This is a genomic window from Variovorax sp. AC194, assembly GCF_979257995.1.
On the sequence record NZ_OZ409823.1, the window covers coordinates 2,477,340 to 2,535,010 of the forward strand.

At 68.4% G+C, this 57,671-nt stretch carries 36 protein-coding genes (1 of these 36 only partly in view); 20 read left to right on the top strand and 16 right to left on the bottom strand.

Features of this window, described 5'->3' with window-relative positions:
• The 5 genes in view from ACZYRS_RS11985 to ACZYRS_RS12005 are tightly spaced (at most 33 nt apart) and all read left to right on the top strand, a layout consistent with a single transcriptional unit that may run on beyond the window.
• On the top strand, positions 1 to 15,777 hold the 3' portion of the coding sequence (locus ACZYRS_RS11985) for a tandem-95 repeat protein (protein WP_463419438.1). 11,958 nt of this gene lie to the left of the window's left edge; only the last 15,777 of its 27,735 coding nucleotides appear in the window; its start codon lies off the left edge, out of view; its stop codon occupies positions 15,775 to 15,777.
• Positions 15,778 to 15,810: 33 nt separating this feature from the next.
• Positions 15,811 to 17,409, top strand: coding sequence for a TolC family protein (locus tag ACZYRS_RS11990; RefSeq protein ID WP_463419439.1), 1,599 nt, complete (start codon positions 15,811 to 15,813; stop codon positions 17,407 to 17,409).
• Between the two features lies 1 nt (position 17,410).
• Complete coding sequence (locus ACZYRS_RS11995; RefSeq protein ID WP_463419440.1) at positions 17,411 to 18,457, top strand: efflux RND transporter periplasmic adaptor subunit; 1,047 nt, start codon at positions 17,411 to 17,413, stop codon at positions 18,455 to 18,457.
• Entirely contained in the window at positions 18,454 to 19,848 is a 1,395-nt protein-coding gene (locus ACZYRS_RS12000) for an efflux RND transporter periplasmic adaptor subunit (protein WP_463419441.1), read from the top strand. Before ACZYRS_RS11995 ends, ACZYRS_RS12000 begins: the two co-directional genes overlap by 4 nt.
• Before the next feature lie 11 nt (positions 19,849 to 19,859).
• Complete coding sequence (locus ACZYRS_RS12005) at positions 19,860 to 22,073, top strand: peptidase M50 (protein WP_463419442.1); 2,214 nt, start codon at positions 19,860 to 19,862, stop codon at positions 22,071 to 22,073.
• On the opposite strand, the gene ACZYRS_RS12010 is transcribed toward ACZYRS_RS12005, so the two are convergent.
• Positions 22,034 to 23,275: an acyltransferase family protein gene (locus ACZYRS_RS12010; RefSeq protein ID WP_463419443.1), complete on the bottom strand. Its 1,242-nt coding sequence runs from the start codon at positions 23,273 to 23,275 to the stop codon at positions 22,034 to 22,036. The genes ACZYRS_RS12005 and ACZYRS_RS12010 overlap by 40 nt on opposite strands.
• 158 nt (positions 23,276 to 23,433) lie before the next feature.
• Between ACZYRS_RS12010 and ACZYRS_RS12015 the strand changes: the two genes are divergently transcribed.
• The 5 genes from ACZYRS_RS12015 (at position 23,434) to ACZYRS_RS12035 (ending at position 28,291) form a co-directional block, all read left to right on the top strand.
• On the top strand, positions 23,434 to 24,405 hold the full coding sequence (locus ACZYRS_RS12015) for a LytTR family DNA-binding domain-containing protein (RefSeq protein WP_463419444.1): 972 nt from the start codon (positions 23,434 to 23,436) through the stop codon (positions 24,403 to 24,405).
• A gap of 153 nt (positions 24,406 to 24,558) precedes the next feature.
• A complete protein-coding gene (locus tag ACZYRS_RS12020; protein ID WP_198787273.1) occupies positions 24,559 to 25,761 on the top strand; it encodes an ammonium transporter in 1,203 nt (400 codons plus the stop codon).
• A gap of 82 nt (positions 25,762 to 25,843) precedes the next feature.
• On the top strand, positions 25,844 to 26,821 hold the full coding sequence (locus ACZYRS_RS12025; RefSeq protein ID WP_463419445.1) for an MBL fold metallo-hydrolase: 978 nt from the start codon (positions 25,844 to 25,846) through the stop codon (positions 26,819 to 26,821).
• Positions 26,822 to 26,942: 121 nt separating this feature from the next.
• Positions 26,943 to 27,878 carry a M14 family metallopeptidase gene (locus tag ACZYRS_RS12030; protein WP_463419446.1) on the top strand — a complete coding sequence of 312 codons (936 nt, stop codon included), beginning with the start codon at positions 26,943 to 26,945 and terminating at the stop codon, positions 27,876 to 27,878.
• Positions 27,878 to 28,291, top strand: a complete 414-nt coding sequence (locus ACZYRS_RS12035; RefSeq protein ID WP_463419447.1) for a DoxX family protein — start codon at positions 27,878 to 27,880, stop codon at positions 28,289 to 28,291. Before ACZYRS_RS12030 ends, ACZYRS_RS12035 begins: the two co-directional genes overlap by 1 nt.
• Here ACZYRS_RS12035 and ACZYRS_RS12040 read toward each other — a convergent pair.
• The 5 genes from ACZYRS_RS12040 to ACZYRS_RS12060 form a co-directional block, all read right to left on the bottom strand.
• Positions 28,281 to 28,604, bottom strand: a complete 324-nt coding sequence (locus tag ACZYRS_RS12040) for a hypothetical protein (RefSeq protein WP_463419448.1) — start codon at positions 28,602 to 28,604, stop codon at positions 28,281 to 28,283. The genes ACZYRS_RS12035 and ACZYRS_RS12040 overlap by 11 nt on opposite strands.
• 15 nt (positions 28,605 to 28,619) lie before the next feature.
• Positions 28,620 to 29,576, bottom strand: a complete 957-nt coding sequence (locus tag ACZYRS_RS12045) for a restriction endonuclease (RefSeq protein ID WP_463419449.1) — start codon at positions 29,574 to 29,576, stop codon at positions 28,620 to 28,622.
• Positions 29,577 to 29,649: 73 nt separating this feature from the next.
• Entirely contained in the window at positions 29,650 to 30,561 is a 912-nt protein-coding gene (locus tag ACZYRS_RS12050; RefSeq protein WP_463419450.1) for a peptidoglycan DD-metalloendopeptidase family protein, read from the bottom strand.
• Between the two features lie 47 nt (positions 30,562 to 30,608).
• Positions 30,609 to 31,157: a pseudouridine synthase gene (locus ACZYRS_RS12055; RefSeq protein ID WP_463419451.1), complete on the bottom strand. Its 549-nt coding sequence runs from the start codon at positions 31,155 to 31,157 to the stop codon at positions 30,609 to 30,611.
• The gene (locus tag ACZYRS_RS12060) at positions 31,154 to 32,119 is read right to left on the bottom strand and encodes a GSU2403 family nucleotidyltransferase fold protein (RefSeq protein WP_463419452.1); all 966 of its coding nucleotides are present in this window, start codon (positions 32,117 to 32,119) and stop codon (positions 31,154 to 31,156) included. The genes ACZYRS_RS12055 and ACZYRS_RS12060 overlap by 4 nt, the downstream gene beginning before the upstream one ends.
• Before the next feature lie 201 nt (positions 32,120 to 32,320).
• On the opposite strand from ACZYRS_RS12060, the gene ACZYRS_RS12065 reads away from it, so the two are divergent.
• Positions 32,321 to 32,617, top strand: a complete 297-nt coding sequence (locus ACZYRS_RS12065) for a hypothetical protein (RefSeq protein ID WP_463419453.1) — start codon at positions 32,321 to 32,323, stop codon at positions 32,615 to 32,617.
• Between the two features lie 53 nt (positions 32,618 to 32,670).
• Here ACZYRS_RS12065 and ACZYRS_RS12070 read toward each other — a convergent pair whose 3' ends face one another.
• Positions 32,671 to 34,515 carry a glutamine--tRNA ligase/YqeY domain fusion protein gene (locus tag ACZYRS_RS12070; protein ID WP_463419454.1) on the bottom strand — a complete coding sequence of 615 codons (1,845 nt, stop codon included), beginning with the start codon at positions 34,513 to 34,515 and terminating at the stop codon, positions 32,671 to 32,673.
• 148 nt (positions 34,516 to 34,663) lie between these two features.
• Here ACZYRS_RS12070 and ACZYRS_RS12075 point away from each other — a divergent pair, with 148 nt between their 5' ends.
• The gene (locus ACZYRS_RS12075; protein WP_463419455.1) at positions 34,664 to 35,029 is read left to right on the top strand and encodes a hypothetical protein; all 366 of its coding nucleotides are present in this window, start codon (positions 34,664 to 34,666) and stop codon (positions 35,027 to 35,029) included.
• An 81-nt stretch (positions 35,030 to 35,110) separates the two neighbouring features.
• On the opposite strand, the gene ACZYRS_RS12080 is transcribed toward ACZYRS_RS12075, so the two are convergent.
• Genes ACZYRS_RS12080 through ACZYRS_RS12100 form a run of 5 tightly spaced genes read right to left on the bottom strand, consistent with a single transcriptional unit; the run spans position 35,111 to position 38,872 of the window.
• Positions 35,111 to 35,953 (bottom strand): LytR/AlgR family response regulator transcription factor, encoded by an 843-nt coding sequence (locus ACZYRS_RS12080; protein WP_463419456.1) that lies wholly within the window; start codon positions 35,951 to 35,953, stop codon positions 35,111 to 35,113.
• 17 nt (positions 35,954 to 35,970) lie between these two features.
• Entirely contained in the window at positions 35,971 to 37,011 is a 1,041-nt protein-coding gene (locus tag ACZYRS_RS12085; protein WP_463419457.1) for a sensor histidine kinase, read from the bottom strand.
• A 53-nt stretch (positions 37,012 to 37,064) separates the two neighbouring features.
• Positions 37,065 to 37,361 (bottom strand): 2TM domain-containing protein, encoded by a 297-nt coding sequence (locus ACZYRS_RS12090; protein ID WP_463419458.1) that lies wholly within the window; start codon positions 37,359 to 37,361, stop codon positions 37,065 to 37,067.
• Entirely contained in the window at positions 37,358 to 38,305 is a 948-nt protein-coding gene (locus ACZYRS_RS12095; protein WP_463419459.1) for a sterol desaturase family protein, read from the bottom strand. The genes ACZYRS_RS12090 and ACZYRS_RS12095 overlap by 4 nt, the downstream gene beginning before the upstream one ends.
• Positions 38,306 to 38,350: 45 nt before the next feature.
• Positions 38,351 to 38,872, bottom strand: a complete 522-nt coding sequence (locus ACZYRS_RS12100) for a DUF6622 family protein (protein WP_463419460.1) — start codon at positions 38,870 to 38,872, stop codon at positions 38,351 to 38,353.
• Positions 38,873 to 39,129: 257 nt separating this feature from the next.
• Between ACZYRS_RS12100 and ACZYRS_RS12105 the strand changes: the two genes are divergently transcribed.
• The 4 genes from ACZYRS_RS12105 to ACZYRS_RS12120 all read left to right on the top strand — a co-directional run bounded on the left by ACZYRS_RS12105 (position 39,130) and on the right by ACZYRS_RS12120 (position 49,289).
• Positions 39,130 to 40,629, top strand: a complete 1,500-nt coding sequence (locus ACZYRS_RS12105; protein WP_463419461.1) for an efflux RND transporter periplasmic adaptor subunit — start codon at positions 39,130 to 39,132, stop codon at positions 40,627 to 40,629.
• Between the two features lie 27 nt (positions 40,630 to 40,656).
• Positions 40,657 to 43,782, top strand: coding sequence for an efflux RND transporter permease subunit (locus ACZYRS_RS12110; protein ID WP_463419462.1), 3,126 nt, complete (start codon positions 40,657 to 40,659; stop codon positions 43,780 to 43,782).
• A 652-nt stretch (positions 43,783 to 44,434) separates the two neighbouring features.
• Entirely contained in the window at positions 44,435 to 47,707 is a 3,273-nt protein-coding gene (locus ACZYRS_RS12115; RefSeq protein WP_463419463.1) for an efflux RND transporter permease subunit, read from the top strand.
• Positions 47,708 to 47,717: 10 nt separating this feature from the next.
• Positions 47,718 to 49,289, top strand: coding sequence for an efflux transporter outer membrane subunit (locus ACZYRS_RS12120; protein ID WP_463419464.1), 1,572 nt, complete (start codon positions 47,718 to 47,720; stop codon positions 49,287 to 49,289).
• A 108-nt stretch (positions 49,290 to 49,397) separates the two neighbouring features.
• Here ACZYRS_RS12120 and ACZYRS_RS12125 read toward each other — a convergent pair whose 3' ends face one another.
• Together ACZYRS_RS12125 and ACZYRS_RS12130 are read right to left on the bottom strand one after the other, a co-directional pair.
• A complete protein-coding gene (locus tag ACZYRS_RS12125; protein ID WP_198787290.1) occupies positions 49,398 to 49,763 on the bottom strand; it encodes an SPW repeat protein in 366 nt (121 codons plus the stop codon).
• An 83-nt stretch (positions 49,764 to 49,846) separates the two neighbouring features.
• A complete protein-coding gene (locus tag ACZYRS_RS12130) occupies positions 49,847 to 50,710 on the bottom strand; it encodes a MurR/RpiR family transcriptional regulator (protein WP_463419465.1) in 864 nt (287 codons plus the stop codon).
• Positions 50,711 to 50,847: 137 nt separating this feature from the next.
• Here ACZYRS_RS12130 and ACZYRS_RS12135 point away from each other — a divergent pair, with 137 nt between their 5' ends.
• The 3 genes from ACZYRS_RS12135 (at position 50,848) to ACZYRS_RS12145 (ending at position 53,951) form a co-directional block, all read left to right on the top strand.
• Positions 50,848 to 52,182, top strand: coding sequence for an aspartate aminotransferase family protein (locus ACZYRS_RS12135; protein ID WP_463419466.1), 1,335 nt, complete (start codon positions 50,848 to 50,850; stop codon positions 52,180 to 52,182).
• Between the two features lie 58 nt (positions 52,183 to 52,240).
• On the top strand, positions 52,241 to 53,152 hold the full coding sequence (locus ACZYRS_RS12140) for a transporter substrate-binding domain-containing protein (protein WP_463419467.1): 912 nt from the start codon (positions 52,241 to 52,243) through the stop codon (positions 53,150 to 53,152).
• A 142-nt stretch (positions 53,153 to 53,294) separates the two neighbouring features.
• Positions 53,295 to 53,951 carry an aspartate/glutamate racemase family protein gene (locus ACZYRS_RS12145; RefSeq protein WP_463419468.1) on the top strand — a complete coding sequence of 219 codons (657 nt, stop codon included), beginning with the start codon at positions 53,295 to 53,297 and terminating at the stop codon, positions 53,949 to 53,951.
• On the opposite strand, the gene ACZYRS_RS12150 is transcribed toward ACZYRS_RS12145, so the two are convergent.
• Complete coding sequence (locus ACZYRS_RS12150; RefSeq protein ID WP_463419469.1) at positions 53,943 to 54,815, bottom strand: hypothetical protein; 873 nt, start codon at positions 54,813 to 54,815, stop codon at positions 53,943 to 53,945. The two genes, ACZYRS_RS12145 and ACZYRS_RS12150, sit on opposite strands and share 9 nt — an antisense overlap.
• Before the next feature lie 158 nt (positions 54,816 to 54,973).
• Here ACZYRS_RS12150 and ACZYRS_RS12155 point away from each other — a divergent pair, with 158 nt between their 5' ends.
• On the top strand, positions 54,974 to 55,801 hold the full coding sequence (locus tag ACZYRS_RS12155) for an undecaprenyl-diphosphate phosphatase (RefSeq protein WP_198787296.1): 828 nt from the start codon (positions 54,974 to 54,976) through the stop codon (positions 55,799 to 55,801).
• A 22-nt stretch (positions 55,802 to 55,823) separates the two neighbouring features.
• On the opposite strand, the gene ACZYRS_RS12160 is transcribed toward ACZYRS_RS12155, so the two are convergent.
• A complete protein-coding gene (locus ACZYRS_RS12160; RefSeq protein ID WP_463419470.1) occupies positions 55,824 to 57,650 on the bottom strand; it encodes a sensor histidine kinase in 1,827 nt (608 codons plus the stop codon).
• Positions 57,651 to 57,671 lie beyond the last annotated feature (21 nt).

Sequence of the window (57,671 nt, forward strand, 5' to 3'; positions counted from 1 at the left end):
GCCAGCACGGCGATCAACACGCCGCTGGCGAACATCCCGGTGTTCGCCAACGACACCGACGTGGACGGCGACCTGCTCACCGTGACGCAGGCCACGGTGAATCCGGCGCTGGGCACCGTCACCATCAACCCGGACGGCACGCTGAACTTCACGCCCGCCACCAACGTGACCGGCCCCGTGCAGATCACCTACACGGTGAGCGACGGCAAGGGCGGCACGGACACCGCGGTGCTCACCGTCAACGTCGGCGCCAACACGCCGCCGCAGAGCGCCGACACCACGGTCAACGGCACGGAAGACACGCCGCTGGTCCTGACGCCGGCCAATTTCCCGTTCACCGATGCCGATGCGGGCCAGAGCCTGGCGAGCGTGCGCATCGACACGATCCCCGCCAACGGCGCGCTGCTGCTCAATGGCGTGGTGGTCACCCCGGGCCAGACCATTTCGGCCAGCGATATCGCGGCAGGACTCCTGAGCTTCGTGCAGGGCCCCAACGGCAACGGCGCCCCCTACGCGAGCTTCACCTTCTCGGTGCAGGACTCGGGCGGCACCTTCGACACCACGCCGAACACGCTCACCTTCAACATCGCCGCGGTCAACGATGCGCCGGTGGCCAACCCCGACACCGCCACCGTCGACGAGGACACGCCCGCGACCGGCAACGTGCTGGGCAACGACAACGACGTGGACGGCGATGCGCTCACGGTGACGCAGTTCACCGTCGGCGGCACCACCTTCGCGGCCGGCACCGCCGCGACCCTCGCGGGCGTGGGCACGCTGCAGATCAACGCCGACGGCAGCTACACCTTCACGCCAGCGGCCAACTACAACGGCCCGGTGCCGGTGGCGACCTACACGGTCAACGACGGCACCGCCAATGCGCAGTCCACGCTCACCATCACCGTCGCGCCGGTGGACGACGCATTCACCGATGCCGACGAGACCGTGAGCACCAACGAAGACACGCCGCTCACCGGCTCGGTACTCACGGGCACCACGAGCGCGGACGGCCCGGTCACGGTCACCGGCTTCACCGTGGCCGGCGACGCCACCGCCTACGCCGCGGGCCAGACCGCGACCATCGCCAACGTCGGCACGCTCGCCCTGAACGCCGACGGCAGCTACACCTTCACGCCGCTGGCCGACTACAACGGCCCGGTGCCGGTCGTCACCTACACCCTGAGCGACGGCTCGAGCACCGACAGCTCGACGCTCGCGATCACGGTCGCGCCCGTCAACGACGCGCCGGTCAACACGCTGCCGGCCAGCTTCGCGGGCAGCGAAGACACGCCGCTGCCGCTCACCGGCCTCTCGGTGTCCGACGTCGATGCCGCGGGCGGCACGATCACGGTGACGCTCTCGGTCGCCTCGGGCACGCTCACGGCGGGCCCCGGCGGCGCGGTCGGCGTCAGCGGCTCGGGCACGGGCACCGTGGTGCTCACGGGCACGCAGGCCGACATCAACGCCTACCTGGCGTCGAGCGCGCCCGTCTACGTGCCGGTGGCCAATGCCAACGGCACGGTGGTGCTCACGATGACCACCGACGACGGCGGCAACACCGGCGGCGGCGCGCTCGCGGACACCGACACCCGCACGATCAACATCGCCCCGGTCAACGATGCGCCCCTGGGCACTGCCGACACCGGCACCGTGGTCGAAGACACGCCGCTCAGCGGCAACGTGCTCGCCAACGACACCGACGTGGACGGCAATGCGCTCACGGTGACGCAGTTCGTCATCGGCGGCAACACCTTCCTGGCCGGCAGCACCGCGAACCTCGCGGGCGTGGGCGCACTCACGATCAACAGCGACGGCAGCTACACCTTCACGCCGGCCGCCAACTACAACGGCCCGGTGCCCGTGGCCACCTACACGCTGAGCGACGGCACCGCCACCGCGCAATCCACGCTCACGCTCAACGTGACGCCGGTGGACGATGCCTTCACCGACGCCAACGAAACCGTCAGCACCAACGAGGACGCCGCGCTCAGCGGCTCCGTGCTGAACGGCACGACGAGCGTGGACGGCCCGGTGAGCGTCACCACCTTCACGGTGGCCGGCGACGCCACCACCTACACCGCGGGGCAGGCCGCGGCCATCGCCAACGTCGGCACGCTCGCGCTCAACGCCGACGGCAGCTACACCTTCACGCCGGCGGCCAACTACAACGGCCCGGTGCCGGTGGTCACGTACAACATGACCGACGGCTCGAGCGGCAACGTCTCCACGCTCACCATCACCGTGCTGCCGGTGGCCGATGCGCCCGTGGCCAACCCCGACACGGTGGCCGCCACCGAGGACACGCCGCTCACCATCGCCCCGGCCACGCTGCTGGGCAACGACACCGACGTGGACGGCGACACGCTCGCCATCCTCAGCGTGCAGGACGGCGTGAACGGCACGGTGAGCCTCGTGGGCGGCAACGTGGTCTTCACGCCCGCGCCCAACTTCAACGGCACCGCGAGCTTCACCTACACGGTGAGCGACGGCAACGGCGGAACATCCATCGCGACGGTGACGGTCAATGTCGGTGCGGTCAACGATGCACCGACCGGCATCAACGACGTGGCCAGCACGGCGATCAACACGCCGCTGACGAACATCCCGGTGCTCGCGAACGACACCGACGTGGACGGCGATGCGCTCACCGTGACCGGCGCGACCGTGGACCCGGCCCTGGGCACGGTCACCGTCAACCCCAACGGCACGCTGAACTTCACGCCCGCCACGAATGTCACCGGGCCGGTGCAGATCACCTACACGGTGAGCGACGGCAAGGGCGGCACCGACACGGCCGTTCTCACGGTCAACGTCGGCGCGAATACGCCGCCGGAGAGCGCGGACGCCACCGTCACCGGCATGGAAGACACGCCGGTCACGCTCTCGCTGGCCAACTTCGCGTTCACCGACGGCGATGCGGGGCAGAGCCTCGCGAGCGTGCGCATCGACACGCTGCCGCTCAACGGCACGCTGCTGCTCAACGGCGTGGCGGTGACGGCGGGGCAGACCATCGCTGCCAGCGAGATCAGCGCCGGCCGCCTGAGCTTCGTGCCGGGCGCCAACGGCAATGGCGCAACCTACGCGAGCTTCACCTTCTCGGTGCAGGACTCGGGCGGCGCGTTCGACGCGACGCCGAACACCATCACCTTCGACATCGCTCCGGTCAACGACGTGCCGGTCGGCAATGCCGACAGTGCCACGACGGCGGAAGACACGCCCGTGAGCGGCAATGTGCTGACCAACGACACCGACGTGGACGGCAACACGCTCGCGGTGGCGCAGTTCACGGTCGGCGGCAACACCTTCACGGCAGGGCAGACCGCCACCCTCGCGGGCGTCGGCACGCTGGTGATCAACGCCAACGGAACCTACACCTTCACCCCGGCCGCGAACTACAACGGCCCGGTGCCGGTGGTGAGCTACACGGTCAGCGACGGCACGGACACGGCCAGCTCGACGCTCACGCTCTCGGTCACCCCGGTGGACGATGCGTTCACCGACGCCGACGAAGCGGTGACCACCAACGAGGACACGCTGCTCACCGGTTCGGTGCTCACGGGCACCACGAGCGTCGATGGGCCGGTGAGCGTCACCGGCTTCACCGTCGCGGGCGATGCCACGGCCTACACGGCGGGGCAGACCGCCACCATCGCGAACGTCGGCACCCTGGTGATCAATGCCAACGGCAGCTACACCTTCACGCCGGCCGCGAACTACAACGGCCCGGTGCCGCTGGTCACGTACAGCATGACCGACGGATCGAGCTCGGACAGCTCGACGCTGACCATCACCGTCGCGCCGGTGGACGATGCATTCACCGACGCCGACGAGACCGCGAGCACGAACGAAGACACGCCGCTGAACGGCTCCGTGCTCACGGGCACCACGAGCGTCGACGGGCCGGTGACGGTCACGAGCTTCACGGTCGCCGGAGACGCCACGGTCTACATCGCCGGCCAGACCGCAGCCATCGCGAACATCGGCACGCTGGTGATCAACGCGAACGGAAGCTACACCTTCACGCCCGCCACGAACTACAACGGCCCGGTGCCGGTCGCCACGTACAGCATGACGGACGGATCGAGCAGCGACACCTCCACGCTCACGATCAACGTCACCGCGGTCAACGACGGCCCCGTCGGCAACCCCGACACCGCCACCGTGACCGAGGACGTGCCCGCCACGGGCAACGTGCTGGGCAACGACACCGACGTCGACGGCGACACCTTGACGGTCACCGGCTTCACGGTGGCCGGCGACGGCACCTTCACCGCGGGGCAGACCGCGACCATCGCTGGCGTCGGCACGCTGGTGATCAATGCCAACGGCAGCTACACCTTCACGCCGGCCGCGAACTACAACGGCCCGGTGCCGGTGGTGACGTACACGGTGAGCGACGGTACGGCCTCCGCGACCTCGACGCTGACGCTCACGGTCGGCGCAGTCAACGACGCGCCGGTCAATACATCGCCCGCGGGCTGGACGACGAACGAAGACACGACCGTGGGCCTCACCGGCCTGCAGATCACCGACGCGGATGCCGGCAGCGGCCCGATGCGCGTGACGTTGAGCGTGCCCGCAGGCTCGCTCACGGCAGCTTCGGGCGCAGGCGTCACCGTGACCGGCAGCGGCACGGGCACGCTGATCCTGGAAGGCTCGCAAGCCAGCATCAACGCCTATCTGGCGAGCGCATCCCGGCCGAACTACGTGCCCGTCGCGAACGCCAATGGCAGTGTCACGCTGACGATGACGACCAGCGACCTGGGCAACACCGGCACGGGCGGCGCGCTGACCGACACCGACACCGCGCTCATCGGCATCACACCGATCAACGACGCACCCGAAGGCACCGACCGCACGGTCACCCTCGACGAAGACGGCACGTACACCTTCTCGGCGGCGGACTTCCCGATCACCGATGCGGGCGACACGCCCGCCAACGGCCTGGAGTCGGTGGTCATCACGAGCCTGCCGCCCGCAGCGCAAGGCGTGCTGCGCCTGAATGGCGTCGAGGTCACTGCAGGCCAGGTGATCCCGGTGGGCAGCCTCGGCCAGCTCACTTTCACACCCGCGGCCAATGTGAATGGCAACGGCATCGGCGCGTTCACCTTCCAGGTGGTGGACAACGGCGGCACGGCCAACGAGGGGCTGAACACCGACGAGACGCCCAACACCTTCGCCTTCAACGTCACGCCCGTCAATGACGCGCCCGTGGCCAACCCCGACACGGTCGCTGCCACCGAAGACACGCCGCTGTCGATCCCGGTGGCGAACCTGCTGGGCAACGACACCGATGTGGAAGGCAACACGCTGACCATCACCAGCGTGCAGGGCGCCGTCAACGGCACGGTCAGCCTCGTGGGCGGCAATGTGGTCTTCACGCCCGCGGCGAATTTCAACGGCACGGCCAGCTTCACGTACACGGTGAGCGACGGCAACGGCGGCACATCCACCGCGACCGTCACGGTCAATGTCGCCGCGGTCAACGATGCGCCCGTGGCCGGGGACGACGTGGCGACGACGCCGATCAACGCGCCGCTCGCGAACATCCCGGTGCTCGCGAACGACACCGATGTGGACGGCGATGCGCTCAGCGTGACCGGTGCGACGGTCAACCCCGCGCTCGGCACGGTGACGGTGAATGCGGACGGCACGCTGAACTTCACGCCCGCGGCGAACGTGACGGGCCCGGTGCAGATCACCTACACGGTGAGCGACGGCCAGGGCGGCACGGACACCGGCGTGCTCACGGTCAACATCGGCGCGAACACGCCGCCGCAGAGCGCGGACGCGACGGTCAACGGCACCGAAGACACGCCGGTGGCGCTCACGCTCGCGAACTTCGCCTTCACCGACGGCGATGCGGGGCAGAGCCTCTCGGGCGTTCGCATCGACACGCTGCCGATCAACGGCACGCTGCTGCTCAATGGCATTGCGGTGACTGCCGGGCAGACCATCTCGGCGGCGGACATTGCCGCCGGGCGCCTCGGCTTCGCGCCAGGCGCGAACGGCAATGGCGCGACGTACGCGAGCTTCACCTTCTCGGTGCAGGATTCGGGTGGCGCGTTCGACACGGCGCCGAACACCATCACGTTCAACATCGCGGCGGTCAACGACGCACCGGTGGCCAACCCGGACGCGGTGACAGCGACAGAAGACACACCGCTGTCGATCCCGGTGGCGACTCTGCTGGGCAACGACACCGATGTAGAAGGCAACACGCTCACCATCACCAGCGTGCAGGGCCCAGTCAACGGCACGGTGAGCCTCGTGGGCGGCAATGTCGTCTTCACGCCGGCGCCCAACTTCAACGGCGCCGCCAGCTTCACCTACACGGTGAGCGACGGCAACGGCGGAACCGCGACGGGCACGGTGACGGTCAACGTCGGCGCGGTCAACGACGCGCCGGTGGCGGGCGACGACGTGGCGACCACGCCCATCAACACGCCGCTCGCGAACATCCCGGTGCTCGCGAACGACAGCGACGTGGACGGCAACGCGCTGACCGTGACCCAGGCCACGGTCGACCCGGCGCTGGGCACGGTCACCCTCAATCCGGACGGCACGCTCAACTTCACGCCCGCCAACAATGTGACCGGCCCTGTGCAGATCACCTACACGGTGAGCGACGGCCAGGGCGGCACCGACACGGCGGTGCTCACGGTCAACATCGGCGCCAACACGCCGCCCGAGAGTGCGGACGCGACGGTCGACGGCACCGAAGACACGCCGGTCACGCTCACGACCGCCAACTTCGCCTTCACCGACGGCGATGCGGGCCAGAGCCTCGCGAGCGTGCGCATCGACACGCTGCCGCTCAACGGCACGCTGCTGCTCGATGGCATCGCGGTGACGGCCGGGCAGACCATCTCGGCGGCGGACATCGCGGCCGGGCGCCTGGGCTTCGCGCCGGGCGCGAACGGCAATGGCGCGGCGTATGCGAGCTTCACCTTCTCGGTGCAGGACTCGGGCGGCGCGTTCGATGCGACACCGAACACGCTCACGTTCAACATTGCCGCGGTCAACGACGCACCCGTGGCCAACCCCGACACGGTGGCCGCAACGGAAGACACGCCGCTGTCCAGCCCGATCGCGAACCTGCTGGGCAACGACACCGACGTGGAGGGCAACACGCTGACGCTGGACAGCGTGCAGGGCGCGGTCAACGGCACGGTCAGCATCGTGGGCGGCAACGTCGTCTTCACGCCGACGCCGAACTTCAACGGCACGGCCAGCTTCACCTACACGGTGAGCGATGGCAATGGCGGTACTTCCACCGCGACGGTGACGGTCAGTGTCGGCGCAGTCAACGATGCGCCGGTGGCGACCGACGACACAGCGACCACGCCAATCAACACACCGATCGCGAACATCCCGGTGCTCGCGAACGACACCGACGTGGATGGCGATGCGCTCTCGGTGACCAGTGCGACGGTGGACCCGGCGCTTGGCACGGTCACGGTCAATGCCAACGGCACGCTCAACTTCACGCCCGCGACGAATGTCACCGGCCCGGTGCAGATCACCTACACGGTGAGCGACGGGAAGGGCGGCACGGACACCGGCGTGCTCACCGTCAACATCGGCGCGAACACGCCGCCGCAAAGCGCAGACGCGACCGTCGCAGGCACGGAGGACACGTCCGTCACGCTGACGACCGCCAACTTCGCCTTCACCGACAGCGATGCGGGGCAGAGCCTCTCGGGCGTTCGCATCGACACGCTGCCGCTCAACGGCACGCTGCTGCTCAATGGCATCGCGGTGACTGCGGGGCAGACCATTTCGGCGGCGGACATCGCGGCCGGGCGCCTCAGCTTCGCGCCTGGCGCGAACGGCAACGGCGCAACGTACGCGAGCTTCACCTTCTCGGTGCAGGACTCGGGCGGCGCGTTCGACACGACACCGAACACGATCACCTTCAACATCGCCTCAGTGAACGACGTGCCGGTGGCCAACCCCGATACGGTGGCGGCGACCGAAGACACACCGCTGTCGATTTCGGTGGCGACCCTGCTTGGCAACGACACCGATGTGGAAGGCAACGCGCTGACGATCACCAGCGTGCAGGGCCCAGTCAACGGCACGGTGAGCCTCGTGGGCGGCAATGTCGTCTTCACGCCGGCGCCGAACTTCAACGGCACTGCCAGCTTCACCTACACGGTGAGCGACGGCAACGGCGGAACATCCACCGCGACCGTCACGGTCAACGTCGGCGCGGTCAACGATGCGCCCGTGGCCATCGACGATGTCGCGAGCACGCCGATCAACACGCCGTTGTCGGGCATTCCGGTGCTCGCCAACGACACCGACGTGGACGGCGACGCGCTCACCGTGACCGGCGCGACGGTGGACCCGGCACTCGGCACGGTGACAGTCAACCCCAACGGCACGCTGAACTTCACGCCGGCCGCCAACGTGACGGGGCCGGTGCAGATCGAATACACGGTCAGCGACGGCAAGGGCGGCACGGACACCGGCGTGCTCACGGTCAACATCGGCGCCAACACGCCGCCGCAGAGCGCGGACGCGACGGTCGGCGGCACCGAGGACACGCCGGTCACGCTCTCGCCCGCCAACTTCGCCTTCACCGATGCGGACGCTGGGCAGAGCCTGTCGAGCGTGCGCATCGACACGCTGCCGGTGAACGGCACGCTGTTGCTGAATGGCGTGGCGGTGACGGCCGGGCAGACCATCTCGGCCAGCGACATCGCCGCGGGGCGCCTCGGATTCGTGCCGGGTGCCAACGGCAACGGCGCGACCTATGCGAGCTTCACCTTCTCGGTGCAGGACTCGGGTGGCGCGTTCGATGCGACGCCGAACACGATCACCTTCAACATCGCGGCGGTCAACGACGTGCCGGTGGCCAATCCCGATACGGTGGCGGCGACCGAGGACACGCCGCTGTCGATCCCGGTGGCGAACCTGCTGGGCAACGACACCGACGTGGAAGGCAACTCGCTGACGATCACGAGCGTGCAGGGCGCCGTCAATGGCGCCGTGAGCCTCGTGGGCGGCAATGTCGTCTTCACGCCTACGGCGAATTTCAACGGTGCTGCGAGCTTCACGTACACGGTGAGCGACGGCAACGGCGGCACGTCCACCGCGACGGTGACGGTCAATGTCGGCGCGGTCAACGACGCGCCGGTGGCGGGCGACGATGTGGCGACCACGCCGATCAACACGCCGCTGGCGAACATTCCGGTGCTCGCGAACGACGCGGACGTGGACGGCGACGCGCTCAGCGTGACGGGCGCGACGGTGAATCCGGCGCTCGGCACCGTCACGGTCAATCCAAATGGCACGCTCAATTTCACGCCCGCCACCAACGTCTCGGGCCCGGTGCAGATCACCTACACGGTGAGCGACGGCAAGGGCGGCACGGACACCGCGGTGCTCACGGTCAACGTGGGCGCGAACACGCCGCCCGAGAGCGAGAGCGTGACGGTCAACGGCACCGAAGACACGACCGTCACCCTGACGACGGCCAACTTCATCTTCTTCGACACCGACGCGGGCCAGACGCTCGCGAACGTTCGCATCGACGCGCTGCCCGTGAACGGCACGCTGCTGTTCAACGGCGTGGCGGTGGCGGTGGGGCAGCTCGTCTCGGCCGCGGACATCGCGGCCGGGGCGCTCACCTTCGTGCCCGGCGCCAACGGCAACGGCGCGGCCTATGCGAGCCTTGCGTTCTCGGTGCAGGACTCGGGCGGCGCGTTCGACACGGCACCGAACACCATCACCTTCGACATCGCGGCGGTCAACGACACGCCGGTGGGCAACCCCGACAGCGTCGTCACCAACGAAGACACGCCGGCCACGGGCAACGTGCTGACCAACGACACGGACGTCGAAGGCGGGCCGCTCACGGTGACGCAGTTCGTCATCGGCGGCAACACCTTCACCGCGGGCCAGACGGCGACCATCGCGAACGTCGGCACGCTGGTGATCAACGGCGATGGCAGCTACTCCTTCACACCGGCCGCGAACTACAACGGACCAGTGCCGGTGGCGACGTATACCGTCACCGATGGCACAGCCACGGCCACCTCCACGCTGACCTTCAGCGTGACGGCGGTGGACGATGCGTTCACGGATGCCGACGAGTCCGTCAGCACGAACGAAGACACGCCGCTGAACGGCTCGGTGCTCACGGGCACGACGAGCGTGGACGGCGCGGTGACGGTCACGAACTTCACCGTCGCGGGCGACGGCACCACGTACACGGCGGGGCAAACCGCCAACATCGCCAACGTCGGCACGCTGGTCATCAACGCGAACGGCAGCTACACCTTCACGCCGGCAGCGAACTACAACGGCCCCGTGCCGGTGGTCACGTACAGCATGACCGACGGCTCGAGCGGCGACACCTCGACGCTGAACATCACGGTGGCGCCGGTGGACGATCCGTTCATCGACGCGAACGAAACCGCGAGCACGAACGAAGACACGCCGCTCACAGGTTCGGTGCTCACGGGCACCACGAGCGTGGACGGCCCCGTGACGGTCGCCAGCTTCAGCGTGGCCGGCGATGCCACTGTCTACACGGCAGGCCAGACCGCGACGATCGCGAACGTCGGAACGCTGGTGATCAACACCGACGGCACCTACACCTTCACGCCGGCCGCGAACTACAACGGCCCGGTGCCGCTGGTCACGTACAGCCTGACCGATGGATCGAGCACGGACACCTCCACGCTCGCCATCACCGTCGCGCCGGTGGACGATCCGTTCACCGACGCGAACGAAACCGTCAGCACGAACGAGGACACGACGCTCACCGGCTCGGTGCTGACCGGCACCACCAGCCCGGATGGCACCGTCACCGTGACCAGTTTCACGGTGGCGGGCAGCGCCACGGTGTACCTCGCGGGGCAGACGGCGACCATCGCGAACGTGGGCACGCTGGTGATCGCGGGCGACGGCAGCTACACCTTCACGCCTGTGACGAACTACAACGGCCCGGTGCCGCTCGTCACGTACAGCCTCACCGATGGATCGAGCGGCGACACCTCGACGCTCGCGATCACGGTCACGCCGGTGGACGATCCGTTCACGGATGCCGACGAAGCGGTGTCCACCAACGAGGACACGACGCTGACCGGCTCGGTGCTTACTGGCACCACGAGCGTCGACGGCCCGGTGACGGTCACGAGCTTCACGCTGGCGGGCAGCGCCACGGTGTACACCGCGGGCCAGACGGCGACCATCGCCAACGTGGGCACCCTGGTCATCAACGCCAACGGCACCTACACCTTCACCCCGGCCGCGAACTACAACGGCCCGGTCCCCGTGGCCACGTACAGCCTGACCGACGGATCGAGCACGGACACCTCCACGCTCACGATCACCGTCGCCCCGGTGGACGACGCATTCGCCGATGCCGACGAAACGGCTTCCACCAACGAAGACACGCCGCTGACCGGCTCCGTGCTCACGGGCACGACGAGCGTCGATGGCCCGGTGACGGTCACGGGCTTCAGCGTGGCCGGCGATGCCACGGTGTACACGGCGGGCCAGACCGCGACCATCGCGAACGTCGGCACGCTGGTGATTGGCCAGGACGGCAGCTACACCTTCACGCCCGCGACGAACTACAACGGCCCTGTGCCGGTGGTCACGTACAGCATGACCGATGGGTCGAGCACCGACACCTCGACGCTGACCCTCACCGTCGCGCCGGTGGTCGATGGCTTCGCCGATGCCGACGAAGTTGCCGCCACCAATGAAGACACGACGCTCACCGGCTCGGTGCTGACGGGCACGACCAGCCCGGATGGCACAGTGAGGGTGACCAGCTTCACCGTGGCTGGCAGCGCCACGGTCTACCTCGCGGGCCAGACGGCGACGATCGCGAACGTCGGCACCTTGGCGATCGGCGCGGACGGCAGCTACACCTTCACGCCCGCGACGAACTACAACGGCGCGGTACCGCTCGTCACGTACAGCCTCACCGATGGGTCGAGCTCGGACACGTCCACGCTCACGATCACCGTCGCGCCGGTGGACGATCCGTTCACCGATGCCGACGAGGCGGTGTCCACCAATGAGGACACGACGCTCACCGGCTCGGTGCTCACTGGCACCACGAGCGTCGACGGCCCGGTGACGGTCACGAGCTTCACGCTGGCGGGCAGCGCCACGGTGTACACCGCGGGCCAGACGGCGACCATCGCCAACGTGGGCACCCTGGTCATCAACGCCAACGGCACCTACACCTTCACCCCGGCCGCGAACTACAACGGCCCGGTCCCCGTGGCCACGTACAGCCTGACCGACGGATCGAGCACGGACACCTCCACGCTCACGATCACCGTCGCGCCGGTGGACGATCCGTTCACCGATGCCGACGAGGCAGCCACGACGAACGAAGACACGACGCTGACCGGCTCGGTGCTGACCGGCACGACCAGCCCGGATGGCAACGTGACGGTCACCAGCTTCACGCTGGCCGGCAGCGCCACCGTGTACGCCGCGGGCCAGACCGCGACCATCGCGAACGTCGGCACGTTGATCATCAGCGCCGACGGCAGCTACACCTTCACGCCGGCCACGAACTACAACGGCCCGGTGCCGGTCGCCACGTACAGCATGACCGACGGATCGAGCACGGACACATCCACGCTCACCCTCACCGTCGCGCCGGTGGTCGATGGCTTCACCGATGCCGACGAAGTTGCCGCCACCAATGAAGACACGACGCTCACCGGCTCGGTGCTGACCGGAACGGCGAGCCCGGATGGCACCGTCAGGGTGACCAGCTTCACCGTGGCTGGCAGCGCCACGGTCTACCTCGCGGGCCAGACGGCGACGATCGCCAACGTCGGCACCTTGGTGATCGGCGCGGACGGCAGCTACACCTTCACGCCCGCGACGAACTACAACGGCGCCGTGCCGCTCGTCACGTACAGCCTCACCGATGGGTCGAGCACGGACACGTCCACGCTCGCCATCACCGTGGCCCCGGTGGACGATCCGTTCACCGACGCGAACGAAACCGTCACGACGAACGAGGACACGACGCTCACCGGCTCCGTGCTCACGGGCACGACGAGCGTGGACGGCCCGGTCACCGTCACGGGCTTCAGCATCGCAGGCGACGCCACGGTCTACACCGCAGGCCAGACCGCGACGATCACGGGCGTGGGCACGCTGGTTATCAGCGCCAACGGCAACTACACCTTCACGCCCGCTGCCAACTACAACGGCCCGGTCCCGGTGGTCACGTACAGCATGACCGACGGCTCGAGCACGGACACCTCCGCGCTCACGATCACCGTCGCGCCCGTGGACGACGCCTTCACCGACGCCGACGAAACGGCCACCACGAACGAAGACACGCCGCTGAACGGCTCGGTGCTCACGGGCACCACGAGCGTGGATGGACCGGTGAGCGTGACCGGCTTCACCGTGGCGGGCGACGCCACGGCCTACACGGCCGGCCAGACCGCGAACATCGCAGGCGTCGGCACGCTGGTGATCAACGCGAACGGCAGCTACACCTTCACCCCGGCCGCCAATTACAACGGGCCTGTGCCGGTGGTCACGTACAGCCTGACCGACGGCTCCAGCGCCGACACCTCGACGCTCGCGATCACCGTCGCGCCCGTGGACGACGCCTTCGCCGATGCGAACGAAACCGCGAACACCAACGAAGACACGCCGCTCACCGGCTCGGTGCTCACCGGCACCACGAGCGTGGACGGCCCCGTCACGGTCGCAGGCTTCACGGTGGCGGGCGACGGCGCGACCTACACGGCCGGCCAGACCGCCACCATCGCCGGCATCGGCACGCTGGTGATCAACGGCAACGGCAGCTACACCTTCACGCCGGCCGCCAACTACAACGGCCCGGTCCCGCTGGTCACCTACAGCATGACCGACGGCTCCAGCACCGACACCTCGACGCTGACCCTCACCGTCGATGCCGTGAACGACGCGCCCGTCGCCGGCGACGACACCGCCAGCACGCCGATCAACACGCCGCTCACCGGCATCCCGGTGCTGGGCAACGACACCGATGCCGACGGCGACACGCTCACCGTGACCGGCGCCACCGTCGCCCCGGGCCTCGGCACAGTCAACGTGAACCCGGACGGCACGATCGATTTCACGCCCGCCGCCGGCGTGACCGGCCAGGTGCAGATCACCTACACCGTGAGCGACGGCAAGGGCGGCACCGACACCGCGGTGCTGACCGTCACCGTGGGCAACAACACGCCGCCCGAGGGCGCGGACGCCACGGCGAACGGCACCGAGGACACGCCGCTCGTGCTAACGCCCGCGAACTTCCCGTTCACCGACCCCGACGCGGGCCAGGGGCTGGCCGCGGTGCGCATCGATGCGCTGCCGGCCAACGGCACGCTGCTGCTGAACGGCGTGGCGGTGAGCGCGGGCCAGCTGGTCTCGGCGGCCGACATCGCGGCCGGCCGGCTCACCTTCGTGCCGGGCGCCAACGGCAACGGCACGGGCTACGCGAGCCTGCGCTTCACGGTGCAGGACACGGCCGGCGCGTTCGACGCCGCGCCCAACACGCTGCGCCTGGACATCGCGCCGGTCAACGACGCGCCCGTGCTCGTCGCGCCGCCCACCGGCACCGTCACCGCCGAAGACACGCCGCTCGCCGGCACGGTGCAGGCGGCCGACCCCGACGGCGATGCGCTCGGCTACACGGTCACCCAGGGGCCGGCGCACGGCACGCTGGTGATCAATCCCGACGGCAGCTACGTCTACACGCCGGCGCGCGATTTCAACGGCGCCGACAGCTTCACCGTCGAGGTCTCGGACGGCCGCGGCGGCACGCTCGTGGTGACCGTGCCGGTCAGCGTCACGCCGGTGAACGACGCGCCGGTCGCGCGGCCCGATGCGGCCATCGCGCCGGCCGGCGCCGCCGTGACCATCGACGTGCTGGGCAACGACACCGATGCCGACGGCGATGCGCTCACCGTGCGCGCCATCGACGGCGTGGCGATCGCGCCGGGCGGCTCGGTGGCGGTGGAGGGCGGGCGCGTCACGCTCAACGCGAACGGCACGCTCACCTTCGTGCCGAACGCGGGCTTCACCGGCACGCCGAGCTTCTCGTACACCGTGGCCGACAGCGCGGGCGCCGAGGCGACCGGCACCGTGGGCCTCGTGGTCACGGCCGCCCCCGCGCCGGTGCCACCGGCGACTTCTGGCGGCGCGGACGTGGAGCAACTCCTGGCCACGGGTCAGCCGATCTGGCTGCAAGGCGGCCGCGACCCGCGCGGCGAAGCAGACCCGAAGGACCGGGGCCTCCGCCCGATGTACGCGCCGGCGCACATCATCGAGGCGGTCAACGGCATCCGCTCGCTGCACGGCACCGCCGCGCTCGATGCGCAGCAGCCGGTGCGCTCGGCGGTGGACGGCATCCGCACGCTCGACGGCACCAAGCCGCTCGACACGGCCACGCCGATCCTCGACCTGGCCGAGCACCTGCAACAGCGCTTCCAGCTGCGCGATCCGGTGCAGGCGCTGTTCACCGCGCAGGCCGATGCCCGCATCCTGGACGCCACGCGCGCCGGCAACGATGTCGTGCTCTCCGGTGAGCGCGCGGCCAACGACAGCGATGCGCCGGTGCCCGCAGATGCCACGCGCGCGGTGCCGTCAGCGTCCAGGGGCGCGGCGATGCTGCAGCTGGACGTCGATGCGCTGACCTTCAGCGAGCAGATCGCCTTCCACGTGGGCCAGTCCTTCGCCGAGACCGACCAGCTGGCCGCCGCGCTGCGCACGCAGATTCCTCCCGTACCCGTCAATCCCTGACACCTTGAAACAAGAAAGAGAAAGATGTTTGAGATGCCATCGAATCGACCAGCAACCCGCGCGCCATCGCGTTCGCTTTCCCGCTCAGGCGCGCGCGTTCGCCTGCCCGCCGTCTCGACGCTGTGCACCGCCGCGGTCGCCGCGCTGCTGGCCGGCTGCAGCGTGACGCCCGAGCCCTTCACGCAGGACCAGCTGCGCCTGCGCGTGGACCGCAACGTGGCCAGCCTCACCGCGAACCAGGAGCCGGTGGCCGGCGAGGTCAGCCTGTACGAGGCCATGGCGCGCGCGCTGAAATACAACCTCGACTACAAGGTCGCGATGATGGAAGAGGCGGTGCGCGGCCAGGAGCTGGACCGCACGCGCTTCGACATGCTGCCGCAGCTGGTGGCCAACGCCGGCTACAACTCGCGCAGCAACGACAGCGGCGCGAGCAGCCGGTCTCTGCTGAGCGGTCGCCAGTCGCTGGAGCCCTCGACCTCGGTGGAGCGCCAGACCACCGCGGCCGACCTGAGCCTGAGCTGGGACGTGCTCGACTTCGGCGTCTCGTACGCCCGCGCGCGGCAGGCCGCGGACCAGCGCCTCATCTCGCTGGAGAGCCGCCGCAAGGTGGCCACCCGCATGGTGGAAGACGTGCGCACCGCCTACTGGCGCGCCGTGAGCGCCGAGCGGCTGATCGCCAAGCTCGTGCAGCTCTCGGGCGACGTCACCTCGGCGCTGGGCGACTCGGAAGAAATCGCGCGCCGCCGCACCGCGAGCCCGCTGGCCGCGCTCACCTACCAGCGCGACCTGATCGACGTGGAGCGCCAGATCCAGGCGCTGCAGCGCGAGCTGGTGATCGCCAAGGCGCAGCTCGCCGCGCTCATGAACCTCGCGCCGGGCACCGACTTCAAGCTCGCGCTGCCGGTGCGCACGGCCATCTCGACCGACTTCTGCCTCTCGGGCGAAGCGATGATCCGCACCGCGCTGGAAAACCGCTCGGAGCTGCGCGACATCGCCTACCGCCTTCGCATCAACGAGCGCGACGGCACGGTGGCATTGCTGCGCAACCTGCCGAGCCTGCGCGCCTTCATCGGCACCAACTACGACTCCAACAGCTTCCTCTACAACAGCAACTGGTCGGGCGTGGGCGTGCGCGCGAGCTGGAACCTCTTGAGCGTGTTCCGCTACCCGGCCGACAAGCGCGTGATCGAGGCGCAGACCGACTGGCTGGGCGAGCGCGAACGCGCGCTCACCATGGCCGTGATGACGCAGGTGCATGTGAGCCGCGCGCAGTTCGCCTTCGCGCGCCAGTCGCTCATAACGGCCAGCCGCTACTCGCAGGTGCAGACGGGCATCAACGACCAGATCCGCTCGGCCTTCAAGGCGAAGCAGGAGAGCCGCCAGCGCCTGATCCGCGAGGAGATGAACGGGCTGCTGGCCGAGGTGCGCTACGACCTCGCGTATGCGGACATGCAGAACGCCTTCGCGAACGTCTACAGCTCGATCGGCCTCGATAGCTTCACGCCCGAGGTGAGCAGCCGCGATTCGGTGAAGGACCTGGCCGGCGGCCTGCAGCGGCTCTGGCAGAGCCGGCAGGACGTGACCGGGGCCGCCAGCGCCGCCAGTGCCACCGCCTGCACGGCCAGTTCATGACATGAGCGAAGAACGCGACGCCCCATCGAATCCGCGGCCGGCGGGCGTGCCCGTGCGCACGCTGGTCATCGGCGCGGCCTTCGTGGTCGCGCTGGCGGCGATCGCCTGGGGGTACCTGGGAGGCGAGAGGAAACGCAATGCGCCGTCGGCGGCACCGGTGTCCGCACCGGCACCGGCACCTGCACCTGCACCTGCACCTGCACCGGTGGCCGCGGCTCCGGCAGCGCCTGCCTCGGCGCCCGCATCGGCATCCACGCCCACATTCACGCCATCGGCCGACGTCGCCGCGGTGCTGCCCGCCGGCGCCGCCACGCCCCGGCCCGACGCCACCGCCGTGCGCGGCGTGATCAAGCCCAAGGACGAGGTGCTGTTCTCCGCCAAGATCGCCGGGCGCATCGCGCAGATGCCCTACCGCGAGGGCGAGCGCTTCCAGAAGGGCGTGGTGCTCGTGGCCTTCGACTGCACGCGCATCCGCGCCGAGGCCAATGCGGCCTGGGCCGCCAACCGCGCGAGCAACCAGGTGCTGCGCCAGAGCCAGGAGCTGGACAAGTACAACGCCATCGGCAAGACCGACGTGCAGATCGCCAAGGCCAAGGCCGAGCAGAGCGGCGCCGAGGCCGGCGCGCTCGAGGCGCAGATGCGCGACTGCACCATCACCGCGCCGTTCTCGGGCATCGTGGTGGAGAACATCTCGCACCTGCACGAGAACGCGGCGGCGGGCAAGGAACTGACGCGCGTGCTCAACGACAGCGAGCTGGAGATGCACCTCATCGCGCCCTCGGCGTGGCTCAGCTGGCTGCAACCGGGCAGCCCCTTCCGCTTTCGCATCGACGAGACCGCGCGAAGCTACGAGGGCAAGGTCGCGCGGCTGGGCGCCTCGGTCGATCCGGTGAGCCAGACGGTGCGCGTGGTCGGCGTCTTCACGGGCAACCGCGACAACGTGCTGCCCGGCATGAGCGGCAGCGCCGAGTTTCCGCAGAACCCCGCGCTGCAATCGAACGCGAACGCGAACGCAAACGCAAACGCGAACGCGCAGGGCAAGCCATGACGCCGGTGCCCAAGGACGGACAGCAGGGCGCCCGCGTGGTGGACGCCACGCCGCGCTTTCGCGACGGCACGCTGGTGCTGCTCGAGCTCGAAGCGGAGATCCGGCGGCAGCAGACCGAGAAGGAGCTGCTCTTTCACCTGCTCAACGAGACCAAGCGCATCCTGCCGTTCCGCCAGGCCTTCGCGCTGCGCCGGCGCCATGCGGACGCGGGCTTCCAAGTGACGGGCGTCTCCAGCCTCGCCGCGGTGGACCGCAACGTGCCGCTCATCCGCTGGATCGAGCGCGTGGTCGCGAGCCTGCCCCCGGAGGCATCGCGCACCGACCAGCCGCTGGCCTTCGGCCGCGAGGCGTATGTGGATGCCGACGACCGCGATGCGGCCAGCTATCCGTTCGGGCATGCGCTGTGGCTGCCGATGCGCCTGCACGAAGGCCAGGCGCTGGGCGGCGCGCTGCTGTTCGCGGGCGAGCCGTGGACCGAGCCGCAGCAAAAGATCGCCGCGCGGCTGGCCGAAACCTATTCGCACGCCTGGGGCGCGCTGGCCGGGCCGCAGCGCGCATGGCAGCGCTGGCGCTTCGACCGCAAGACGCGCTGGCTCGTGGCCGCGGCGCTGCTGCTGGCCTGCATCTTTCCGGTGTCGATGAGCGCGCTCGCGCCGATGGAGGTGGCCGCGGCCGATCCGTCGGTGATCGCCGCGCCGCTGACCGGCGTGGTGGCCGAAATTCTCGTGCCGCCCAACTCGCCGGTGAAGGCCGGCCAGCCGATCCTGCGCTTCGAGGACACCAAGCTGCGCAACGAACTGGAGCTCGCGCAGCGCAAGATGCAGGTGGCCACCGCGCGCTTCGCGAGCACCTCGCAGGCGGCCATCGACAGCGCCGATGCCAACCGCGAAGTGGCCATCAACAAGGCCGAGCTGGAGCTGGCCACCGCGCAGTTCGACTACGCGCGCGACCTCATGGCCAAGTCGGTGCTGAGCGCACCGGTCGATGGCATCGCGGTGTATTCGGACCGCCGCGACTGGCAGGGCCGGCCGGTGGAAACGGGCCAGCAGATCATGAAAATCGCGAACCCCGAGCGCATCGAGTTCAGCATCTTCCTGCCGGTGCAGGACAGCCTCCTGATCGAGGACGGCGCGCGCGTGAAGATCTACCTGGACAGCGACCCGCTGCGGCCCATCGACGCGCAGCTGCTGCGCGCCGGCTACCAGGCCGAGAAGACCGAGAACAACAACCTGGCCTTTCGCCTCGTGGCCCGCGCCGACGACGGCGCGGCGCTGAAGAACCTGCGCATCGGCACGCGCGGCACCGCGCAGGTGTACGGCGGCAAGGTGCCGCTTCTCTTCTATGTGCTGCGCAGGCCGATCACGGTGCTGCGGCAGACCGTGGGCTGGTAGCGGAGCGGGCGATGGGCATCGAGGAACTCATGCCGGGACCGGTGCCGCAGCCGGCACCGCAAGGGGCACCTTCACCGCCGGGCGACCTGCCCGACGATGCGTACCTGCCCGAGCTGCGCGAGGAGTTGCGCTTCGACCGCAGTTCGCCGCTGCTGGACGGCGCGCCCAGCTGGAGCATCTTCGACCCCGTGCGGCACGCCTACTTCCAGATCGGCCAGGCCGAACTCGCGATGCTGTCCGCCTGGCGCGGCGGCACCGTCAAGGAGATGCGGCGGCTCTTCGTGCAGCAGCAGGGCGCCGAGCCCGACCCGGGCGCCATCAAGGCGCTGCTGCAGTTCCTGCTGGCCAACAGCCTCGTGCGCGCGCCGCTGGGCGATGCGGTGAAAAGCCTGCACGCGCAGGCCCAGGCGCACAAGCAATCGTGGTGGCAGTGGCTGCTGCACCATTACCTCTTCATCCGCGTGCCGCTGGTGAAGCCCGACCGGTTCTTGAAGCGCACGGTGCACTGGGTGGCGCCGCTCTTCACGCGCACCTTCGTGTTCTGCATCGTGCTCACGGGTCTCGTGGGGCTGTACTTCGTGTCGCGGCAGTGGGACGAATTCCTGCACACCTTTCCGTACTTCTTCTCGCTCAAGGGGCTGGCGGTGTACGGGCTGAGCCTGGCCTTCACCAAGACGCTGCACGAGCTGGGCCACGCCTACACGGCCACCCGCTACGGCTGCCGCGTGCCGACGATGGGCGTGTCGTTCCTGGTGATGGTGCCGGTGCTCTACACCGACACCACCGATACCTGGAAGCTGCGCTCGCGGAAGGAACGGCTTCTGGTCGACGGCGCGGGCGTGATCACCGAGCTGTGCCTGGCGAGCATCGCGACGCTGTTGTGGGCGTTCCTTCCCGACGGGCCGGTGCGCAGCGCCGCCTTCGTGATCGCCACCACCAGCTGGATCAGCACGCTGGCGATCAACCTGAGCCCGTTCATGCGCTTCGACGGCTACTACTTCATGTCGGACATGCTGGGCGTGCCCAACCTGAGCAGCCGCTCGCAGGCCTTCGGGCAATGGAAGATGCGCGAGTGGCTCTTTGGCCTGGGCGCCCCGATGCCCGAGCCGGTGACGCCGCGCGTCGCGCGCATGTTCGCGTTCTTCGCCTGGGCCACCTGGCTCTACCGGCTTTTCCTGTTCCTGGGCATCGCCCTGGTCGTCTATCACTTCTTCTTCAAGGCGGCGGGCATCTTCCTGTTCGCGGTCGAGATCTGCTGGTTCATCGTCATGCCCATCTGGCGCGAAATCAAACATTGGTGGGCAATGCGCGGCGCGATCGCGCGCAAGCCGCGCAGCGTGCTGACGTTCTCGATGCTGGCGATCGCGCTCATCGCGGTGTTCCTGCCGCTGGACCTGAGCGTGAAGGTGCCGGCCGTGCTGGGCGCCACGCGCGAGGAGCCGATCTTCGCGCCCGAGGCCTCGCAGATCGCCGAGCTGCATGTGCGGCCGGGCGCGCAGGTGCGCGAGGGGCAGGTGCTTGTCACGCTGCATTCGCCGATGCTCGAGCAGGAGCAGCGCGAGGCGCGGATTCGCCTCGCATTGCTGCAGGCGCGGCTCGCGCGCTCGGTGGCCGACCGCATCGACCGCGCGCAGACGCAGGAGCTGCTGCGCGGCGTGGTCGCCGAGCAGGAGAACCTGAGCGGCCTGGCCAAGCGCCGCGCGCTGCTGCAGGTGAAGGCGCCGTTCGCGGGCATCGCGGTGGACTTGGACGCCGAGCTGCATGCGTCGCGCTGGATCACCGGCAAGCAACTGCTGGCGCGCATCGTCGACGAGCGCGGCGCGCAGGACCTGCGCGGCTACGTCGAGGGCCAGCACGCCTGGCGGCTGCGCGACGGCGCTGAGGGCCGCTTCGTGCCCGACGATCCGCGGCAGGCCAGCTTCAAGGTGGCGCTGGTGGGCGTGTCGGCCGTGGCCGCGGAAGACATCGACTCGGCCTACCTGCAGTCGGTGAACGGCGGGCCGATCGCGGTCAACGTGACGGACAAGGGCAAGGCCGTGCCGAACCTGAGCCAGTACCCGCTGCTGATGCGCCCGGTGCGTGCCGAGCGTGATGACGGCGCGCACGCCCAGCAGATTCAGCAGATCGTGCGCGGCGTGGTGACGATGGATGCGCGCGGCGAGAGCCTGTTCGCGAAGGTGGCGCGTCAGGTGCTGCGCGTGCTGGCCAGGGAAAGCGGGCTCTGATCCAGCGCTTGCGGCGCCGTGCCCGTGTGGCGCGCGCGGCGCGTGAGCCCGAACAGCGGCCGCAGCCAGCGCACGCGGCGCACGAGCCCGTCGGTCAGCAGCCAGCAGCCGCCGATGGTGGCCGCCAGGATCAGCGTGGGCTCCAGCACCGGGCCCAGCGCCAGCGGCGCGAGCCAGACGACGGCCACGATGATCAGCGTCTGGTGCAGCACGTACCACGGGTACACCGACTCGTTGGCCCAGCGCAGCCACGGCCACGGGTGGTTCAGGTGGCGGTGGCCGTGGCCCAGGATCGTCGCGATGGCCAGCCACATGTAGGTGGTGCGCAGCAGGTCCATGACGAGGCCCGGCGCCGAGCCCCTGGCGCCGATGCGCAGCGCGATGAACGCGCCGATCGCCGCCACGGCCAGCACCAGCGACACCCGGCGCAGGCGCTCCAGCTCCTTCCAGATGCCCGTGTCCACGCCCATCCAGTAGCCGTAGAGAAACACGGTGAGGTAGATGGCGTGCAGGTAGAAATCGCGCACGAGGTTATGCGTGGGCGGGAAGTGCGGGGCGAGCAGCGCCGTCCACGCCAGCAGCGGCAGCACCGGCAGCAGCAGCAATTTCCAGCCGCGCAGCGCGTTGAAGCGGCGGCGCACCCACTGGCCGGCCGGCGATTGCCACAGCGGCAGCGTCAGCGCAACCAGCGCGGTGTACGCAAAGAGGTAGGGCAGGTACCAGAGGTGGTTCCAGGTCATGCCGAACTCCGCGCCGTCGAAGGCGCGCCTGGGCCACGGCTCGGCCATCGACAGGTAGCGCAGCAGGAAAGCGCCCAAGCCCGGCGCGACCAGCCCGTTGGCCACGCCCTGCGCGTAGGCCTGGTACGGCACGATCACCATCATTCCGAACACCAGCGGCAGCATCAGCCGGGCGCCGCGGCTGCGCAGCAACGCGCCGGTGCCCTGGTGGCGCGCGAGAAAGCCGAGCGACACGCCGGAGATCAAGAACACCAGGTCCATGCGCCAGAGGTTCAGCACCCGCATCGGCCACTGCAGCCATTCGGCCGCGTGCGGGCTTTTCAGGTGCCAGGGCCAGTCGGCCACGTAGTACATGGCCACGTGATAGAGGATGACGAAGAGGAAGGCGAGGGCGCGCAGCGCATCGATGTCGTGGCGCCGGTGGCCGTCGGAGAGCGGCGGCTGGGAAGTCGGGAGGTTCATTTCGGGGGTCCTCGAAACAGGGAAAGAGCGGCCATCGTGTGGCCCGGCCCTGCCCGGCGGGGCGCCCGCGGGACGGATGGCCCGGGCTTTGTGACGAGCGGTGGCCCCGGTGGGACGAAATTCGCCCCCGCGCCGCGCGGATGGCGAGAATCCCGGGCATGAACGCGTCCCACCGGAACCTGTACGAGCGCTACGAACCCATCCGCCGCTACGTGGAAGCGGGCTTCTGGATCGTGCTCATGGCGCTGCAAGCGGTGTTCAGCACCATGGTCGCGGTGGTCGATGCCCGCAACCGCGCCGTGCCGCGCGCGACATGGGAAATCGTCACCTGGGAGGGATCGAGCCACCTCGTGCTGCTGATGCTGATCCCGGTGTTCGTGGCCATCGAGCGCCGGCTGGCGCCGCTCATGGCCGGGCGCTGGGTGCGCTTCGTGGCCGGGCACTTGCTGGCCAGCGTGGCCATCAGCCTGGTGCACGTGGCGGGCATGTTCGCGGTGCGCTCGCTGGTCTACGCCCTGGCCGGCGGCCGCTACGAATTCGGCGGCTGGACCGGCCAGTGGGGCTACGAGTACCTGAAGGACGTGCGGGTCTACGTCTCGATCGTCTTCGGGATCTGGGCGTACCGGCTCTTCATGCTGCGCTTGCAGGGCGAGGCGCGAGTGCTCGATGCGCCGGAGGCGGGGGTGTCCGATCCGCCTGAAGTGCCGCCACCTCCACCAGTGCCATCACCCCCTGCCGACGACGCACCCCCTGCGCCCGAAGAACCGCCTCCGCCGCCACCACCCCCGCCGGCGCGGCCGGAGCGTTTTCTGGTGCGCAAGCTGCGCCGCGAATTCCTGATCGCCGCCACCGACATCGACTGGCTCCAGGCCGAGGGCAACTACGTCGGCCTGCACGTCAACGGCCACGACTACCTGCTGCGCGCCACGCTCACCGATTTCCTCGCCCAACTGGACCCCGCCCGGTTCGTGCGCGTGCACCGAAGCCATGCGGTGAACCTCGCGCGCATCAAGGAAATCGAGCCACTGGACGGCGGCGATGCCCGCCTGCACATGCACGACGGCACGACCGTGCCCTGTAGCCGCAGGTACCGCGACGCGCTGCGGGCCGGCGCGGGCTCGACCGGCTGAAAAAGCAGCCTGTTCCGGTGCGTGGACGCGCCGTTATGGCCCGTTTCGCACCATCAAAGAGCCTTCAGGCACCATTTTTGCTTCCTTGCACCATCGCGCCGGGCAATCTGGCTGCGATGCACCAATTCAAACCAAAAACTGCAAGAAGCTCCCATGGACGCACTCAAACAGGGCGCAGATGCGCTGTTCATCCTTCTCGGCGCCATCATGGTGTTGGCCATGCATGCCGGTTTCGCCTTCCTGGAACTGGGCACCGTGCGCAAGAAGAACCAGGTCAATGCGCTGGTGAAGATCCTGGTCGACTTCTCGGTCTCGACCATCGTGTATTTCCTCGTGGGCTACGGCGTGGCCTACGGCACCCACTTCTTCGTGGGCGCCACGGAGCTCGCGGCCAGGAGCGGCTACGAGCTGGTGAAGTTCTTCTTCCTGCTGACCTTCGCCGCGGCCATTCCGGCCATCATTTCGGGCGGCATCGCCGAGCGTGCCAAGTTCTGGCCGCAGCTCATCGCCACGGCGGTGATCGTGGGGGTGGTGTATCCGCTTTTCGAGGGCATCGCGTGGAACAAGGCCTTCGGCATCCAGGCGTGGATCGCCTCGGTCACGGGCCACGAGTTCCATGACTTCGCGGGCTCGGTGGTGGTGCACGCGGTGGGCGGCTGGCTGGCGCTGCCGGCGGTCATCCTTTTGGGCGCGCGGCGCAACCGCTACCGTGGCGACGGCTCGCTGAGCGCGCATCCGCCCTCGAACATTCCGTTCCTCGCGCTCGGGGCGTGGGTGCTGTGCGTGGGCTGGTTCGGCTTCAACGTGATGAGCGCGCAGAGCATCGACAAGATCTCGGGCCTGGTGGCCGTCAACTCGCTCATGGCGATGGTGGGCGGCACGCTGGTGGCGCTGGCCATGGGCAAGAACGACCCGGGCTTCGTCTACAACGGCCCGCTCGCGGGGCTGGTGGCCGTGTGCGCCGGCTCCGACCTCATGCACCCGCTGGGCGCGCTGGTGGTGGGCGGCGTGGCGGGCGCGATCTTCGTCTTCATGTTCACGCTCACGCAGAACAAATGGAAGATCGACGACGTGCTGGGCGTCTGGCCGCTGCACGGCCTGTGCGGCACCTGGGGCGGCATCGCGGCGGGCATCTTCGGCACGCAGGCGCTGGGTGGCATCGGCGGGGTGAACGTGTGGGCGCAGCTCATGGGCACGTTGATGGGCGTGGTGTGGGCGGCCCTGGCGGGCGCGGCGGTGTACGGCGTGCTCAAGGCCACGATGGGCCTGCGCCTCACGCAAGAAGAGGAATACGACGGCGCCGACCTGTCGATCCACCACATCTCGGCCACGCCGGAGCGCGAAGTGAACTGGTGACCGCGCCAAAAGAGAGAGATAGCGCGCGCGGGGTTTGGGCTATTCTTCGCCCCCTCTAAGACAAGCCGGAGAAGGAAGACCCATGACCCACATGACCCACCCCACCCACTGGCTGCGCCGCGGCCTCGCCGCACTGGCAAGCAGCGTGCTGATGCTTTCGTTCGCGGCGCACGCCGGCGCCCCCCAGATCAAGACCCAGGCCCCGGGCTTCTACCGCATGATGCTCGGCGACTTCGAGGTCACCGCGCTCTTCGACGGCACCATCGAGCTGGAGGTCAAGAAGCTCCTGACCAACACCACGCAGGCGCAGGTCGGCAAGCTGCTGGACCGCTCCTTCAAGAAGGACCTGGTGCCCACCTCGGTGAACAGTTATCTGGTGAACACCGGCAGCAAGCTGGTGCTGATCGACACCGGCGCCGGCTCGCTCTTCGGCCCCACGCTGGGCAACCTGCGCAACAACCTGCTGGCCTCCGGCTACAAGCCCGAGCAGATCGACGACGTGTTCATCACCCACATGCACGGCGACCACGTGGGCGGCCTGATCGTCGACGGCAAGCTGGCCTTTCCCAACGCCACGATCCACGCCGGCCAGGAAGACGCCGACTTCTGGCTCAGCAAGGCCAACCTGGAGAAGGCCACGCCCGAGATGAAGGGCTTCTTCCAGGGCGCGCAGGCGTCGCTGAACCCCTACGTCGAGGCCGGCAAGTTCGCGCCCCTGAAGGAGGGCGCCGACCTCGTGCCCGGCATCAAGGCCGTGGCCGCCCACGGCCACACGCCCGGCCACAACACCTACGTGCTCGAGTCCAAGGGCCAGAAGCTCGTGCTGTGGGGCGACCTGATGCACGTGGCCGCGGTGCAGTTCGTGCAGCCGCAGGTGACCATCTCGTTCGACACCGATTCCAAGACCGCCGCGGCCGAGCGCAAGAAGGCGTATGCCGACGCGGCCAAGGGGCGGTACCTCGTGGGCAGCGCGCACCTGCCGTTCCCGGGGCTGGGGCGCATCCGGGCCGAAGGGTCGGGGTATGTGTGGGTGCCTGTGGATTACCAGCAGGTGCGCTGAGGCTCCCTTCGAGTTTGATTCGACCGAATCGAACTCGACACCCGGTCATGGCGCCCGGAGCGCGGATTCGTCGGCTGTAGCAAACTCGCCCGACCGCATCGCTCCAACGCCCACAGCCCCCATGACCCAATCTCCCCCCGCCCTCGAAGTCCTCCCCCGCGACCTCTCCGCCTACCGCCAAGGCAACGTCGGCATCGACTACGTGCACCGCTTCGAGTCCGGCAAGCCCGGACCGCACGTGCTGATCAATGCGCTCACGCACGGCAACGAAATCTGCGGCATGACCGCCGCCACCCATCTGCTGGACAACGGCGTGCGCCCCAGGATCGGCACGCTCACCGTGGCCTTCGCCAACATCGACGCCTACGAGTCGTTCAAGGAAGAGTCCCCCTACGACAGCCGCCAGATCGTGCACAACCTGAACCGCATCTGGTCGCCCGAGTGGCTGGACGGCGCCGAGGACAGCCCCGAGCTGCGCCGCGCGCGCATCCTGCGGCCGGTGGTGGACGCGGCCGACCACATCCTGGACATCCATTCGACCAGCCAGCCCGTCGTGCCCTTCTGGGTCTACCCGGCGTTCGAGCGCAACGCCCAGGTGGCGCTGGCCATCGGCCGTCCGTCGGTGCACCTGGTGATGCCCGACGGCCTGGGCTCGGGCACGCCGCTGATCCAGTACGGCAGCCACGGCGGCCCCGACGGCAAGGGCGTGGCGATGGTGGTCGAGTGCGGCCAGCACTTTTTGCGCTCTGCGTCGGTGCTGGCGACCGCGGTCACCTACGACTTCCTCGCGTACTTCGGACTCGTCGACAAGGACCCGGCCACGCCCGCACCCGAGCCGCAGCGCCGCTTTCAGCTGCTGCAGACGCACGTCATCAAGTCGGAGGACTTCGCGTTCGTGCGGCCGCTGATCGGCTTCGAGACCTTCGCCAAGGACGAGCTGATCGCGACCAACGGCCCGGACGAGATCCGCGCGCCGTGCGACGACTGCACGATCTTCATGCCCGCGCAGCGCGTGATCGTGGGGCGCGAGGCGCTGTATCTGACCAAGCCGATCTGATGGCGAGCGCCGCGCCCGCCCTGAGCCGCTGGCGCGTGGCGGGCTTGGTCTTCGTCTTCCTGTGGTTCGCCATCGGCGGCGTTGCGCACTTCGCGCTGACCGAGACCGAGATGCGCATCGTGCCGCCATACATCCCCTGGCCGCGCGCGGCCGTGCTGGTGAGCGGCGTGTTCGAGCTGCTGGGCGCGGCCGGCCTGCTGTGGCGGCCGACGCGGCGCGCTGCGGGCATCGGTCTCTTCTTGCTGACGCTGGCCGTGACGCCCGCGCATTTCTACATGCTGCAGCGGCCGGAGCTTTTTCCGAGCGTGCCGTATTGGGCGCTGGTGGTGCGGCTGCCGGTGCAGGTGGCGCTGCTGGCGCTCATCGCGTGGAGCACGTCGGCGTGGCCGAAGAAGGCGATGGTCAGCAGATGAGCAGGTGCGTCGGCTTGGCCGTGGTGCTGTAGTCGGCGTGCCAGTAGTGTGGGTCGTCGCAGAGGCTGAAGACGGCTTCGGCGTTCGCGTGGCGATTGTCGAAGTGGTTGTGCAGGGTGACGTGCACCGAGCCCGCATCGGGCCAGTCGATGCCGACATCGGCGACGCGGTTGCCTGAGGCGATTTCGGCGGCGACGATTCTCTGCAGGGCGGGGTGCAGGCGGGTGTTGAGGATGTCGATGGCTTCGCGGCGGGTGGCGCGGGCGAAGGTGGCGTCGAGGCAGGCTTCGGTGAACAGCAGTCGATCGGCCATGGTTCGTCTCGTGGTCTAGACCGTTGCAGATGCCTTGGCCTTCGGAATCGTCCTGCCTCGGCACTTCGGATAGTTGGCGCAACCCCAGAAGCTGCCTTCATTCTTGGACGAGTTTCTCTCGACCATCTTCGTGCCGCAGCTTGCGCAGGTGGGCCGCCAATATTCGCCTTCGTAAGCCACGGCAAGCAATGCGGCCTGTTGCTCGGGCGTGCGTTGGCCGATGAGCTTGAGCAGGGCAGTGCCGTCCTGCGCGTGGATGCCGTTTGCCTTGGCGAATGCCGCGGCATCGGCGGAGAAGGTCGAGCTCGTCACGTAGGTGCCGCTCTTCAACTGGTGCGACGCCATCACGCCAAGGAACTCACGCATTTCCTTCACGCCCACGGGCTTGCTTTGCCAGTGCTTGCATTGAACGATGCGGGGCACGTCGCTGTGCTTGGAGTGAAGCCAGATGTCGATGCCGCCATCCGCGCCGTGCGATTGGCTGCGCGTGGTGAGACCGGCCTGTGCGTAGAGCGCTTCGCACACAGCTTCGAAGCGGCGCCATTCGATGGCGGCGAGTACGGCGGGGCTCCATTGCTGCACGTGCTGCGATGCGGATTCTGGAGGCGGGCGCTTCGGTTCAGATGGCGTTGAAGCAAAGGTGGGTTCGCGCCGCTGGACAGAAGGCGGTGGCGTGGGTTGGGCGACCTTGGCGACGGGCAACTGCTGCGCAACGCGCTCCTTGTTCGGGCTCTCCGGGATCGCTGCCTTGCGGGCGAGAAGGTAATGCAGCCCCAGCAACACGACGCCAAGCGTCAGCGCCCCCCAACCAGCCGGTCGAAGCGCCGGCCCGAGCGTGCCGACGATGGAGCCCTGCATGAAGCTGGGGCCCACAAGCAGCAGGACGCCGACGATGATGACCGTCCATCCCTTGCCTGCCAGTTCATTCCTTGCGCGCTCACGGCGCCGCCAGGCTCTTGTCTGTTTGGCCATCGCACCCACCCGCCCCTTGTTTGAGTAGCGCGAGTTTAGGAGGCGAGGGGAATTCGGAACTCAGGGTGAGTACTCAAGCCGCGACGAACAGCGCCGGGTCCACCATCGCCCGGTTCAGCATCACGGACCAATGCAGATGCGGACCGGTCACGCGGCCCGTAGCGCCTACGGCAGCCAATTGCTCCCCGGTCTTCAACACATCCCCCACCTTCACATCCACCCGGCTCAGATGGCAATACATCGTCAGCAGCCCGCCCCCATGGTCGAGCCACACCGTGCCGCCGTTGAAGAAATAGTCCCCCGTATCGATCACCCGTCCCGGCAGCGGCGCGAGCACCGGCGTGCCCGTGCCGGCCGCGATGTCCATGCCGCTGTGCGGATTGCGCGACTGCCCGTTGAACACGCGGCGCAGGCCGAACGAGCTGGAGCGGCGGCCCGGCACGGGCACGCGCATCTGCAGCACAGCATCGGGCCGCAGGTCTGTGAGCGTGGCCATCACGCCGGTCAGGTGGTCGCGTTCGCGCACGTAGCGCGCTTCGTCCTCGGGTGAGAGATCGACCGTGCGCGGCGCCACGGTCAGGCGTTGCTCGCGGTATTTCTTGTCGGCCACCGCGTAGGCGACCTGTCGTTCGCTGCTGCCGTTCCCGGCGCGCACCGTGATGCTCGCCTCGCCGGGCGTGGCCGCGAGCGGGATGCCGACCAGCGCGGTCCACTCGATGGCGTCGCCCAGCACAAGCACGGGCACGTCGCCTGCGAAAGCGGCCGGGCGCTTGGCGCTCGGGCCGAGCGAGAGGCGCGCCACGCCGCCCGGCACCTGAGATGCGTGCGGCCAGACGTCGGGGTGCGGTTGCTTCGACTTCGCGGGCGCGGCAGCGAGGGCGTTCGTTGCGGGCAATGCGAGCAGGCCCAGCGTGCCGAGCAATGCGCTGCGGCGATTCAATGCGGGCGTGAGGAGGTCGGGCGAGGTGGTTCGGATGTTGTGCATGAAGAAGAGATCGAATGAAACAGGTTCTTTGATGCCGCGCGGCCGCGCTATTCGCGCCAGGTGCCGGGCGCCAATCCGTCGAGCGTGTGCGGCCCGATGGCGGCGCGGATCAGGCGAAGCGTGGGCAGTCCGACAGCGGCGGTCATGCGCCGCACCTGGCGGTTGCGGCCCTCGCTGATTGCGAGCTCGATCCATGCGGTCGGGATGCTCTTGCGCTCGCGAATGGGCGGTTGGCGCGGCCACACGTCGGGCGGCGGATCGAGCAGCCGGGCGCGGGCAGGGCGCGTGAGGCCGTCGTTGAGTTGCACGCCTTCGCGCAACCTCGCGAGCGCCTCTTCGGCCGGCGCACCTTCCACCTGCACCCAATAGGTCTTCTCCATCTTGAAGCGCGGATCGGCGATGCGCGCCTGGAGCTGGCCGTCGTTGGTGAGGAGCAGCAGGCCTTCGCTGTCGGCATCGAGGCGGCCGGCGACGTAGACGTCGGGGATGTCGATGAAGTCCTTCAACCCTTGCCATCGGCCCTCGGGGGTGAACTGGCTGAGGACGCCGTAGGGCTTGTTGAAGCGGATCAGACGGGAAGAGAATGGCAAGGTCATGGGCGCTGGGCGTCGTGTGGCGCATTGGCCAACTGCGGCAGATAGTCTTGCACCAGTTGCTCCACAGTGTCCGCTTGCAAGCTGTCGCGCCCGGCCTTGAGCGGGTCTCGATCGGGTCGCTGCGCCAACCAACGCTTGAAGCGCACGAAAGCCAGCGGATGCACGGTGTTCATGCGCGCCATGTGTCCGGTGGTGCCAACCACGACGGCCGAGAAGCGCGGCGCACTAACCAGTTGTTCTGCGTTGCGGGCCTGCACAACCCAAAAATCTTCTTCTGCTTCGCTCAACTGCGCGGGGTGGGGATCTTGCTCCTGCGCTTCGCGGCGCAGGATGTCCACCTCGAAGCCTTTGCTGTTGACTGCCGTATAGCGTTGGTCGCTGATCAACGAGAAGGTCTTGTCGACTTTGCGCAGCAGCGCCAGCATGGACGAGTCGAGTCGCTTCAGTTGTGTCGCCAAACGGAAGCGTTTGCGTGTGTCCCAGAGCAGATCCACGTCGCGCGTGGCCACGGCCGCACTTTGCAAGCGCACTCCCGCTGCTGTTTCGTAGGCATAGAGCGCATGCGTACCCACCACGGTGAAGTGCTCCGCGATATCCGCGCGCTTGAGCATGTCGAGGATATCGATGACGATGGTTGGAACACGTCCAACGAACAGCGCCCGGTTCATCCGTTGATGTCGAGTCAGTGCCTCGTCCAGATCTTTGACCCGGCCTTCGGCCTCTTCTTTTCTTCGAACGAAATTGGCGTGGATGGCTTCTGTTTCGGAGCTTCGAACTCCCAGGCTTTTTTGCGCGTTGCGGGTGCTGGTGCGGATCAGGTAGTCAAGACCATTCACAGTCTTCCAGTACATGCCGCCACGAACACCCGCGGCCTGCGCCTCGGCAGCCTCGAGTGCTTCGAAGGTGGCCCGGGCATCGATGTACTGGCGACGTGCATCGTCGCCAATGTCCTGGAAATACATGAATTTTCCGTGTAATGCGTGTGAATCGAAATTTATACGGAAAATCGTTTTAAATCAATAAGTTATGATTTTAATTTTCGGCAAAACAGCCAGATAAGCCAGAGAGCAGGCAACAGGTCACGCGTCAGAGGGAGTTCGTCCTGCATGCGTTCGGGGCTGGGCGCTTCAGACTTGCTCGGGCGACAACAACGGGAACCTGAAATGAGAAGCTTCATTCATGTGGCGAGTCTGGTCGGCGCAGGCCTTCTGGCGGGAGCATGCAGCAGCACCTCCTTGCGCGTCGGCGGTGCGCCCGACGCGAGCGTCAAGAACTGCGTGACGGCAGCGGCGCGCGAACTGCGGGTGCCGGCGGGCAGCATCGTGGTGGACAGCGGCTCGACGCCGCGCGATGGCGTCTACACGATCAACCTGAAGGTCGGGCCGCAAGGCCGCTCGGCGGTGTGCACGACGGACGAGAACAGCGCGGTGCTGGGCGTGGTCTACAAGCGGCCTGAATGAATGAAAAAGCCGGGGCCATTGCGGCCCCGGCTTTGTGCAGAGGAGGGGGCGGGTTACTTGCCCCAGCTGTCCCGCATGCCAGCGGCGCGATTGAACACCCGCTTGCCCGCCGCATCCGTCTTCGTATCCACCACGAAGTACCCATGCCGCTCGAACTGGATCCCGACGCCAGCTTCCGCCTTCGCCAATGAAGGCTCCACAAACGCCGAGCAGATCTCCAGGCTCTGCTTGTTCAGTTCATCCAGCAGCTCCCCGCTCCCCGGATTCGCCGCCGCGAACAGCCGCTCGTACAACCGCACCTCGGCCTGCACTGCATCCGCCGCGGCCACCCAGGTGATCGTTCCCTTCACCTTGACCGCGTCCGCCCCAGGCGTGCCGCTCTTGGTGTCCGGCACCAGCGTGGCCTGCACTTCGAGGAGCTTGCCGTCGGCATCGCGCGTGGCGCCGGTGCATTCGATGACGTGGCCGTACTTCAGGCGCACCTTGTTGCCGGGGAAAAGGCGGAAAAAGCCCTTGGGCTGCACGTCCTCGTAGTCGGTGCGCTCGATCCACACCTCGCGGCCGAGCTTGAACTCGCGCGTGCCCATCTCGGGGTGGTGCGGATGCACGGGGGCGGAGCAGTCGTCCAGAACCGCGTCGCCGCCCATGAGCTCGCCCCAGTTCGTGATCACCAGCTTGACCGGGTCGAGCACGGCCATGGCGCGAGGGGCGATGGGGTCCAGGCTGTCGCGCAGCGCTGCTTCGAGGCTCGCGTAGTCGATCCAGCCGCCCGACTTGGTGGTGCCGCTGCGTTCGCAGAACAGGCGCAGCGCCTCGGGCGTGTAGCCGCGGCGGCGCAGGCCCGCGATGGTGGGCATGCGGGGGTCGTCCCAGCCGTCGACGTGGCCCTCCTCGACCAGCTGGCGCAGCTTGCGCTTGCTGGTCATCACGTGGGTGACATTGAGGCGCGCGAATTCGTACTGGCGCGGGTGGGGGCTGGCGATGAGGCCGCCCACGACGGTGCCGTCAGGCAGCGTCTTCGTCTCCGCCAAGCGGTCCAGCAGCCAGTCGTAGAAAGGGCGCTGGTCTTCGAATTCGAGGGTGCAGATGGAGTGAGTGATCTGCTCCAGCGCGTCTTCGATCGGGTGCGCGTAGGTGTACATCGGGTAGATGCACCACTTGTCGCCGGTGTTGTGGTGCGTGGCCCGGCGGATGCGGTAGAGCGCCGGGTCGCGCATGTTGATGTTGGGGCTCGCCATGTCGATCTTCGCGCGCAGGATGGCGGCGCCGTCGTCGAGCTTGCCGTCGCGCATTTCGCGGAAGCGCGCGAGGTTTTCTTCAGGTGTGCGGCTGCGGAAGGGGCTGTCGGTGCCGGGGGTGTTGAAGTCGCCGCGGTTGGCGCGCATGGCCTCGGGGCTTTGCTCGTCCACGTAGGCGAGGCCCGCGCCGACGAGGTACTCGGCCGCTTCGTACATGAAGTCGAAGTAGTTGCTCGCGAAGTACTCGTGCGGCTGCAGGGTGCCGGGGGCGCTGGGGCGGTCGGCCAGATAGGTCTCGTAGCCGAGCCACTTCACGGCGTCGCGGATGGAGTCGACGTATTCCTGCTCTTCTTTTTCGGGGTTGGTGTCGTCAAAGCGCAGGTGGCTCACGCCGCCGTATTCGCGGGCCAGCTCGAAGTTCAGCCAGATGCTCTTGGCGTGGCCGATGTGCAGGTAGCCGTTGGGCTCGGGCGGAAAGCGAAGGCGCACCTTGGCGGGGTCGGTCATGCCCTGGGCGTGGTGGGCGGCGCTGCCGGGGGAGCCGCCCCATTTGCGGCCAGAATACGCGCCCTGTGCGAGGTCGTTCTCGATCACGTGGCGCAGGAAATTGCTCGGTGCAGCGGTCGTTTTGGCACCGCTTTTGTCGGTCGGGGAGGTCATTGCTTCATTCTAGAGGGCGCCCCCTGCGGGTTACCTTTGGCAACGTTCTTCACAATGGCCAGTGCACCCCGTTTGCAATTGCCGCGTTCAATACACACAAGGGCGGTCCAGACCCGGACGCAGCCCTCCGAAACAAGGAGTCAACATCATGAGCCTCACACGTTCCACCTTCTTCAAATGGGCCGCCGCGGGTGTCGTGGCAGCCGGTGCATTGTTTGCAGCCACCTCGGCCAGCGCGCGCAGCGACGTGAGCTGGTCGGTCGGTGTCGGCCTGCCGGGCGTGGCGGTCGGCGTGGGCGGTCCCGCCTACTACCCGGCGCCGGTCTACGCACCGCCGGCCCCCGTGTACTACGCACCGCCGCCGGTCTACTACCGTCCGCCGCCGCCCGTGTACTACCGTCCGGCCCCGGTCTATTACGGCCCGCCGGCGTACTACGGTCCCCGCTACTACGGCGGTGGGGGCTACTACCGGGGCGGTGGTTACGGCCATCGTCATGGCGGCCACTGGCGCTAAATCGCCACACGATTCGTGACTGAATGAAAAAAGCCGGCCTCCAAAGGGCCGGCTTTTTCTTGGGCGCTCGCCGGGTGAATTTCACATCGCGCGAAAAAGATGCGCGTAGAGCCGGCTGACCGGAATCTTCTCGGCCCGCCCGCGCAGCATGAGGTGCAGCTTGCCGGCCTCGTCGCGGTGCACCGACTCGATGGCCGCGCTGCGCACCACCACCGCGCGGTGCACCTGCCAGAAGGTGTCGGCGTCGAGCTGGGTCAGCAGCTGCTTCAGCGGCGTGCGGATCAGGTACTCGTGCGTGGCGGTGAGCACGCGAAGGTATTTGTCGGCAGCCTCGAAATACAGCACCTCGTCGATCGGCACCATGCGCACGGTCGTGCCGCCGGCATCGCTGGCGGCAATCATCCGCAGCGGTGCGGGGGCGGTTGCGGGCAGGGCGCCACCGGCACCGGCGGCCGCGAGCACCTGGCGCCACTGCGCAAGGGTTTGTTCCAGCGCTTCGCCGGCCACGGCGGGCGAAGCCGACGCCGAAGGCTGCTGCGCCGCCAGCGCCTGCTGCAGCCGCGCCACGGTCTTGCGCAACCGCTCGGGCTGCACGGGCTTGAGCACGTAGTCGATGGCCTGCGCCTCGAAGGCGCGCGCGGCGTATTCGTCGTAGGCGGTGACGAACACCAGCTGCGGCATCGGCGCCTCGTCGGTGGGCCAGCTGTCGGCCAGTTCGGCGGCGGCGCCCAGGCCGTCGAGACCCGGCATGCGGATGTCGAAGAACAGCACCTGCGGCAAGAGGCGCAGCGCCTCGCGCACCGCGCTGCGGCCGTCGCCGGCGATGGCGACGATCTGCAACCCGGGCCATGCGGCCGCCAGTTCGGCCTTGAGGGCTTGCGCCAGAAGCGGCTCGTCTTCGGCGATCAGTGCGGTGGGGTTCATTGTTGTTGTCATCGCATTCAAAGGGCCGCCGCAGGCAGCGGAAAGCTCAGCGTCGCACAGGTTCCGCCGGCCGGTGCGGCTGCAAGGCGCATCTCGCTCTGCGCACCGAACACGGTGGCCAGGCGCTCGCGCACCTGTTCGAGCCCGAAGCCGCTGCCGCCTTCTTCAGCGTCAGAGGGCAGCGCCGCATCGGGCCCGACGCCGGTGTCGTTCACTTCGATGACCAGCCGGTCCCCGTTCCTGCGCGCGCGAACGGCGATCTCGCCGCCTTCGACCTTGGGCTCCAGCCCGTGGCGGATGCTGTTTTCCACCAGCGGCTGCAAGAGCAGCGGCGGCACGGGAATGTCGCGCAGGTCCTCGGGCAGATCGAGCGTGTAGCGCAGGCGCTCGCCCATGCGCACCGACATCAGTTCGAGGTAGTCTGCGAGCCGATCGAACTCGGCCGACAGCGGATGCGCCAGCGCGCGCGAGCCGCTGAGGGTCATGCGCAGGTAGCTGTTGAGCCGGTCGAGCATCGCCACGGCGCGCGGCGGGTCGAGGGTGATCAGCACCCGCAGGTTCGCCAGCGTGTTGAACAGCATGTGCGGCTCCAGCTGCGTCTCCAGCAGCTTGAGCCGCGCCTCGGTGGCGTCGCGCTGCGCAAGGTCCAGCTGGCTTCGCATGTGCTTGCTCTTGCCCAGGCTGAAGAAGAAATAGCACACGCCGGTGCTGGTGGCGAGCGTGATGACGATGCCCGTCATCAGCTTGTGCCCGGCGAAATCGAGAAAGTCGAACCTCGGCGCGCCGCTCCACGCGTCGCCGATCAGGTTGCCCAGCACGAAGCCGATGGTCACGCCCGTGGCCACCAGGGCGATGCCTCGGAGGCCGTGCGGCCAGAGCATTTCGCGGTGCCCGGTCAGCACGAGCCGGCCGGCGTCGATGCACAGCCAGCTGATCATCCCGATGGCCAGCGAATAGACCAGGTGGTCGGCCCAGCTGCCGTTGCCGTGGTCGGTCAGGGTCATCGCGGTGGCGATGAGGCAGCAAAAGACGGCGGTGATCAGGCCATGCCGCAGCATGTCCCGCAGGTTCTCGGGCCGGAACCGGGGGCTGGCTGTGGCCTGGCCCTGGCTCAACGGTGATCCCCGGCGCCCAGCGCGCGGCGCTCGCGTGCAACCAGCCGGTCGTAGAACCCGCCGCCGGGCGCGAGGAACCAGATCACCGCGCCGTGGATGACCAGGCCCAGGCCCCAGCCCATCAGCGGGTACATCGCCCAGCTGCGCCCGTTGGCGGCCGACAGCGTGACCAGCCCGACATTGACGATCACGTAGACGAAGGCGTGGATGTACCAGCCCATCTTGGCGCCGGCGCGGCGGCGGGCGAGCTTCTCCAGGTTGGGCTGCGAAGCGTTGAAGGTGGTGGTGTTCATGACAACTCCTTGATTTGAACGGGAATGAAATCGGGTGCCGAAGGCGGCGTCGCGGGGCGGAGCGCCGCGCGCTGCCGCAGTTCCTCGGTGGTATCGCCGGGCCCATCCGGCCGCCAGCCCGGCGGCTTGACCAGATAGCCGACGAACGCGCGCACCGAGCGCGCCGAGCGCAGGTCGCGCAGGAGCGCGCGCCAGTGGGTGAACTCGATCTCCAGGATGTTGTGCGAGGTGATCGGGTTCACCAGCCCGTAGCGGCAGGGCAGGTCGGCGCGCTCGGGAATGTAGGTGCCGAAGAGGCGGTCGAACACGGTGAGCACGCCGCCGTAGTTGCCATCCAGGTACTCGAGGTTCGAGGCGTGGTGCACGCGGTGCGCCGAAGGCGTGTTGAACACCCATTCGAGGGGCCCCAGGCGCGGAATCCACGTCGCATGAATCCAGAACTGATAGAGCAGATTCAGCGTGAGCATCAGCAGGATCACCTTGGGCGGCATGCCCAGGAGCGGCGCCAGCATGAAGAACAGCAGCGTGCCGGTGAGGCGGCCGGTCCAGCCGAAGCGGTAGGCCGCCGACAGGTTCAGCTGGTTCGGCGAATGGTGGATGGCGTGGGTGCACCAGAACCAGCGCACCCGGTGGGCTGCGCGGTGGTACCAGTAGTAGCAGAACTCCTGGCCGATGAAGCAGGCGACCCAGCCGCTCCAGTGGTCCATCGGCAGGGTGAAGAGGCGGTGGTTCCAGAACCAGTCCATCGCGCCGCTCCAGAAGGCCACCGGCAGCAGCCAGCGCAGCGGGTATTCGCGCACGAGAAAGTCGAACACCGAGACGCCGGCCGCCTTCCAGTCGTAGCTGGCCCGGCCGTTGCGCCAGGAGAGCACCAGCGCCTCGAGGACCGAGGCGACCAGCACCACCGTGACGGAGATCTTGAGGAGCAGAAAGAGCACGGTCATGGCGATTCCTGGCGAGGCTGGGCGCGCGGGGCTGGGGCTTGGATCTTAGGCCGCGCGCACGCCGGTGGCGACAGCGTCGGTGGCGATCGCCAGCTTCCACAGCCGCACGGCGCGGGCCGCGAAGATGCCGCTGAAGGCACCGTAGAGCGTCGGGATGGCCAGGGCGAAGACCGCCTGCTGGCGCAGCTCGGGGTGCATGGCGAGCGAGGCGCCCACGACATACTTGGTCAGGAAGATGCCCATCATGAGCGCGAGCGGCACGGCGCTCCCGGCCACATGAAACGTGCGGGCCGCCGCGTCGAAGCGGGTGGTGGCCGGCAGGGGACGCTGCAGCACCAGCGCCATCAGCACCGCCGCCGCGGCCGCCCAGCCCAACAGGGCGCCCAGCGAATCGCCGAAGGCCGAGAGCACGCCGAAGACCGACAGCCCGCCCATGGCGATGGGCATCAGCGTGACCCGGGTGAGGCTCACGCTGTTCGAGAGCAGTTGCTTGGCGCCGAGCCAGACGAGCAGCACGAAGACGGCGAACACCCACTTGGGCGTGTGAAGAAGGATCTGCAGCAGCATGGTGGTTCTCCGGTGAAAGGTCTGTGAGTTGTGAGCGGGGAAGCGATGGGCGGACTGTGCCGACGCGCCACGCCGGCGGCCACCGCCATGCGACGAAATGCAGGAGAACGGCGCGAGGCGCCTGCGGACAGCGTGAACTGCGGCCGCCGGCGCGAGCTTTACCGCCGCTTTACGGCACAGCAAACTGCGGTACTACCATTCGGCGCTGTACTCTAGGCCGCCCCTTTCGCTCCCTCTGCACCCTCCCGACGCATCCCATGGACCCCAAAACTCCCCCCGAGCCCCTGCCGCCCACCGTGTCGCCGACACATCCCCCGGTACGCAGGCGCCGGTGGCTGGGGTGGCTGCTGACCCTGGCACTGCTCGTGGCCCTGGGAGGCGGCGCGTGGTACCTGATCCAGCGCTCGAAGGCACCGGCGGCCGGACCCGGCGGGCCGGGCGGTCCAGGCGCCGGGCGAGCGGGCGGCGGCGGCCCTGGCGGACGGGGCGGTGGCGGCGGTGCAGCCGCCAACACCGTCGGCGTTGCCACCGCGCGGCAGGCCGACATTCCGGTGCAGCTCGAAGCGCTGGGCACGGTTACCCCGCTGGCCAACGTCACGGTGCAGCCGCAGGTCTCGGGCGTGCTCACCGAGGTGCTCTTCAAGGAAGGGCAGATGGTCAAGAAGGGCGAGGTGCTCGCCACCATCGATCCGGCGCCGTTCCAGAACGCACTGGCGCAGGCCAGCGGCGCACGCCAGCGCGACGAGGCCCAGTTGGCCGCCGCGCGCGTCACGCTGCAGCGCTACCAGACGCTGCTCGGCCAGGACTCCATCGCCCGGCAGGACGTCGACACGCAGGCCGCGCTGGTCAAGCAGCTCGAAGGCACGGTGGCCATCGACCGCGCCAACGAAGGCACGGCAAAGTTGAACCTCACCTGGAGCCGCATCACCGCGCCGGTGAGCGGGCGCATCGGCCTTAGGCCCGTGGACGCGGGCAACTACATCTCCACCGGCACCACCGGCGGTGTGGCGGTCATCACGCAGATCGCGCCCATCGACGTCGAGTTCTCCGTGCCGCAGGACCGCGTGCCCGAAGTGCAGGAGCGCCTCGCGCAGGGCGCGCAGCTCGAGGCTACGGCCTTCGACCGCACCCGCACGCGCCAGCTCGCCCGGGGCATGTTCTCCACGCTGGACAACCTGGTCGACACGCAGACGGGCACCGTCAAGTCGAAGGCGCGCTTCTCGAACGCCGACGGCGCGCTCTTCCCGAACCAGTTCGTCAACCTGCGGCTCCTGTTGCGCACCGTGAGCAGCGCGGTGGTGGTGCCGGTGACGGCGCTGCGCCACGGGCCCAACGGCGACTATGTGTATGTGGTGAACGAAGACAGCACCGTCTCGCAGCGCCCCGTGACGCGCGGCGAATCGAGTGTGGACAACGTGGCCGTCATGTCGGGCCTGAAGGCCGGCGAGCAAGTCGTGACCGAAGGCGGCGACCGCCTGAAGGACGGCGCCCGCGTGCAGACGCAGGCCGACCGTCCAGCCACGCCGGCCTCGGGCGCCGCATCGGGCGCGCGCCGCGGCAACCGCGAAGGCGGGCGGCGGGGCGAGCGCGGCAACAGGGAAGGCGGGCAGCGCCAGGGTGGTGCCGGTGCAGCCGAGGGCGGAGGCGCCGCGCCGCCGAGCCAGCCGATCGAGTCGGCCACGCCGCCGGCCGGCGCGCCCGTGCCCCCGGCCACGCCGACTGTTCCGCCCACGCCAGCCAACGGCCCGGCACGCTGAGGCGGGCTTGCCGCAGCCACGCGCACGATGAGCCCCTCACGCCCCTTCATCCTTCGCCCGGTGGCGACCTCGCTGCTGATGGTCGCCATCGTGCTGGCCGGCCTGGTCGCGTTCCGCTTCCTGCCTCTGTCGGCCCTGCCGCAGGTCGACTACCCGACCATCCAGGTGCAGACCCTCTACCCCGGGGCCAGCCCCGAGGTGATGAGCAACACCGTCACCGCGCCGCTGGAGCGCCAGTTCGGCCAGATGTCGGGCCTGGACCGCATGAGCTCGACCAGCGCGGCGGGCGTGTCGATCGTCACGCTGCAGTTCTCGCTCGGCCAGACGCTGGACGTGGCCGAGCAGGAGGTGCAGGCCGCCATCAACGCCGGCGGCTCGCTGCTGCCGGCCGACCTGCCCGCGCCGCCGGTGTATGCCAAGGTCAATCCGGCCGATGCGCCGGTGCTCACGCTCGCCATCACGTCCGACACGCTGCCGCTCACCGAGGTGCAGAACCTCGTGAACACGCGCCTGGCGCAAAAGATCAGCCAGGTCTCGGGCGTGGGGCTCGTGTCATTGAGCGGCGGGCAGCGCCCGGCCGTGCGCATCCAGGCCAACACGCAGGCGCTCGCGGCCAACGGCATCGGGCTCGATACGCTGCGCACCGCCATCAGCGCGGCCAATTCCAACGGCGCCAAGGGCAGCTTCGACGGCCCCAAGCGCGCCTACACCATCAATTCGAACGACCAGCTGCTCACCGTCGAGGACTACAAGAACCTCATCGTCAGCTACAAGAACGGCGCGCCGATCCGCATGGTCGATGTGGCGCAGGTGGTCAACAGCGCCGAGAACACGCAACTCGGTGCCTGGGCCGGCACCAAGGCGGCCGACGGCGGTGAGGGCAAGCTCACCCCGGCCATCATCCTGAACGTGCAGCGCCAGCCCGGCGCGAACGTGATCGCCACCGTCAACGCCATCAAGAAGCAGCTGCCCGAGCTGCAGGCGGGCTTTCCGGCGGGCCTGAAGATCGAAGTGCTGAGCGACCGCACGGCCGGCATCCGCGCCTCGGTGCAGCACGTGGAGATGGAGCTGGTGCTGGCCGTGGTGCTGGTGGTGCTGGTGATCTTCGCGTTCCTCGGCAGCCTGCGCGCCACCGTCATCGCGAGCATCGCGGTGCCCATCTCGCTCATCGGCACGCTGGGGCTCATGTACCTCCTGGGCTACAGCCTCAACAACCTGAGCCTGATGGCGCTCACCATCGCCACCGGCTTCGTGGTGGACGACGCGATCGTGATGATCGAGAACATCGCGCGCTACATCGAGGAGGGCGAGAAACCATTGCAAGCCGCGTTCAAGGGCGCGACGCAGATCGGGTTCACGATCATTTCTCTGACGGTATCGCTCATCGCGGTGCTGATTCCGCTGCTCTTCATGGGCGACGTGGTGGGGCGCCTGTTCCGCGAATTCGCGGTGACGCTGGCCATCACCATCCTGATCTCGGCCGTGGTGTCGCTCACGCTCGTGCCGATGATGTCGGCGCGCTGGCTCAAGCACGAGCCCAAGAAGGAGCCGGGCGGCACAGGTTTCGGCGCACGCGCGCAGCGCTTCTTCGACGGCGTGATGGTGCGCTACGACCGCTCGCTGCACTGGGTGATCGACCACCAGCCGCTCACGCTGCTGGTCGCTTTGCTCACCATGGTGCTCACGGTGGTGCTGTACCTCACGATTCCGAAGGGCCTGTTTCCCACGCAGGACACCGGCCAGCTGCAAGGCCGCATCCAGGCGGCGCAGGACGTGTCGTTCGACCGCATGGCGCAGCTGCAGCAGCAGGCGGCGCGCGCGCTTCTCGACGACCCCGACGTGGAGAACCTCAGCTCCTTCGTCGGCGTGGACGCCGCCAACAACACCATGCTGCACACCGGCAGCATGCTCATCAACCTGAAGGGCAGCCACGACAGCCAGCAGGAAGTGATGGACCGGTTGCGCGAGCGCGTGCGCCAGGTGGCCGGCGTCACGCTGTACCTGCAGCCCACGCAGGACCTGACCATCGACGCCGAGACCGGCCCGACCGAATACCGCGTGTCGCTCGAAGGCGTGAACAGCGCGCTCATCACCGAGTGGATGCAGAAGCTGGTCGCGAAGCTGCAGGACTCGCCGAAGGTGCGCAACGTGAGCAGCGACGCCGGCGCGCAGGGCCTGGCCGCGTTCGTGAACGTGAACCGCGACACCGCGGCGCGCCTCTCGATCACCGCGAGCACGGTGGACGACGCGCTCTACAGCGCCTTCGGCCAGCGCATCGTCTCGACCATCTTCACCGAGACCAACCAGTACCGCGTGATTCTCGAAGCGCGGCCCGGCATGGTGAACACGCCGCAGACGCTCGGGCAGCTGAACCTCATCGCTGGCTCCGGCACCGCCACGCCGCTGGCCGCGATCGCCGATATCTCGGAGCAGCAGGCGCCGCTGCAGATCACGCACGTGGCGCAGTACCCGGCGAGCACGCTGAACTTCGACACCGCGCCGGGCGTGTCGCTCGGGCAGTCGGTCGATGCGATCCGCGCGGCGGCCAAGGAAATCGGGATGCCCGGGAGCGTGACGATGACCTTCCTCGGGGCATCGGGCGCGTACGAGCGGTCGCTGTCGAACCAGTTGTGGCTGATTCTTGCGGCGGTCGTGTGCGTGTACATCGTGCTGGGGGTGCTGTACGAGAGCTACGTGCATCCGCTGACGATCCTGTCGACGCTGCCGTCCGCGGGTGTGGGCGCCTTGCTGGCGCTGATGATCACGGGCAATGACCTGGGGGTGATCGGGATCATCGGGATCATCCTGCTGATCGGCATCGTGAAGAAGAACGCGATCATGATGATCGACTTTGCGATCGATGCGGAGCGGACGGAAGGGAAGTCGCCTCGGGAGGCGATTCACCAGGCGGCGTTGCTGCGGTTCAGGCCGATCCTGATGACGACGCTCGCTGCGTTGTTTGCTGCTGTGCCTTTGATGCTGAGCTTTGGTGAGGGTGCCGAGTTGCGGCGGCCGCTGGGGCTCGCCATTTTTGGCGGGCTGATCGTCAGTCAGCTGCTTACTCTGTTCACTACGCCTGTGATTTATCTGGCGTTTGATCGGCTTGGCGGAGGGAGCTCGCGGCGGGCGGTGATCGAGGAGGAAGCGGCTTGATCCGTTTTGCCTTCTGTTCATTCTTTCTTTCCCGAGGCCGGGTCTCGCCCCGGCGGGCGACTCACTTTCTTTTGCTTCGCCAAAAGAACGTAAGCAAAGAAAAGGCGACCCTGCTGTCTGCGTCCCTTCGCTGCGCTACGGGCAACCTGCGGTGCTCACGTTTCGCGGGGTCTCGCCGAACTCGCTGCGCTCAGACAGCGGCGAGCCCTGATCCGCGAAACGCTGCGCTCCTCGGCGCAGCCAGAAGGGCTTTCGAACGGGCCTTCGCTGCGCTCGGCGCCCAGGACACTGCGGGCCGTCGCTTTGCTCGGCTTGGTAGAAGCCAATACCACCTAACAACCAATTCAAGGCTGACACGCGAAGCGTGCCAGCCCTTCGGGCCGAGCGAAGCAATGGCCCATTCGGTCTCCAGCCCCCTCTGTCTGCGCCGAGGAGCGGAGCGTTTCGCGGACAAGGGCTCGCCGTTGTTTGAGCGCAGCGAGTTCGGCGAGACCCCGCGAAACGTGAGCACCGCAGGTTGCCCGCAGCGAAGCGGAGGGTCGCAGACAGTGGGGTCGCCTTTCTTTTGCCTACGTTTCTTTGGCGAAGCAAAGAAAAGTAGGTCGCCCGCCGGGGCGAGACCCGGCCTCCGCCCCCAGCAGGGGAAGCCGCGATGAATTTGTCGCTCCCCTTCGTCAGAAGACCCATCGGCACAGTCCTGCTGACGATAGGCATCGCCCTCGCAGGCATAGCCGCGTTCTTCGTGCTGCCAGTCTCGCCACTCCCCCAGGTCGACTACCCAGTCATCTCGGTAAGAGCCTCGATCCCCGGCGCAAGCCCCGAAACGATGGCAACCAGCGTGGCGACGCCGCTGGAGCGCCACCTGGGCACCATCGCAGGCGTCAACGAAATGACGTCCACGAGCTCCGTCGGCTCCTCCCGCGTCACCCTCCAGTTCGACCTGAGCCGCAACATCGACGGCGCCGCCCGGGAAGTGCAGGCCGCCATCAACGCGAGCCGCGTCGACCTGCCCGCCACCCTCAGAAGCAACCCGACCTACCGCAAGGCCAACCCGGCGGCCTCGCCGGTCATCATCCTGGCCCTCACCTCGAAGACGAAGACCCCGGGCCAGATCTACGACGCCGTCTCGAACATCGTGAGCCAGCGCCTGTCGCAGGTCGACGGCGTGGGCGACGTCGAAATCGGCGGCGGCTCGCTCCCCGCCGTGCGCATCGAACTGCTGCCGTTCGCACTCAACCGCTACGGCATCAGCACCGAGGACGTGCGCGCCGCCATCCAGGCCTCTAACGCCAACCGCCCCAAGGGCATGGTGCAGGGCGATGGCCGCAAGCTCCAGATCTACACGCAGACGCCGGCCCTGCGCGCCAGCGACTACGCCTCGATGGTCGTGGCCTGGCGCAACGGCGCGGCGGTGCGGCTGCAGGACGTGGCCGAGGTGATCGACGGCGTGGAAGACACGCGCACGCTCGGTCTCTTCAACGGCGAGCCGGCGATCATCATCCTCATCACGCGGCAGCCCTCGGCCAACATCATCGAGACCGTGGACAGCGTGCGCGCATTGCTGCCCGAGCTGCAGGCGCAGTTGCCGCCCGACGTGACGCTGCAGGTCGCCTCGGACAGCACCAATTCCATCCGCAGTTCGCTGCACGAGGTCGAGGCGACGCTGGTCATCTCGGTGCTGCTGGTGGTGCTGGTGGTGAGCCTCTTTCTTCGCAGCGTGCGCGCGACCATCGTGCCGGCCGTGGCCACCATCGCGGCGCTGCTGGGCACCTTCGGGGTGATGTACCTGTTGGGCTTCAGCCTCAACAACCTGAGCCTGATGGCGCTCACGGTGGCCACCGGCTTCGTGGTGGACGACGCCATCGTGGTGCTGGAGAACACCAGCCGCCATATCGAGTCGGGCATGTCGCGCATGAAGGCGGCGCTGCTGGGCGCCAAGGAGGTGGGCTTCACCGTGCTGTCGATCAGCGTTTCGCTGGTGGCGGTGTTCATTCCGCTGCTGTTCATGGGCGGGCAGGTGGGGCGGCTTTTCCGCGAGTTCGCGATCACGCTGTCGGCGGCGGTGATGATCTCTCTGGTCATCTCGCTGACCACCACGCCGATGATGTGCGCCTGGCTGCTCAAGCGCGGCGGGGAGCACGACAAGAACAAGCCGCAAGGGCGCCTCGGCCGCATGGCCGCGCGCAGCTACGACTGGGTGCTCAAGCGCTACGAGACCAGCCTCGATTGGGCGCTCGACAGCAAGGGGCTGGTCATGCTCATCCTGGTGGCGGTGGTGGGGCTGAACGTCTATCTCTTCAGCGCCGCGCCCAAGGGCTTCTTCCCACAGCAGGACAGCGGCCAGCTCAACGGCGGCCTGCGCGCCGACCAGAGCATCTCGTCGCAGGCGCTGGCTGCCAAGCTGCGGCAGGTGATCGACATCATCCGCAAGGACCCGGCGGTCGACACGGTGATTGGCTTCACCGGCGGCTCGCGCGCGGGGGGCGGCTTCATGTTCGTCAACCTCAAGCCCGCCAACCAGCGCACCGAGAGCGGCCTGGCCGTCATCGCGCGCCTTCGGCCTCAGCTCAACGAGGTGACGGGCCTGCGCGTGTTCCTCGGGACCGTGCAGGACGTGCGCTCGGGCGGGCGCTCGAGCAACTCCACCTACCAGTACACGCTCAAGAGCGACAACCTGACCGATCTGCGCACCTGGGCCACCAAGCTCTCGGACGAGCTGAAGCTGCAGCCCCTGCTCACCGACGTGGACACCGACCAGGACCAGAACGGCGTGGAGACGGTGGCCAAGGTGGACCCCGACAGCGCGCGGCGGCTGGGCCTCACTTCCACCGCCATCGACAACGCGCTCTACAACGCCTTCGGCCAGCGCCAGGTGGCGACCATCTACACGGAGCTCAACCAGTACCACGTGGTGATGGAGTGGGCGCCGCGCTACACGCGCAGCCCCAATTCGCTGAGCGACGTGTACGTGCCGGCCACCCGCACCTCGGTGATCGGCGGACAGACGGTGACCACGCAGGTCGCGGCAACGACCACCACCACTTCGACCACCGGCGGCGCCGCATCGACCGCCACGGCCGCGAGCACCACGGTGCCCGTCTCGGCCAACGCGGGCCTGCGCGGCGCATCGACCGGCAACGTGCTGAGCAACACGCCCACGACGCTGGTGCCGCTGTCGGCGGTGGCCAAGTTCGAGGAGCAGTCGGTCGCCACCTCGGTGAGCCACGACGACGGCGAGCTCGCGACCACCATCTCGTTCAACCTCGCCGAGGGCGCGAACCTGGGCGATGCGCGCGAGGCCATCGCCAAGGCCGAGGCCAACATCGCGATGCCCACCAACGTGCGCGGCGCGTTCGCCGGCACCGCCGCCAGCGCGCAGCAGTCGCAGGGCCAGCAGGTCATGCTGATCCTGGCCGCTCTGATCGTGATCTACATCGTGCTGGGCATTCTTTATGAAAGCCTGGTGCACCCGATCACCGTGCTCTCGACGCTGCCCTCGGCCGGCGTGGGCGCGGTGCTGGCGCTCCTGATGTTCCGCATGGAGTTCTCGATCATCGCGCTGATCGGCGTGTTCCTTCTGATCGGCATCGTGAAGAAGAACGCCATCCTGATCATCGACTTCGCGCTGGAGGCCGAACGCTCGCGCGGGCTCACGCCGCTGGAGGCGGTGCGGGAGGCGTGCCTGCTGCGCTTCCGGCCCATCCTCATGACCACGCTGGCCGCCGCACTCGGCGCGCTGCCGCTGGCCATCGGTTTCGGCGAGGGCGCGGAGCTGCGTCGGCCGCTGGGCGTGGCCATCATCGGCGGGCTGATCGCGAGCCAGTTGCTGACCCTGCTGACAACGCCGGTCGTCTATCTCCTGCTCGACAAGCTGCGCCGCCGTGGCAAGAACGAACACGAATTGAGCCGTGTCACGCCCGCTTGAGAACAACACCATGAACGCACTGCCGACTTCATCCCCTGTCACGCTCGAAAAGGGCCAACCGTTCACGCTGAGCCTGTCGAAGCGCCGCGCAGAGCTTCGACAGGCTCAGCCCGAACGGTTTGTGTTCCGGCTCGGCGTGTTGGCCCTCGCCGCCGCGCTCGCGGGTTGCGCGGTCGGTCCGGCCTACCAGGTGCCGACCTCCGCGGCGTCCAACGCCTGGAAGGAGCAGCAGACCGCCGAAGGCTGGCTGCCCGCCGCACCCGCCGATGCGCTGGACCGCGGCGAGTGGTGGAAGCTCTTCGCCGACCCCACGCTCGACGAACTGGCCGGCCGCGTGCAGGTGTCGAACCAGAACATCGCCGCCGCCGTGGCCAACTACACGCAGGCCCAGGCGCTGGTGCGCGGCGAGCGCGCGCAGCTCTTTCCCTCGGTGTCGTTCAGCGGCAGCGGGCGGCGCAGCGGCAACGTGAACAGCAACAGTGAAACAGCCAGCCCGTCGAACAGTTTTTCCGCCTCGCTCAATGCCAGCTGGACGCCCGACGTCTGGGGGCGCCTGCGCGAAGCGGTGAGCAGCGCGCAGGCCAATGCACAGGCGAGCGAGGCCGACCTCGCGGCGGCGCGCCTCTCGGCCATCGGCGATCTCGCGACCAACTACTTCTCGCTGCGCGAGGCCGATGCCGAAATCGTCCTGCTCGACGAAACCATCGCGGGCTACCAGCGCGCGTTCGAGATCACGAGCAACCGCTATGCAGCGGGCATTTCCGCGCAGACCGACGTGCTGCAGGCGCAGACGCAGCTGGTCAATGCCAAGGCCGACCGCGTGGGCCTCACGCGCACGCGCGCCACGCTGGAACACGCCATCGCGATGCTGGTGGGCGTGGCCCCGGCGGACTTCACCCTGCCGGCCGCGACCTGGACCCCCACGGCGCCCGGCGTGCCGACCGGCGTGCCCTCGACGCTGCTGCAGCGCCGCCCCGACATCGCGGCGGCGGAGCGCTCGGTGGCCGCTGCCAATGCGCAGATCGGCATCGCGCGCGCCGCGTACTTCCCGAACATCCCGCTGACCGCGTCGGTCGGCAGCACCAACGCGAGCCGCGTGAAGGATTTGTTCAGCTCGGCCAACACGCTGTGGTCGCTCGGCTTCTCGGTGGCGCAGGTGGTGTTCGATGCGGGCGCGATCGGCGCGAGCGTCGATGCCGCCAAGGCCGGCCACGAAGCCGCCGTGGCGCGCTACCGCCAGACGGTGCTCACCGCATTCCAGGCGGTCGAAGACCAGCTGACGACGGGCGCCACGCTCGCGCAGCAGGAGGGCTTCCGCCGCGAAGCCACGCTCGCGGCCGACAAGACCGAGCAACAGCTGCTCAACCGCTACCGCGCGGCGCAGGTGAGCTACACCGACGTGGTGACGGCGCAAGCGGCTGCCCTCAGCGCGCGGCGCGCGCTGGTGCAGCTGCAGGTCAATCGCCAGGCCTCGGCGATCGCGCTCATCCAGGCGATGGGCGGTGGCTGGCAGGCCGGGTGGATGGCCGGCAACGACACGGGCGCCGCGGCACAACAACCTGCCGGCCCTCGCACGCAGTAGGCGCGAGGAGGGCGGTTTCGCGGAGGGGCGCCATGCCCATCCAGTCGGCGCCGCCGCTCGCGCGGCGGGCTTCGTTCCCGGCGTCGTTCCCGGCGTCGTTCCCGGCGCTCAGTGCGCCGGACGGTTCAGCGTGCTGCCCAGGTAGTCCTTGTCGGTCACCAGTACCCAGAGGGCGAGCACCAGGATCACCGCGGCCACGAGCACCGCGTTGACCATCGCCGTTTCCATCGCGGCGAAACCGACCAGCCACGGCGATGCGGCAAGCCACACCGCGAGGGCCACTTCGGTCCACTCTTCCCACTGCTTGGGCACGAAGGTCGCGCCGAGGGCCACGGCGCCCAGCACGATGCCGGTGGCCACCATGGTCCACATGGCGGGCGAGATGCCCTGAAAGCCCAGGACCCAGGGCGAGACGATCAGCCAGGCGCCGGCGACGGCGTTGACGGGGTCTTGCCAATGCTTCACTTGCTTCATGGTCATTACCTCCTGTCGCGACAAGGCGCCGCGACAGCGGTTGGACACCCGCGTCGGGGCGGGGTTCCGTCTCGCGGCAGCGGCTATCCGCGTGCGACAGGAGGCAAAAGGTACGCACCCGACTCGAACAGCTGCGCCTCGGCCTGGTCGATGCGCTTGATGCCCGGCTTGCCCGCGCGGCTGGCGAGCAGTTCGACCAGCGCCTCGGTCACCGCCACGCCGGCCGCGACCGAGGGAAAGAACGACGGGCTGTTGATCGTGAAGAGCAGCGTTTCGTCGGCCAGCAGCGAGAGCGGCGAGGCTACGCTGTCGGTGATCGCCACGATGCGGCAGCCGGCCGCCTTGGCGGCCTCGGCCACCTGCAGCGCCTCGCGCGAGTAGGGCGCGAAGCTCGCGACCACCAGCGCATCGCCCTTGGCGAAGGCGCGCTGCTGCATCTCCAGCGAGCCGCCCTGGCCATCGACCAGGTGCACGCTCGCGCGAAAGAGCCGGTACACATAGACGAACGAGAACGCGATCGGAAAGCACGCGCGAAAGCCCGCCGCATGCACGGCCGGCGCCTTCTCGATCAATGCGCAGGCCTTCTGCAGCGCCTGCTCGCTCTGCTGGTGCGTGGCTTCGAGGTTGCGGCGCTGCACCTCGAACATCTCGCCCGTGAGGCCGCGGTCGTGCGAGCGGCCGACCAGCTGCTTGGCGCGCCCGCCGTAGGTCTCGCTGCCCAGGCCCATGTCGCCCGCGAAGGCTTCCTTGAGCTGCGGCCAGCCCGCATAGCCCAGGTTCTGCGCGAAACGCACCAGCGTGGCCGGCGTGCTCTGCGCGCGCGTGCCGACGTTGCGCATCGAGGCGGTGATCACTTCGTTGGGATGGTCGAGCACGTAGCGCGCCACTTGCTGCAGGGCAGGGCTCAGTTCGTTGAAGCGCTGGCGGATCTGGTCTCTGGCGCCCATGGCGGTGTCTCTCTTCTGGCTGCGGTTGGAACGAATGTACCGGACATGGAACGATGAAACAGTTGACGGAACAAATGTTCCAAACAATAATCCACCCGAAACATTGGTTCCAAAGACCGTTCCAGATCTCCACCGCCATGACGCACGTCTTTCACCGCAGCCTTCGCCAGACCCCGCCCGTTGCCACGAGCTCGAAGGGCATGTTCATCCGCGATGCCGAAGGCCGCGAATACCTCGATGCCTCGGGCGGCGCGGCCGTTTCGTCGCTGGGTCACGCGCACCCCGAGGTGCTGGCCGCCATGCACGCGCAGCTCGACTCGCTGGCCTACGCCCACACCAGCTTCTTCACGAGCGAAGTGGCCGAGCAATTGGCCGATGAGCTGATCGCCTCCGCCCCCGAGGGCATAAGCCACGTGTACCTGGTGAGCGGCGGCTCGGAGGCCGTGGAGTCCGCGCTCAAGATGGCGCGCCAGTACTTCGTGGAGATCGGGCAGCCGCAGCGCACCCACTTCATCGCGCGCCGCCAGAGCTACCACGGCAACACGCTGGGCGCGCTCGCGGTGGGCGGCAACGCTTGGCGCCGCGAGCCGTTCGCGCCGATCCTGGTGCCGGCCACGCATGTGTCGCCGTGCTATCCGTACCGCGAGCAGCGCGCGGACGAAAGCGCCGATCAATACGGCCTCCGCCTCGCGGCCGAGCTCGAAGCGGCCATCGTCGCGCAGGGCGCCGACCGCGTGATCGCCTTCGTCGCCGAGACGGTAGGCGGTGCCACGGCCGGCGTGCTCACGCCCGTGCCGGGTTACTTCAAGGCGGTGCGCGCCGTGTGCGACAAATACGGCGTGCTGCTGATCCTCGATGAGGTGATGTGCGGCATGGGCCGCACCGGCTCGCTGCATGCGTGCGAGCAGGAGGGCATCGCGCCCGACCTGATGACCATCGCCAAGGGCCTGGGCGGCGGCTACCAGCCGATCGGCGCGGTGCTCGCGCAGCAGAAGATCGTCGAGGCCATGTCCAGGGGCAGCGGCTTCTTCCAGCATGGCCACACCTACCTCGGCCATCCGATGGCCTGCGCGGCGGCGCTCGCGGTGCAGCAGGTGATCCGCCGCGACGGCCTCGTCGCCAAGGTGCGCGAAGACGGCGTGGCCTTCGGCGCGATGCTCGCCGACGCGCTGGGCCACCACGCGCATGTGGGCGATGTCCGCGGGCGCGGCTTCTTCTGGGGCATCGAGCTGGTCGCTGACCGCGCGAGCAAGGCGCCGTTCGAGCCGTCGCGGAAGGTCCATGCGCTCGTCAAGAAGGACGCGATGGCGCGCGGCCTGTTGTGCTACCCCTTCGGCGGCACCGTCGATGGCCGCCAGGGCGACCACGTGCTGCTCGCGCCGCCCTTCATCGCGACGCGCCAGGACCTGCAGGAAATCGTTGGCCGCCTCACAGCTTCGATCGATGCGGTGACCAGCGCCGCCGCGCGCTGATCGCGACCTCGTTTCCCTTCGCCGTTTTCTTCAACCCGCCGTTCCGAGGAGCGCTCCCATGCCCAAGCTTCGTCTGCCGATTTCCTTCGGTGCTGCCGCTCTCGCGGTGGCGTGCACCCTGTTGCCGTTCGCTGCCGCACACGCGCAGGAGAGCGACACGCTCGCCAAGATCAAGGCGAGCGGCGCCATCACCTTCGGCTACCGCGAGTCGTCGTTCGGCTTCTCGTACCTGGACGGCAACTTGAAGCCCGTGGGCTACAGCATCGAGATCTGCAACCGCATCGTCGAGGCGGTGAAGACCGAACTCAAGCTGCCCGCCATCGAGATCAAGTACCAGGCCGTGACTTCGGCCAACCGCATGCCGCTGGTGCAGAACGGCACGGTCGACATCGAGTGCGGCTCCACCACCAACCTGGTCGATCGCCAGAAGCAGGTGGCGTTCTCGCCCGATATCTTTCGCTACAACGTGCGCATGCTGGTGAAGGCCGATTCGGGCATCCGAAGCATCGCCGACCTGCAGGGCAAGACGGTGGCCACCACCAGCGGCACCACGTCGTTCCGCCTCTTGCGCGAGGCCGACCGCGGCCGCAGCCTCGAGGTGACCAACCTCGCGGGCAAGGACCACAGCGACTCGTTCCTGCTGGTGGAGAGCGGCCGCGCGCAGGCCTTCGTGCTCGACGACATCCTGCTGGCCGGGCAGATCGCGAACGCGCGCAGCCCGAAGGACTTCATCATCACCGGCGAGAGCCTGCGCACCGAGAACCAATCGCTCATGTTCCGCAAGGACGACCCAGCCTTCAAGGCGCTGGTGGACCGCGTGGTCTCGGGCATGATGAAGTCGGGCGAGATGGAGAAGCTCTACAGCAAATGGTTCATGTCGCCGATTCCGCCCAAGGGCATCAACATCAACTACCCGCTCAATGCCGAGACGAAGGATGCGTTCGCCAATCCGTCGTCCAAGGGCATCTGATACGAGGCTGCTCTCGATGAAGACGAGACCGTTCACGCTGAGCCTGTCGAAGCGCCGCGCAAGGCTTCGACAGGCTCAGCCCGAACGGCTGCGGTTGATCGATGCGCCTGGGTTCTTTCTCTAACGCTCCTCTGTTCCTCGCATGACACGCATCGCCCTCGTCCACGCGCTCTCGCATTCGGTCGCCCCCATTAACGAAGCCTTCGCGCGCGACTGGCCCGAGGCGGTGCGCATGAACCTGCTGGACGACAGCCTCTCGGCGGACCTCGCGCGCAACGGGCGTGGGCTGGACGCGGCGATGCACGAACGCTTCCAGCGCCTCGCGCAGTACGCGGTCGACACGGGTGCCGAAGGCATCCTCTTCACCTGCTCGGCCTTCGGGCCCTGCATCGAGGCGGTGGCGCAACGGCATGCAGGCATTCCGGTGCTCAAGCCCAATGAGGCCATGATCGCCGAGGCGATGCAGGGGGAAGGGCGGCTGGGCCTGATCGCGACCTTCGCGCCCACGCTCGCATCGATGCCGCCGGAATTTCCCGCGGGTGCCGCGTTGGAACTCGCGTTGGCCGAAGGCGCGCTCGATGCGCTGAATGCCGGCGACACGCAGCGCCACGACGCGCTCATCGCCGCGCAGGCCGCGATGCTGCGCGATCGCGGCTGCACGCGCATCGCGCTCGCGCAATTCAGCATGGCGCGCGCCAGTGCGGCTTGTGCAGAGGCCAGCGGCCTGCCGGTGCTTACGACGGTCGACAGCGCAGTGCGCGCGCTGCGCCGGCGAACAGGTCAGCAGCGCTCAGCGTGAGCCGCCGTGGCCGATGGCGCTGACCAGCGTGGTCATCGCGATCTGCGCCGCGTCGCTGCGCCCGAGCATGCGGCGCAGGCCTGTCTCGCGATCGGTCGCCTCCAGGCCTTCGGCCAGGCGCCGGTAGATGTCCGACGAAGGCATCATGGCCGCGGTGCCGAGCGCATCGCAATAGGTCTCGGTGAGAAGGCCAGTGAGCTGCTGGCTCTGTTCGCTCGACAGCTTCATGGCGTTGCCGCTGAACACGGCCGCGATGCAGTGCATGAGGTAGGCCTGCGTTTCGAGCGAGAAGGCCTGCTGCCGCACATAGTCTTCGACGGCCGACCAGAAGAGCGGGTCGGAGGTGCGGCGCCAGCTCTCCAGCACCTTGCGCGCCTTGGCCACGAGGTCGGCGTGCGCGCCCGCGGGCTCGCTCGGGCGCAGCGCCAGGCCCTGCAGCGTGAGCGAGGCCACGGGGCCGGCCGCGCCGAGGATGAAGCTCCAGAACTTCCAGCGCGCGTACCACTTCTTGTCGTGCGCGGGGTTCAGCGCCTCGAGCAGGCCCAGGTCGATGCGCTGGCAGGCGTCCGCCTGCTGCTCCGCCACGCAGCCGTCGCCCAGGTCGAGCAACTGGATCTCGGCCTCCATGCGGTCGGCGGCGATGTTGCCCTCTGCAACGATGCCCGCGCACGAGCCCGAGCGGTCGATGTCGGCCAGGCGCTGCATCAGCATGCGCAGTTCATGGGTGGAAGCACCGGTGGCGCCGGCCACGCGGCGGATGGACTCGCATTGTTCCTGTGCAACGGCCTGCGGGTGCTTCAGGCGGTCCTGGCCGTGGTCGTCGGCGGTCGATGCGTGCTCCTCCGCGGGGGTGAACGTTCGCATGAGAGATTCCTTGGGGCACCTGATGGTCTGGCCGACGAATATGTGTCGATGCGTTTCCGGTGAACATCCCCGGAATTAGGTATTCGGTACTCGCCCGCTACCTGAACAAAAGCTGACCGATGCCCTCGCCATAATTGATGCTCTTTGAAGGAGTACGCGTGGATATTGTTTTGCTGGTCAAGGCCGCCATCATGGGCATCGTCGAAGGGCTGACCGAGTTCCTGCCGATCTCGTCGACAGGGCATCTGATTCTTGCGGGCTCGCTGCTCGGCGGCTTCGGCGACAACCGGGGCAAGGTGTTCGAGATCGCCATCCAGACCGGCGCGATCTTCGCGGTGATCCTGGTGTACTGGCAGAAGATCAAGTCGACCGTCGTGGCACTGCCGCGGCAACCCAAGGCGCAGCGCCTGGCGCTCAACATCCTCATCGGCTTCCTGCCCGCGGTGGTGCTGGGCCTCCTGTTCGGCAAGGTGATCAAGGCCCACCTGTTCATCCCGACCGTGGTGGCCAGCACGTTCATCATCGGCGGCTTCATCATCCTGTGGGCCGAGAAGCGGCCGCCGGGCTCGGTGCGCGTGGAGCATGTGGACGACCTCACGCCATGGGACGCGCTCAAGGTCGGCCTCGTGCAGTGCTTCGCGATGATCCCGGGCACGAGCCGCAGCGGCTCGACCATCATCGGCGGCATGCTGCTGGGGCTCTCGCGCCAGGCGGCGACCGATTTCTCTTTCTTCCTCGCGATCCCGACGCTGATCGGCGCGGGCGCGTACAGCGTCTACAAGGAGCGCGCGCTGCTCTCGGCAGCCGACATTCCGCTGTTCGCCGTGGGCCTGGTGTTCTCGTTCATCAGCGCATGGCTGTGCGTGCGCTGGCTGCTGAAGTTCATCAGCACCCACAACTTCATTCCGTTCGCCTGGTACCGCATCGCCTTCGGCATCGTGGTGCTGGTGACGGCGTGGACCGGCACGGTGGTCTGGGCGGACTGATCCCGCCAGCCGCCCAGGCGGCTCAAGCCGCCGGCACCAGCGGCATCCGCAGCGCGAGCTGCGTTTCGCCGGGCCGCGACTGCAACTGAAGCTCGGCCCCGAGCCTGCGTGCACGGGCGCGCAGGCTGCGCAGGCCAGAGCCCGCGGCCTTGTCGGCCCCATCGACCACGAAGCCGCGGCCGTCGTCGCGCACGCTGAGCTGCAATTCGGCACCGTCCCGCATCACGGCCACATCGACACGCCGGCCCGCGCTGTGCTTGAGCACATTGGTCAGCGCCTCCTGCAGGAAGCGCAGCAAATCGAGGCTCTGCGAGGGCGGAAGCTCCAGCGTCTCCAGGTTCGACACCTGCCAGCGGCAATCGATGCCGTTCGCATCGAGCAGTTGCGAGGTGCGGTGCCGCAGCGGCGCGAGCAGCTCGCCGAACGCGCGCGCGCCGTCGTGGCGGCCGGTCGCCTCGATGATCAGCCGCAGGTCGTCGCGCAGGCTCTTGAGCATCGCGAGCAGCTCGGGCGCGGAGAGGTTCGCGGGCGTGCGCTCCAGCGTCGCGATGCTGCCCACCAGCATGCCGCCCAGGCCGTCGTGCAGGTCGCTCGCGAGGTTCACGCGCTCGCCGATGCGCGCATGCGCGAGCTCCAGCGCATGCTGCTGCGCGAGCGTGGCGGCGAGTTCCGACTTGGCGGCGTTCACTTCCTCGATTAGCTCGGTGTTGAAGTTCTCGATGCGCTCCAGGCTCTTGACGAAGCGCGCGGCCTGCGTCAGCGCCATGCCCAGCAGCAGCACGTAGGACGACATGGTCGTGTAGTAGATGTTGCTGTCGATCACCTGCGTGAACACCAGGAGGTCGTGCGCCGCCGTGGCGGCCGAGACGGCCATGAAAGGCGCGAGCGAACGCATGGGGCTCGCGCGATGGCGCAGGGCGTGCACGATCGATGCGCTGTTCACCGCGATGATGGTGAGGCCGCCCACCAGCGTCCAGACGGCGCGATGCACCGGCAGGCTCTGGCCGCTCGTGAACCACAGGTCGAGCACGCCGGCCAGCGCCACCAGCAGCGCCGCGGCTTCCAGGCGCGGCATGCGCCATGCACAGAAGCGCAGCGCAAAGACGATGTACGACACGCTGAAGGCGAGGAAGAGCGACGTGTTGAGCGCCTGCCAGCTGTGGTTGCCGGCAAAGGGCCACGGGCTGGTCGCGATCTGGTTGTAGCCGAACAAGAGCCACAGCACCGACATCATTGCGAACCAGCCGTAGGCCGTTTCGCGCCGGCGCAGCAACCACAGCGCCGCGAAGAAAGCCGAGACCGCGGCGCTTACCGCGAGGCCCAGCACCTGCAGGTCGCGGCGCACGAACTGCTCGCGCGCGTATTCCGCCTGCATGGCCGCGGGCGTGCCCAGGCTCACGGGCCCGAGGCCCGCCTGGTAGGCGAAGAGGCCCGACACGCGCACCAGCAACGTGTTGGTGCCGCCGGGTTTCAGCAGCGGCGGCGCTAGCAGCCATTGGCGCGGCACGTTCCATGCGCGCGTCAGCGGCTCGACCAGGCTCTCGTCGCGCGAGATCGTCGTGCCGTTGAGCGACACCTCGCCGGCCATGTTGAGGTAGTGCAGCAGAAGCCCGACCTCGCGCACCTGCGCCGGCTGCTCCCAGGTCAGGCGGTACCAGACCACGCCGTCGAAACCGGGCCAGCGATCGGCCCAGCTGTCGGGCAGGGTGACGGGCGTCCAGCCGTCGGCCGGTGGGGCGGTGTCGTCCCAGCCGGTGGCGCGTGCCGCTTCGACGTGGAGTGCGGGCGGCGGTGGCTGCTGCGCCATCGCCGCGCTGGCCGTGAAGAGCAGGAAGAGGAGGGCGCCCATCGACGCGACGAGCCATGCCCG

Coding starts and splice junctions, on each gene's coding strand:
- ACZYRS_RS12135 (WP_463419466.1), top strand. CDS start 50,848: ATGACGCACGTCTTTCACCGCAGCCTTCGCCAGACCCCGCCCGTTGCC.
- ACZYRS_RS12130 (WP_463419465.1), bottom strand. CDS start 50,710: ATGGGCGCCAGAGACCAGATCCGCCAGCGCTTCAACGAACTGAGCCCT.
- ACZYRS_RS12115 (WP_463419463.1), top strand. CDS start 44,435: ATGAATTTGTCGCTCCCCTTCGTCAGAAGACCCATCGGCACAGTCCTG.
- ACZYRS_RS12000 (WP_463419441.1), top strand. CDS start 18,454: ATGACGCCGGTGCCCAAGGACGGACAGCAGGGCGCCCGCGTGGTGGAC.
- ACZYRS_RS12160 (WP_463419470.1), bottom strand. CDS start 57,650: ATGGGCGCCCTCCTCTTCCTGCTCTTCACGGCCAGCGCGGCGATGGCG.
- ACZYRS_RS12095 (WP_463419459.1), bottom strand. CDS start 38,305: ATGACCGTGCTCTTTCTGCTCCTCAAGATCTCCGTCACGGTGGTGCTG.
- ACZYRS_RS12065 (WP_463419453.1), top strand. CDS start 32,321: ATGAGAAGCTTCATTCATGTGGCGAGTCTGGTCGGCGCAGGCCTTCTG.
- ACZYRS_RS12040 (WP_463419448.1), bottom strand. CDS start 28,604: ATGGCCGATCGACTGCTGTTCACCGAAGCCTGCCTCGACGCCACCTTC.
- ACZYRS_RS12025 (WP_463419445.1), top strand. CDS start 25,844: ATGACCCACATGACCCACCCCACCCACTGGCTGCGCCGCGGCCTCGCC.
- ACZYRS_RS12010 (WP_463419443.1), bottom strand. CDS start 23,275: ATGAACCTCCCGACTTCCCAGCCGCCGCTCTCCGACGGCCACCGGCGC.
- ACZYRS_RS12045 (WP_463419449.1), bottom strand. CDS start 29,576: ATGGCCAAACAGACAAGAGCCTGGCGGCGCCGTGAGCGCGCAAGGAAT.
- ACZYRS_RS12070 (WP_463419454.1), bottom strand. CDS start 34,515: ATGACCTCCCCGACCGACAAAAGCGGTGCCAAAACGACCGCTGCACCG.
- ACZYRS_RS12150 (WP_463419469.1), bottom strand. CDS start 54,815: ATGCGAACGTTCACCCCCGCGGAGGAGCACGCATCGACCGCCGACGAC.
- ACZYRS_RS12015 (WP_463419444.1), top strand. CDS start 23,434: ATGAACGCGTCCCACCGGAACCTGTACGAGCGCTACGAACCCATCCGC.
- ACZYRS_RS12125 (WP_198787290.1), bottom strand. CDS start 49,763: ATGAAGCAAGTGAAGCATTGGCAAGACCCCGTCAACGCCGTCGCCGGC.
- ACZYRS_RS11995 (WP_463419440.1), top strand. CDS start 17,411: ATGAGCGAAGAACGCGACGCCCCATCGAATCCGCGGCCGGCGGGCGTG.
- ACZYRS_RS12005 (WP_463419442.1), top strand. CDS start 19,860: ATGGGCATCGAGGAACTCATGCCGGGACCGGTGCCGCAGCCGGCACCG.
- ACZYRS_RS12060 (WP_463419452.1), bottom strand. CDS start 32,119: ATGTATTTCCAGGACATTGGCGACGATGCACGTCGCCAGTACATCGAT.
- ACZYRS_RS12105 (WP_463419461.1), top strand. CDS start 39,130: ATGGACCCCAAAACTCCCCCCGAGCCCCTGCCGCCCACCGTGTCGCCG.
- ACZYRS_RS12050 (WP_463419450.1), bottom strand. CDS start 30,561: ATGCACAACATCCGAACCACCTCGCCCGACCTCCTCACGCCCGCATTG.
- ACZYRS_RS12080 (WP_463419456.1), bottom strand. CDS start 35,953: ATGAACCCCACCGCACTGATCGCCGAAGACGAGCCGCTTCTGGCGCAA.
- ACZYRS_RS12035 (WP_463419447.1), top strand. CDS start 27,878: ATGGCGAGCGCCGCGCCCGCCCTGAGCCGCTGGCGCGTGGCGGGCTTG.
- ACZYRS_RS11990 (WP_463419439.1), top strand. CDS start 15,811: ATGCCATCGAATCGACCAGCAACCCGCGCGCCATCGCGTTCGCTTTCC.
- ACZYRS_RS12090 (WP_463419458.1), bottom strand. CDS start 37,361: ATGAACACCACCACCTTCAACGCTTCGCAGCCCAACCTGGAGAAGCTC.
- ACZYRS_RS12030 (WP_463419446.1), top strand. CDS start 26,943: ATGACCCAATCTCCCCCCGCCCTCGAAGTCCTCCCCCGCGACCTCTCC.
- ACZYRS_RS12140 (WP_463419467.1), top strand. CDS start 52,241: ATGCCCAAGCTTCGTCTGCCGATTTCCTTCGGTGCTGCCGCTCTCGCG.
- ACZYRS_RS12075 (WP_463419455.1), top strand. CDS start 34,664: ATGAGCCTCACACGTTCCACCTTCTTCAAATGGGCCGCCGCGGGTGTC.
- ACZYRS_RS12085 (WP_463419457.1), bottom strand. CDS start 37,011: ATGCTGCGGCATGGCCTGATCACCGCCGTCTTTTGCTGCCTCATCGCC.
- ACZYRS_RS12055 (WP_463419451.1), bottom strand. CDS start 31,157: ATGACCTTGCCATTCTCTTCCCGTCTGATCCGCTTCAACAAGCCCTAC.
- ACZYRS_RS12100 (WP_463419460.1), bottom strand. CDS start 38,872: ATGCTGCTGCAGATCCTTCTTCACACGCCCAAGTGGGTGTTCGCCGTC.
- ACZYRS_RS12120 (WP_463419464.1), top strand. CDS start 47,718: ATGAACGCACTGCCGACTTCATCCCCTGTCACGCTCGAAAAGGGCCAA.
- ACZYRS_RS12145 (WP_463419468.1), top strand. CDS start 53,295: ATGACACGCATCGCCCTCGTCCACGCGCTCTCGCATTCGGTCGCCCCC.
- ACZYRS_RS12110 (WP_463419462.1), top strand. CDS start 40,657: ATGAGCCCCTCACGCCCCTTCATCCTTCGCCCGGTGGCGACCTCGCTG.
- ACZYRS_RS12020 (WP_198787273.1), top strand. CDS start 24,559: ATGGACGCACTCAAACAGGGCGCAGATGCGCTGTTCATCCTTCTCGGC.